This window comes from uncultured Roseobacter sp. (assembly GCF_947492555.1).
GTDB lineage: Bacteria > Pseudomonadota > Alphaproteobacteria > Rhodobacterales > Rhodobacteraceae > Roseobacter.
The window spans coordinates 959603-1017273 of record NZ_CANLNE010000001.1 but is presented as its reverse complement, the minus strand read 5'-3'; the positions used below and the strand labels follow the sequence as shown (position 1 = coordinate 1017273).

Genomic DNA, 57671 nt, shown 5'->3' with positions numbered 1-57671 from the left:
AGATAATCGGCTTCTTCACCTGAAATGAATTCGGCCAGGTACTTTGAGCCCGAAGGCAGATCAGGCTGAAAGAACGAAAGTTGCGAAAGCTGTGTGCTCATTTATCGCTGACTCCTCATCAGCCGTGTTCTGATGAGAATAGGCCGGATAGTCTTTGGGGTTGAAAGTATAGATGTCTGGCGTTTCAAAGCCAGTTTTCCTGACTGCGTCATCCGTCTTGAACGCGCCCTCATAGAACGGGCTGTCCACTGTTGAGATGACGACGAGGCCACTGGATTTCAGGTGGGCGCGGCTGTTTTTGAGAAAGCGCGTGACGAGTACATGATTTGGGTTTTGGCCGCAAAGCGCTTCGCGCGAGACGACATTTGGGAACTGAAAGATGATGGTGCGAAACCGACGCTGCCCGATTGCCTTCGACAAACAAGTTGCATCAACCCCGGTTTTGACCTGCGCCCCAAGTTTCAGCAACTTCGCTGCATCGTCATATGCTGTGTCGCCCAGGTCAGCCTCATCTCGTAGACCGTTGCGAGAAGCGATGAAGGCGACACACCCTCAAGGCGCGCCAAGGCCAACGCAAAGCTGAAACTACCTTCGCCGACAAACAACGCTCTGCCAAGGTGAACGCGGGCAGCGAAGTCGAACTTTGGCCGCGCCTTATTGAGCTTCTTCTGCTCAACGGCTGGAGCATTGCGACCTACGGCGTTCTGAACTGCATCAAGCAACGAAGCTCCTCGGAATTCATACGTCACGACCAACACCCCCTGCAAGTTTGAGACAAATCGAATGTACTGAAGTTGGGTTAACAGGTGATTCATCTGGTGTTCGCTCGTTGTGCTGGGTGCCACATGGGGCCCACAACGCTTGCAGTGGCGGGAAGAGATGAAGGCGACACCCCCTTCGAGGCGCCAAAACTACGCTGACCGCTCCCGCAAAGGGCGCGGTCAGAGCGCTTGGTCGGTCATCAAAGGCCCTTGTCCTGGCCAGCGTCGCTTTTTAGACTCGCTTCGGCTTCTATCTCAACACGGTACCCACCTATCAGGCTGGCGACGACAATCAGGGTGTTTGCAGGCTTGATCGCGCCAAAAACGCGCCCATGCGCCAGGGAGACCGCTTCAACGTCGGCTTCGTCCACAATATAGATGCGCGTCCGCACCACGTCTTCGGCGGTAGCGCCCAAAGCCGCGAGAGCCGCCAGGATTTTGTCGAGCACGTAGGTTGTTTGCGCCTCTGCGTCTGCGCTTGCGACGATGCGGTCTGCACCTGCGGTGGCGGTCGTCCCGGACACAAGGATGCGGTTCCCGATCTGCTGCGCACGCGCATAGCCAGCGATGTCTTCCCACTTTGATCCGCTCAACACCTGTTTGCCATCTGTGCGGTGCGGGCTCTGCGTGGCGGTGTGGGGCAGCGGTATCGTCTCAAGGTGGTGGGTCAAATCGCCTGACGCGGTCAGAAACGGCGGGCGGCGGTATTCATCGCCACAATCGCCCGGTACGCCCGTTGTGTTGTCAAAGGCCTCTGCCAGCCGGGCCTGATCGTCTGCATCCAGTGCGAATGAGAACAGGCGCAGGTTGTCATCTGTGTGAACCCGTTCGCCCAGGCGCGCGCCGACAATTGCGCCTGCAACGGCGGGATGGTCCAGCACCCAGCGCGTCGCGACGTTTGAGATCGAGACATCATGCTTCTTTGCGATTGCATCGGCGGCAGAGAGGATGCTTTGAAAACCGGCCCACCCACCGGTCACATCGATGAAACGTTTGTATTTCATCTTGGACCAGTCGGTAATCTCGGACGGCTCAGCTTGGCCCAGCCAGCGTTCGGACAGGAACCCGCCGCACAGCGTCCCATAGGCCAGAAGCCGGACGTTGGTGCGAGCGCAGAGGTCGGACAGTTGATGGGCGGCCCGGCGGTCCACAAGCGAGAATGAGACCTGATTGGTCATGAGCGGCACGCCGTCGGACAGGGCAACTTGGAGATGCGCGGCATCGAAGTTGGTGACGCCGATCTCTGCGATCAGCCCCTCCTCGCGCAAGCGGGCGAGTTCATGCAAGGCCTCTAGCCATGCGGGGTGCTGAAAGCTCCACCAGTGAAACTGCAGCAGATCCACGCGATCAACACCCAGCCGGCGCAGGCGTTCTTCGACGCCTGCACGCACCACATCCGCTGTCATCGGACCGGGAGGGGGGCACCATTTGGTGAAGGCCAGCGCGCGGGGGGCCACACCGCGTGCCAACAGGTTTCCAGCGATGATTTCGGCACTGCCGTAGTGATCTGCCATGTCGAAGGTGTCAAAGCCGTGACGGGCATAGGCCGCCAGCCAGTCCCCACCCGTTTGGGGGTCGATTGTCTCGCCGTCCTTTTCGATGTCTGCCACCTGCCAGAGGCCGGTCACGACACGTGAGATGTTCAAATTCTCCGACAGTTGAAAGCGGTCTGGGTGGCGGTGATCTGTCATGAAGGCTCCCGTCTCTCGGCGGCCTCGGACGAATGGCACTTGAGCACTGCGCCATATCCGATAACCTTGGCCAGATAAGACCAAGCGTTGGCGGCAGTCCAGCGGAAAGGACGGGGATGGAAGAGGACAAGGAGGGTGCGGGGTTCTGGCTCTATGACCTGAAGGTGGAGACCGTCCTTGACGGTCGTACACCGGTCTGTCGTCATATTGAAGGCGAGAGTTTTCGGGTCGAGGGAGAGACCTTGGTCTTCGATCCCGGCACCCGGATATCGATGTACGCCCTGACTGCGTTGATGCCGCTCTTGCCCGCCAAACAGCGCATGACCGATCCCAACGACTGGATCAGCACGGATGCCGAGGTGGCCTGCCCCGATCCGCATTGCGGCGGTCGTTTTCGGATCACACGCCTTGAAAAGCGCTGGTTTACACATGCCGGAACGACCGGGCAGCCCGATGCCCGGGGAACACCTTATTGGCAGGAGGACAACGCGTGACTGCGGAAACAGCAGACCTGCGCTCGGGCTATGCCATCTCGCGGGTGATCAAAGGCGGTTGGCAACTGGCGGGCGATCATGGTCCGGTGGACCGGGCCGAGGCTGTTCACGATATGGAAGCCTTTCTGGACGCCGGCATCACGACCTTTGATTGCGCCGACATTTATGTGGGCGTCGAAGAGATGATCGGCGATTTCATCGGTGATCTGCGACGTCGGCGCGGCGCCGGTGTTGCGAATTCGGTCAAGGTGCATACGAAACTGGTGCCGGACTTGGGCCTGCTGGAGAACATCGAGCCTGATCAGGTCGAGGCGATCATAGATCGTTCGCTGAAACGCCTGCAGGTGGAGCAGCTTGATTTGGTGCAATTCTACTGGTGGGATTTGACCATGGGCGATCCGCTGGTCGGGCTGGAGGTGCTGAAACGCTGTCAGGAGAAGGGCAAACTGGCGCATCTGGGCGTGACAAATTGGGACATCGCCGAGACGCAGCCGTTCCTCGACGCGGGCTTCGACATTGTCTCGACGCAGGTGCAGTATTCGATCTTGGACCGGCGGCCCGAGAGTGGCCTCACAGCTTGGGCCGGTGCGCATAACATACAGCTTCTGTGCTACGGCACCTTGGCGGGCGGGTTCCTGACAGAGCGCTGGCTGGGCGCGCCGGATCCCGGCTTTGCCTTCGAGAACCGGAGCCTGATCAAGTACCGGTTGATCATCGACGAATTTGGCCCGTGGGAGGTATTTCAACAGCTACTTACAGTGCTGAAATCGGTTGGGGACAAGCATGGCGTGTCGCTGTCAACCGTCGCAACACGTTGGGTGCTGGACCAGCCGCAAGTGGCCGCTGCCATTGTCGGCGCGCGTTATGCACGGCACCTGCCGCAGACGTTGGAGGTTTTCGGCTTTGCGCTGGATGCCGATGATCAAACAGCAATTGACGCGGTGCTGCGGGACGCCCCCGGGCCGCAAGGTCCGGTGTTCGGTCTGGAACGTGACAGGGGCGGGCGGCACGGGCGGATCATGAAATATAACCTCAACACGCGCCCTGACGACAAGGTTCTGGGGAGTGGATGAGCTGATCCTCGCGACCGAGGACCTGAGCCTCAGCTTTGGCCCCGTGAAGGCCGTTGATACAGTTTCCCTCAAGGTGCGGCGTGGCACCATCACCGGGCTGATCGGGCCAAATGGTGCGGGCAAATCGACGCTCTTTAACCTGCTGACCGGGGCATTGAAGCCGGATACCGGGGTGGTGCGACTTGAAGAGCAGGATATCACGGGCATGTCTCCTGATCGGCTCTTTGCGCTTGGGCTGGGCCGGACCTTTCAGATCCCACGACCTTTCGCACGGATGAGCGTGCTGGAAAACGTAATGCTGGCCCCGATGGGTCAGATTGGCGAGCACATCGCCGGACCCTTCCTGTTTCGAGGGCGGATGCGGGCGCAGGAACGTCTTATTCGGGACAAGGCGCTGGACGTGCTGAATTTCGTGACACTGGGCCCTTTGGCCGACCATCCTGCGGGCCAGATATCCGGCGGGCAGATGAAGCTGTTGGAACTGGCCCGCGTTCTGATGGGCGACCCGAAACTGATACTGCTCGATGAACCGGCGGCGGGGGTGAACCCGGTGCTGACCGAGACCTTGATCGGCAAGATCGAAGAGCTGAACCGGCAGGGCACGACCTTCGTCATCATCGAGCACGACATGGATTTTGTCATGCGCCACTGCGACCCGGTCATCGCGCTGGCAGAAGGTCGCGTGATCTTTGAAGGCTCCAGTGACGCGGCCCTGGCCAATCCGGTTCTGCTGGATGCCTATCTGGGGGCAACGGCAGATGGCTGAGGCGATCTTGCAGGCCACGGCGATCACGGCGGGTTATGTGCCCGATCTGCCCATTTTGCGCGATGTGTCCCTGACCGTGCGACCTGCACAGATTACCCTGATCATAGGACCAAACGGGGCGGGCAAATCGACGCTCATCAAGGCGATTGCGGGGCTGCTGCCCGTTAGCAGTGGCCAGATCCGTTTTCAAGGCAGCGACATCACCGGCATCCGCACAGACCAACTCTCGGCCCAAGGCATCGCCTATGTACCCCAGACGGATAACATCTTTCGCAGCCTGACGATCCGGCAGAACCTTGACCTCGCGTTGCGGCGGGCCGGTGGTCAGGCCCCGACCCGGTTGGCGCAGCTTTTTGAACAATTCCCTGCACTTGCCGCCAAGCACGGCGATAAGGCGGGAACCTTGTCGGGCGGCCAGCGCCAGTTTCTGGCAATTGCCATGGCGCTGGCCACTGCCCCGAAACTGATCCTGATGGACGAGCCCTCCGCGGGCCTGTCCCCAAAGGCCACACAAGAGGTGCTGGAGCATGCCCGCACGCTGACAACCCAAGGTGTGTCGATTCTGCTGGTCGAGCAGAACGTCAACCAGGCGCTGCGTCTTGCGGATCATTGCTTCATCCTGGCAGAGGGGCGCAACCAGCTGGATGGACCGGCAGAAGACCTGCGCGACAACAAGATCGTTGGCGATATCTATCTTGGCAATCGACGGATGGGGGTCGCATGATCCAGCATCTGCTCGACGGCATCCTGACCGGGTCCTACCTGTCGCTCGGCGCAATTGGCTTGACGCTGGTGATGCATATCCTGCGGTTTGCGAATTTCTCACATGCCGAGCTTTTGTCGCTGGGAGCTTACGCCGCGCTGGTCTGCGATGCGCTGGTCTCGGGCCTGGCGCCTTTCCTTGCGGTGAAGCTGGCGCCGCTCTCGCTGACGGGGTCGCTGATCCTGGCGATCCTTGTTTCAATGGTTCTGACCGGGCTGTCGGCCCTGCTGATTGACCGGCTGGTGTTCAAACGCGTGCGTGAAAAAGGGCAGGAGCTCTCGATGGTCTTTGCCAGTTTCGGCATGGCGCTGATCATGCGCAACGTCATCGGGTTGATCTTTGGGCTTAGCCCCGAGCTTTATTCCCGCGACATCGCCTTTGCCACGATCCTCAGCCGCGATCCGCTGATCCTGGTCAAGCCCGATCAGGTCTTTGTGCTGGGTGCAGCGCTGCTGCTGATGTTTGCGCTGCACCTGGTCCTGTCGCGCACGACGTTCGGCTACGCCCTGCGGGCCGTGGCGGAAAACCCTTCGCTTGCACAGGTCAACGGGGTGAACCTGCAGCGGACCATCATGGCGGTCTGGCTGATTGGCGGCGGGCTGGCCGCTGTCGCGGGGGTGTTTTACGGCATCAGCCACCAGCTGATCCCGGTCATGGGGCGCGATCTGGTGCTGCCGATCTTTGCCGCGACGATCGTGGGGGGCATCGGCAGCGTCTATGGTGCGGTACTCGGTGGGTTCATCGTCGGCATCGCGGGCAATCTGGCGCTGCTCATACTACCCTCGGGCTACACGCCCTCGGTGCCGTTCCTGATGATCCTTGCGGTCTTGATGATCCGACCGCATGGGCTGTTCGGCGAGGCCCGCGCGTGATCGGTGTCATCTCATACCTCGTGTTCTTCGCCACCACCGCCTCGATCCTGGCGATTGCGGTTCTGGGGCTGAACCTGCAATGGGGCAATACGGGGCTCTTCAATGGCGGGGTCGTCGCCTTCTTTGGCGCAGGGGCCTACGCGACGCTGATCCTGGGCGGAACCGCACAGGCGGGCCATCTGGGTGGCTATGGTATCTTCTATCCGCTGGCGCTTTTGGGCGGCATGGTGGTGGCGGGTCTGATGGCGTGGATCGTGGGGCTGCTGACGCTGCGGCTGCGACACGACTATCTCGCGATTGCGACCTTTGGCGTTGCCGTCGCCTTTGAGAACCTGATGCGCAATGCTGAATGGCTGGCGGGGGGCGCGAAGGGCGTGCGCGGGTTCGAGCGGCCGCTGCGCACAGCCCTTGGGGATGGGTTCATCTACAATCTGGCCTTCTTTGCCGTTGTTCTGCTGATCTTGATCCTCACCTATCTGTTCCTGCAGCGTATCGTCGTCTCGCCCTTCGGACGCCTGTTGCGTGCGATCCGCGAGGATGAAGAGGCCGCACAGTCGCTTGGCAAGAACCCTGCACGTATTCGTCTCATCGCCTTCATCACCGGGTCCGTCATCCTGGGACTTGCAGGGGGCCTCTACGGCACCTTCTACGCTTTTGTCAGTCCACAAGACGTTCTGCCGACGCTCACATTCCAGATTTGGGCGATGCTGATCGTTGGCGGCGCGGGCAACAACCGCGGTGCGATCTTTGGCGCGTTTCTGATCTGGGGCGCGTGGACGGCATCGGGCTGGGCGTTGTCACGCTTTGCGCCCGTCGAGGTACAGCTTTACACTGGCTCCGTTCAATTCATACTGATCGGATCGGTGATCGTCGGCATGCTGATGTGGCGGCCCCAAGGGTTTCTGCCAGAGCATCTTGTCGTATCACACAAGGGAAAAACCAAAAGAAAACAACAGGGAGAGTATTGAATATGTCCATTATCAGAGTTTCAAGAGCCTCGATTGGCCTCGCACTCGGCCTCAGCGCCATGTCCGGTGCTGCCTATGCGCAGGACTGCACCACCAAGATTGGCGCAGTATTGCCCACCTCGGTCGACTGGGGTCGCCCGATTGCTGAGACCGCACAGTTTGCCGTCGATCAGGTCAATGCAGCAGGCGGTGCCGCAGGTTGCCAGATCGAAATGGTCCTGCGCGATACCCAGGTTGATCCGAAAGTCGGTGTCGATGCCGCGAAAGCTCTCGTGGATCTGGAAGGTGTGAAGGTGCTCTTGGGCGCTGTCTCGTCCGGTGTGTCCATGCCGATCCTGACCTCCGTCACCGTTCCAAGCGGTGTGATGCAGATGTCGTGCTGTTCGTCGTCGACCGCCTTCACCGGCCTGTCGGAAGAGGGCAAAACGAACGGGCTGTGGTACCGCACCTTTGCCACCACGGGCGTGCAGTCTGCGGTCGGGGCGAAAGTTGCCGCGGACAAGGGCTATAAATCCATCGCCATTCTCTACAAGAACGACGACTGGGGTCAGGACATGGCCCGCCTGATCGCGGCGGACTTTGCCGCCGTGGGGGTGGAGGTCACGGCCTCTGTTGCGATCAACGATGCGCAGCCCAACTATCGCGCCGAAGTTACCGATGCGCTGTCAGGCCAGCCCGAAGCGCTCTATCTTGCGCTCTATCCCGCAGAGGGGACGGCGGCGGTGCGTGAATGGCTGTCGCTTGGCGGAACGCAGAACATGATCCTCGCCAACTCCCTGAAATCGGATGAGTTCCGGGACAATGTCGGCCTGCAGTATCTTGGCTCGGCGCTTGGCACGGACACCGCTTCGCCGCGCTCGGAAAGTGCCGATGCATTCCGCGCCGCGTACCAGGACCGCTTTGAGGCAGAACCCAACGGCCCCGGTCTTGCCAACAGCTATGATGCGGCCATGCTGGCGCTTCTGGCGATGGAGGCTGCGGGCAAGGACGCATCCGGCGCGGATGTGGCAGCCGCCATGTCCCGCGTGACCGACCCGGCCGGGACGCCGGTGAGCGCTGACACGGCTGGGTTTGTAGCGGCAAAGGAAGTGCTTGCTGGTGGTGGCACGGTGATGTTCCAAGGGGCCACCGGTGATGTGCGATTTGATGAGAACGGCGACGTCTCCGCTCCGGCGGTTATCTGGTCCTTCTCCGAAAGCGGCACGGAGGAGATCGAGTACATTCCGCTGAGCGACGTTGACGCTTTCATTGCGTCACTCAAATAGCTTGCGTCACGACAGGCTGTATATGCCTTGATATAGTCCGATGGCCGCCCGGTATGGGCGGCCTCTTTGTTTGGGGCCCGTCCTTGTAGAGTTTGTCGGCAGCAAGTGCGTCAATGGCAGGCGTATCGGCAACCTGCGGAAACAGTGCGTGGGCCAGTTTCAGGCGAACGGGAATGCTCCTTTCGCCATTGTCAGCAACACGCAGGCAGTCCACGAGTGCGTCAGTTCCTATCATGCCCGCCAATTCTTACGTACCTAGGTCAAGAACCTTGCAGTGAGCGGAAAACAGGAGGCTTTTCGGGATTCAAGGCACGTGGCTCTTTCTAAACAGACGGAAGCGGTTCTTGAGCAGCAACTGCCGCCAGACGAGATAGTCCGTAAAATATCCCGTATGCCCACCGAACCCTACCGGCTGATTATCCACACCGGTTTCAGGGTCGTTGGTGTTCTGGTCGGGCAGGGTTGGATCGTGCAGAAAATCGATTGTCGTGCCGACAAAGTCGTCTTTGCGGTAGATGTTGTGCCACTTGAAGTCTGGCAGGATGTCCGCGCGCGTGATCCAGAAGCTGGCCGAAAAGTATTGGAGATAAATATGCGTAACCGGTGCACCCATGGTGATGAGGTGTTTTTCGCCGGTAATTTTTTTGATCTTCTCCATCAGCCCGGTTTTCGCGGCCTGGTCCTTGCGGAGATTGCGGGTTGCGACAACGGTGCCCTGCGAATGTGCAAAGATGGTCAGGTGTTGGGGGTTTTCAGTCTCCAGCATGTAGCCGACCACCCGTGAGAAACGCGCCTCAATCCGTGCGCGCTGAGGATAGTTGTTCTCCAGAGTGTCGGTAAAATTGCACCGATCGCGTATCGAGTAGGCGATGATATCCCGGGCAATGCCAAGAGCCGAGCCGACAAATTCACTGAAGTAGTAGATCAGAGCCGCCACACCGAGAACACCCATGAGAATGGTGCCATAGTATGTGTCCAGAACCTGGGTCCAAGGAATGGCGACATCACAAAGATACGAACCTAGACTGCATTGTGCGGGATCACCTGCGCCACCAAATAGCAGGATTAGCACACCCAACATCAAAAGCAGGCTCGAAGCAATGAAAGCAATGTCGAGGAGCAGGTTCAGGATCAACCGTTCTACGAATAGCTTTCTCAGAAGTGAACCGGTGGTGTTCCTAAGTATCCGCCGGAAAAAGACCACGAGGCCGATCGTTCCTAGGATCACCACCAATGCGATCGCGGCGAAACCTAGGGTGCCAAGCGCCTGATCGAGATGATCATTAAAGATTCTTTCCAGAAGAAACGGTCTTGGCGGTCCCGCGGCCTCCATGTCCCGGGCCTGGAATGTCATGACCGTTTTTGTGGATTGCTCGACCAGTTTTTGCAAACCCACCCAGAAGGCGGAACTGAAGATCATCCACAAGACAAGCATTGCCGCGCTGACGCCGGGGTAGATCAGCTGTCGCAGATTGGCGCCGGTGGCACGATCCTTTACTACCGCGTTGCCTGCGCTGTGGTCACGCTGGCGGATCTTCATCAACAGCCAGTTGATGAAGCGTTGGACAAATCCGATGAGAACACCGACGATCATCAGAAAGGAAAGCGCAATAGTCGTGATCCAGACTGCTCCCAATCCCTGAACCGTGACAGAGATAAAGCAGGAGACGTAGAACAGATCACCGGTGCCCGCAGGTGTCCCACCGCAAATGCTGGTCCCGAGCACAGAGTTCGACAACAACGCGGCGATGATTGTCAGCACCCCGAGAAAGGCGAGACCCCGCCAGAAGAGCCGCAGAAGATATGTGCTGCAATAGGCCGTCGATTGCATCACTATCCCCGCCAGGAAAGTGAAAGCCCCCATTAGAACCAGCAGGTTTTGCGGTGTCATCTTGCCTGTCGTGCTCAATGGCTGGACGATATCAACAAGGAGGAAACCGGCGCCGATCAGCAAAAGCGCGTTCAGCGGCGCAATCAACACGTAGAACAACCACGTGAAGGCATGAACGGTTAACTTGCCGAACCTGCCGGCCTTGGCCGGGTTGTTGTGGACGTTGTCGAGTGCAAGATACCCGAGGCCAAGGATCAACCTGAGCAAATCGACAAAGGTCCAGATAGGCCCCTTTGGCGCGGGCGAGAGATCCGCCCAATAGACTTCGGCAAATACGGTTTCGTCGATGTCCTGAGTGCTGTCCGCAGGTCTCGAGTCCACACGCCGGATGTGACAGGGAAAGAGCTTCAGGTTGCGGTTTTCTTCGCTGTGGTCCGTTTCGGCCAGCGAAATTTCGGACGAGGAGATTTTACCGTGCTTCGGATCGGTAGCGGCATGTCGCGTGATCGCGGCTGTCGACAATGCATCAACAGTTTCTCCCGCAACCTGTTCTCCAATGCCGTGCACGACGATAACGAGATGCTTGTTCAAAATGACGCCTTCAAAGAACCTAAAATATGATCCCAAAGTATCAGAAAACCTGAGCGCTCGGTAGAATTTTTCTGGTGGTGCGCGGTGCAACGATCATGGCGCATGCGATGTGCAACAGGTCTTCAGTGTCCGACTGACGGCAGACTAGAGTCATTGGGTCCCTAGCAGTATTGCACCTGCATTTTTGTCTTGCCGCAGATGCTGGATATTCTGCGACCCTTTGTGTCAGGGCGGACAAAGCGTCGGGAAACAGACGACTGAGTGTTGCCCCTGAGCCGTCCGTACAGCCCGTAATCCAGCGATCCCTGGTGCGTTTGGGCAGGGGCTCCTTTGCGCATTGGAAAAACCTTGCAGGCAGAGCGGTTCAGTACAGCACTATGAATGCATGCCAGTGTTTCCGTCGGTCAGCGGGCAAAACGCATCGCGGAGTGTGACAACCATCGCATCGATCGCCGCTGATGTGCCTGCAGGATTGCGGCGCAATACAACACGCGCATTGTCGACAATCGTAAACCCATCCTCAGCCGTCAATTCCCTGCACCCAGGTGGAATGGAGCTGCGGGACAACGGTGCTACCGCAATACCGTTTACGACCGCGCTTCGCATACTCGCAGATGTGTCGCACTCGAAAGCAAAGTAGTGATTCACCCCAATTTGTTCCAGCGAATGGAGAGCATAGTCGCGGCACCAGTCTGAACTAAAGTAAATGGATATCGGCAACGGTCGGCGCAAATGCTGCGAATGCGAGATGGACGTGACCCAGACGGTGGGGTCAACAGCAAGAACTTCGGCTTCGTCTTCACTGTAGCCTTCATAGATCACCGCCAGGTCAATCTTGTCAGCACTCAAAGCGGCAAGTTGCGGCGCGCTGAAATCGCAGCGCACTGTCACCTGCGTGTCCGGGTGGCGTTGTGAGAATGAGGCGAGGGCAGACGGTAAAATACTTTGCACATATTCATCGGGAATACCGACGCGCACCGGGCCGGAAAGCGGTTTTTCCCGCAGCGCGGTTGCTGCCTCATCCAGCAGTCCGACAACGCGTCGGGCATAAGGCATGAGCTGTTTACCTCTTTCTGTCAGGCTGACGCCACGTGGCTGGCGAATAAAAATGCTTTGCCCCAGACTGTCTTCCAATTTGCGGATCTGCATGGAAACGGCCGACTGGGTGCGGCCCAGATAGTCTGCAGCACGGGTGACCGAACCGGAATCCGCGACAGCCAGAAAGCTTCGCATGAGATCACTGTCGAGTGGTGGCAGCATCGTAGGATATCCATCAGAAAATAGAATACCACCCATAATTACTATGCGTTTGATTGATGTCAACAAATCGCCGATGCCAGTCTTGAAGAGTAACAAGGCGGGCGAGATATGATCTGGAAATTTTGGAAGCGCTGGCGGGCTTTGCGTAAACGGCGGGACTCCATGGGGTGGATGCTGCTACGTAAGGACGATCGGTGGTTGAACGATATCGGGCTGACACGCGACGACCTCCGGACTCTGCTGCGGGAGCGGGAAGAGTAGGAGAGCGGTCATGCAACCTCATTGTATCCGGGCGTCGCAATTTTCTTCAGAGCAAGCAAAGCACAGCCCCTGCATCCATTTTCAACGCAGCTAAGGTCTGAGTGACCCACTTTGGGTGATGTTGCATTCTGCATAAAAGCCATTGATCCGCGCAGCGCCATCATGCGGAGACCAGGCTCTCAGTCAGACAAAACCGCATGCACGACGGATGACACCAAGACCGTTGCCAAATACGGTATTGTTTTTTACCATCGTGCCATCGGTAACAAGCAACAACGGGAGGGCACCAGCTGAGCATGCGTATCATCCGCCGACTTCAGCATGGCCCCCGCGTCGCCCTGTAAATTCGTTTGCAGGGCTGACCTTGGAACACTTTCACTCTTGGTCTGCCCAAAGCCGCGCCGCGGCCCCCATTTCTTAAACCGAGACTCTTATGAACATGATCAATATCAACGCCTTGAGCGTGACGCTTGGCGTGCCGCTATTCGCAGATCTGACCCTGACCATTTCCAAAGCCGACAGAATGGGCGTGGTCGCTGCAAACGGGCGTGGCAAATCCACACTGCTCAGCTGTATTGCTGGTGAATTTGACCAAACCAGCGGCGAGATCACCTGCGCGCGTGGCGTCCGGGTCGGATATGTGAAGCAAAACCTGCCTGTTGAAACCAAAAACCTGTCCCTTTACCAATTGGTCTTGGGCGCACTTCCGACCGACCAAGCCGACTATGAAAGCTGGCGTGTCGATGTGCTACTAGACGATCTGAAGGTACCCTATGACATTCAGCACCAACCTCTGGCCGCGCTGAGCGGTGGTTGGCAACGCACTGCAATGTTGGCCGCTGTCTGGATCACGGAACCGGATGTTCTGTTGCTGGACGAGCCAACCAATCACCTTGACCTCTCTCGCATCGCGTTGCTGGAAGGGTGGCTGGCGTCGTTACCCAACACCGTATCGGTCGTCATCATCTCTCATGACCGGGAGTTTCTTGACAACACGACCAATCGTACGATGTTTCTGCGTCCGGAACGCTCCCGAGTATTCCAACTCCCTTTTACGGCTGCGCGCGCTGCTTTGGACGAGGCTGACGCGGCTGATGGACGAAGATTCACGAATGACTTGAACAAGGCCCAGCAATTGCGCCGCCAGGCGGCAAAGCTCAAGAACGTCGGGATTAATTCCGGTTCTGATCTTTTGCTGACCAAAACCCGTCAACTCACCGACCGGGCCGAAAAGATGGAAGCTGCTGCCAAGCCCGCCCACCGCGACCAATCTGCGGGCGACATCAGGCTGGCAAACAGTGGCACTCATGCCAAGGCGCTGATCACTCTGGACGATGTTTCTGTTGAGACACCTGATGGGCGACTGCTCTACAAGACCGGTCGGAAATGGATTACCAGAGGCGACCGTGTCGTTGTGCTGGGCACAAACGGCACCGGTAAGACACGATTGGTTAAAATGATCCAAGAGGCGTTTAGTGGTGCGGGTTCTGCGATCAAATGTGCGCCTTCTATTGTGCCTGCCTATTCAGATCAGCACCTGAGTCAACTTGCCGAGCATAAAACGCCAATGGATGCAGTGGCCGGGCAATTCGATATCGGCGACCAGCGGGCGCGCGCAGTTCTGGCAGGGGCAGGCATCACCATGCAAATGCAGGAAACGAGGGTCGACGCCTTGTCCGGCGGGCAAAAAGCGCGATTGGGGATGCTGATCCTGCGCTTGAGGAACCCCAATTTCTACTTGCTTGATGAACCGACGAACCATCTGGACATTGAAGGTCAGGAGGCTTTGGAGGCGGAATTGATCGACCATGGCGCGTCCTGCCTGCTTGTCAGCCATGACCGCAGATTTTTAAAGAACGTTGGCAACCGCTTCTGGTGGATCAAGGGTAGGACGCTAGAAGAAGTTGACGCGCCGGATCAGTTCCTGAACATCCAAATGGATGTCAAATAGGCAATTGTTCAATCGCTTCTCGATAGAGGCATTTCGCTTTGCGTCGAAACGCGCATTGGTGCTGACATTGTGAATGTCGGAAAGGTCACACAGGACTGTCGGTGGCGCGGGTTTAAACCCGCGCGCCGTCACATCTCCGTTTTTTGTGCAAGCCGCGCAGGAGCATTTGAAGTTTCGGCAAGGCCCGGAATTGGTCGTGGTTCCACGTCAGTTGCTTGACTTCACGAGCGCAGTCCAGAGCGCGACAAAAGTGCCGGACCAAGTTGTCCAAAACGTATCCCTTCGGGCTAAACGGGTGACGCACCATTATCTGTTCGGGTTGAGAGGTTGCCGGTAGAGCCGCCCGTCAATTCGCGTTCAAACGTCGACTTGGCAAGGGCGCAGATCAGTTCGCGCTGGGCGATTGCTGTTACCGGTCCACGCCAAGAATGGCAGCTGCCTTTTCAAAATAGTCCGGTGCTCCAAAGTTACCGGACTTCAGCGCGATGACAAGCGTGGCACCTGCCCGTAAGGCAGGCACGCCTGGATCGATCTCGGGCCCAATTTCGAGCGTTTTCAAGTCTAAACCTTCAACAACGGAACCCGATGTTTCACCGCCAGCGGTGAGGATTTTGCGAATACCTGCGTCAACCAATTGGCGGGCGACCTCTGCGAAAAACGATTCAAGCGCCGCAGCGCTGTTATCCCGTCCGAATTGCCTTTGAATGTCAGCCACGACCGCAGGATCAGCGGAACTATAGGCCAGTGGAACGCCATCTGCATCGATCAGCCATTGGGTTACAGTCGCAGGGCTCAACTGGCCTGTCATCACCATCTTCGCATCGATTTCATAGGTTGGGTTCGTCTTGCTGTGCAAAGCGACCTGACCAAGCGTTGCTTTCGAGCAGGACCCGGACAACACGATACATTTCCCGCTCTCGCCGCGCCACTTCGTTTTGGCAGCTGTCATCTGACCACGCTTTTCGAAATTGCGCGGCAGGCCAAGCGCTACGCCAGATCCACCCGTGACCAACGGCAAACCATCTGCGGCAGCGCCTATTTCCATCAAATCTGCATCTCGTAACGCATCAACAACGATCAGCCTGTGACCGGCGCCTTGTTCTGCATTAATCGCATTTTTGATGGCCTTTTCACCGGACAGAACCGCCTCGGCATCGACGTGACCAACAGAGTATTTGGTTTGCGGTGTCAGCCAACGGCGAATGTCGGGGTCTGTCATGGGTGTCAGCGGATGATCCTGCAATCCGCTTTCATTGAGCAACCGATCGTGGACGAAAAGATGCCCTTTGTAGATGGAACGGCCTGTGCCGGGAAACGCGGGGCAGACGATGACCTGTTGCGCGCCCAAGGCATCTGCCAATGCATCGGCGACCGGGCCGATATTCCCCTCGGGCGTGGAATCAAAGGTCGAGCAATATTTGAAGAAGATCTGCTCGCACCCTTGTGCCAGAAGCCAGTTTAACGCTTCCAAGGATTGGCTCACTGCATCCGCAGGCTGGATAGACCGTGACTTTAGGGCAATGACCCCCGCCTCGACGTCGCTTTGCGCAGGTGTGGACGGAATGCCGGTGTATTGCACGCACCGCATCCCCTGTTTGGACAGCGTGTTCGCCAAATCCGACGAGCCGGTGAAATCATCCCCGATACATCCCAGCAACATCAGACGTCTCCCGGAAGCGTCAGACCTGCATTGCGGGCATAGACTTTGGCGACAGCGGCATCGTCTTCGCGCCCCAAGCCGGAGCCTGAGGCGGCTAAAAATTGCTGCAAGGCAGCGGCGGTAAGTGGTGCCCCGAATTTGGCGGACTTCGCCGCATCGAGAACAATGCCAAGGTCTTTTGGCCAGATATCAACCGAAGAATGCGGAGTGTAATCGCCCGCCACGATGTGGGGCGCGCGGTTTTCCAGCATCCATGAGGTACCGGCGCATTGGCTGATCACCTCAACAAAGGTGTCGGGTGCCACGCCCTGGGTCATCCCAAAGGTCATCGCCTCGGCCATTGCCGCGATGTGCACACCGGCAAGCAACTGATTGACCGCCTTCATTGCAGAACCGGCGCCGGCACTGTCACCCAGTTCGAAAACCGTGCTTGCCGTCGCATCGAGCACCGGTCGCGCGGCGGCAAAGGCTTCGGCAGAACCGGAGGCCATGATGCTCAGGGCCCCTTCGCCCGCTTTTTTGGATCCACCGGAAATCGGCGCATCGAGATAATGAACACCCGCCTCACCACATCGCGCCGCCATCTGGCGCGCGAACTCCGGTGCGACGGTCGCGCAGGCCATGACCGCCGCGCCCGGCTTCAGCCGCGCCACGACACCTTCTGGGTCAAATAGAACGCTCTGGGTCTGTTCCGCATTCAGAACCACCACGACCACGACATCCAAGGTGCCAACAATTCGGGATAAATCTTCGGTTTCTCCGCCCTCGGCCTGAAACCGCTCCGTCGTCCTGGCGTTAATATCATAGCCATAGGTCGTATGCCCGGCGCGCAGCAATGATTGCGCCATGCCATACCCCATGGAGCCCAAACCAATAACAGCGATCTTACTTTGCATCTGGAATACCTCTACCGATATCAGGTTTGTGTTTCGCGGCTATGTGCTGCGTCGCGTCGGTTGGAACGAACCCGCCAGACCGAATCCGAAGAGGTGATAAACATCTCCGTTCCGCTGCTCCCACCAAAGCAGATATTGGAGGTTTGTGACGGAAGGCGAATTTTGCCCAGACATTTGCCTGTTAGGTCAAGGCAATGGATGCCGTCCAGAGCGCTGGTCCAGATGAGGCCCTCGTGATCGACGCGAAACCCATCTGGCACCCCCGGCGCAATTTCAGCAAAGACCTGCCCGCCTGACAGCGTTGTGCCGTCCACATCAAAAACGCGAATATGGTGCGGCAGGCTGTGGTCGATCCCCGGAAAGCTGGCGCCGCGAATGGCCCCAGAATCAGCGATGTAGAGCTTTGTTTCATCCGGTGAAAACGCCAGCCCGTTTGGTTTGTCGAAATCAGTGACAACGGCCGTCAGGGCGCCATCAGGCGCTGCGCAGAAGACATAACATCCATCGAGCTCGCTTTCAGCCGGATACCCTTCGACATCGGAGTTGATGCCATAGGGAGGGTCCGTGAACCACACGGATCCGTCCGATTTGACGACGACATCATTGGGTGAATTCAGTCGCTTGCCCTGATAGCGATCTGCGATCATTTCCACCGCTTGTGCGTCTTCTGGATCAAGCCGCCGAATGACACGGCGTCCGCCATGTTCGCAGGACACCATGCGCCCTTCTGCGTCACGCGTATTCCCATTTGCGAACTCGCTGTTTTCCAATGCGACACTTGCGCCTTTCCCGTCTTGCCACTTCATCATGCGCTTGGCGGGAATATCGTTGAAGTAGAGCGTCTCGTTTATCCAGACGGGCCCTTCTGTCCATGTAAAACCGCTGGCAATCAATTCGGGCGGGTGGCTGGTGTCGACCATATCCGCAAATGAACGGTCAAAGGTTTCAAAGTAAGCGCTCATATCAGCCCCCCTTTTTGCGCAGTGTCTGAAGCAGAAGCATCACAATGATGATCATGCCAAAGGTGATGTTGCGCCAGGCATCCGAGATTTGCATCACCGACAGGATTGACGTCAGCAAGGTAATGAACAAAACACCACCTATCGTGCCCACAAGGCTGCCGCGTCCGCCCAGAATTGACGTGCCACCGATGACGACGGCTGCAATCGTTGGCAACAGGAACGGATCGCCCATCGACTGATAGGCCTGGTTTGCATAGCCCGCCAACAAGACACCGCCGAGCGCTGAACAGACCCCTGCAATCGCAAAGGCTGCAAAGATGACCGATGGCGTTGAAACACCTGACAGGAAAGTCGCCTTTTCATTATAGCCAATGGCCGACAGGTAGCGCCCGAAACCTGAGCGGGTGAGAAGGAGAGCCATCATTCCAGCAACGGCCATCCAGACGATAAAGGCCGCCGGGATGCCGGCCAATTGACCAGTTGCAAGCCAAATCATCGTGTTACTTGCTTCGCCCTTGGGGTTGAACCCGCCGGTATTCAGCACCGCGACGCCCAACAGCATCGAATTGACCGCGAGTGTCCAGACCATCGACGGAATGCGTAGGATCGCGACACCAACACCATTCACAATGCCGATCAATGCCCCAAAGAGGAGCGCGGCCGGGATTGCCAGCGCGGTCAAAACCGTGTCGCCCGTTCCCGCAAGGGAGGTCGAGAGAATTGCAGCACCGCCCAAGATCCATGGAACAGACAAATCAATGTGACCCAGCAGGATGACAAGGGTCGCCCCCAGCGCAAGCAATCCAAGAAACGCCGAGATCTGTAGTTGCTGCGTCAGGTAATCAACCCCGAGGATCTGAGGGTAAAAGATACTGCCCCCCAGAATGAGCAGGATGGTCCCGATGTAAGGCACCAGGCTGTCGATATCGGGCAAACGTCGCATCAGGCGGCTCATCGTCCGAACACCTCCAGCTTGTTCTTCACGCGCAGAACGTCTGCTCCGCCGATGGCGATTGCTGCGGCCAGGATCAGGCCTTCGACGAAGGGTTGTGCCAGTGGCGGAAGTCCCGAGAAAAACATCAGCGCCCCGATTGTCTTGAGGATGAACGCCCCGGCGATTGCCCCGGTCAACGTGCCGACACCCCCTCGCAGTGCCACCCCGCCCAGGACAACGGCCGCGATCGAATTCAACGTGAAATTTGGCCCGATCCCGGCATCACCTGTCGTTGTGACCAGACTGAAGTAAAGCCCGGCAAGCCCCGCAAACAAGCCGCCCAAGGCAAAGGAGGCCAGTCGAATTTTTGCAACCGGCATGCCGGACTGAAAGGCCGCCTGTTCGGACGAGCCAACCGCATACAGGCCTAATCCCAGGCCCGTCCGGCGCAGGGGCACCCAAATCAACCCAATCACAGCCGCGGTGATGACCAGCGCCGTCGGCACGCCAAGCACATCCAGGGTCAGCGCATCGGCGAGGTCATAGTCGATCTGTCCTCCGGGGGTGGGCCGCAACAGCAGTGCAAGGCCAACGAACACGGAGGCCGTCGCGAGGGTCACCACGATGGGCTGGATACGGCCGTAGACGACCAGCAGACCGTTCAACACCCCGCAACCGACCCCGGCGGCAAGGACGACGATGATGCCAAACGCCATTTCGGCACCGGTCCCAATGACCAGATAGGAGGCAATGCAGTTGGTCAGCGCCATGATTGCCCCAACCGACAGGTCAATGCCACGCACGATGACGGCAAAGAACTGCGCAATGGCGGCCAAAGCCAGGATGAGACACTGGTTCGCCCAGATTGTCATGACATAAGTGGTCGGGCCTGCGGGGTGTGTTGCAAGGTAAGACACCAGCAACGCCACCAGAACCGAAAAGGCGATTGTTTCGCGCTGGTTCGCGCGCAGAAGATCACGCATGAGCGGTCCCCTCGGCGGCGGCTGGCGTCTCATGCATGTTCAGGGACGCGGCGATGATGTTTTCCGCCGTGATATCGGCACCGGAAAGCTGGCGCACGACACGTCCGTTGTAGAAAATATGCGCGTCGTCGCACAGGTGGATCAGTTCTTCGTAGTCTGTGGACAGCAGCAGGATGGCGACGCCGCTGTCTGCCAACCGTCTGAGCAGGGCGTAGATCTGGGTTTTGGTTTTGACGTCAATTCCACGGGTCGGGTCGGCGAGCAACATGCATCGCGGGCCCAGCGACAGCCACTTGGTGAGCGCCACCTTTTGCTGGTTTCCCCCTGACAGTTCGGAAACCGTCTGATCCAGACTGTCGCATTTGAGTTCCAGCGCGTCGATGAAGGGTTGGTAGATGGCGGGATCACCCGCATCGATGCCCTCAACGCCTAAAGCGGCGAGTTCCATATTGTGCGCGATGCTCTGTTCCAGCACCAGACCTTCGGTTTTCCGGTCTTCCGGGACCAGAGCGATGCCAAGCGTCGGCGATTTGGCGGCTTTTGGATGGTTTACCGTGATTTTCCACCCATCCATCATGCAATCTCCCCGGGTGCTCTTGAGCAACCCGAACAGACCTTGCAAAACCTCGCCCTGACCCTGCCCATCCAATCCGCCAAGACCCGTGATGCAGCCCTTTCGCAACACAATGGAAACGTCATCCAACGTGTCGCTCCAGCCGAAACCATTTAGGCTGATAACTTCTTCAGCGTCGGCAACCGGATCAGGCTTTGCCGGGAACAGGTCGTCAATGCGCTGGCCAACCATCTTGCTGATGATCGCACCGTAGTCATAGGCCCCGTTGTCAAAGGTCTCGACATGGGACCCGTTGCGAAAAATCGAGATGCGATCCGCAAGCGCTTCGATTTCGTGAAACCTGTGCGAAATGAACAAGACGCCGACGCCCGCGTCGCGTCTGGCCCGTATCAGACGGAATACTTTCTCCACGACGGAGGCGTTCAGGGCGGAGGTTGCTTCGTCTAGGATCAGAAGTCTTGGATTGCGCGAAAGCGCCTTTGCGATTTCAACCTGCTGACGCTCGGCCAATGTCAGATCAGCAACGCGCGCCTTCATCCGGATGGCGTTGCCATCAATTTGCGACAGGATTGCCTGCGCGCGCTCAACCACCGCCGTATCCAGCCGTCCCAGGCCGCGCCCCGGCGCGCCCAGCATCAGGTTTTCGCGAACCGTCAAATCCGGAACCAGTGAGAGTTCCTGGAACATGCAAATCAGGCCCCGCGCCATCGCATCGGCCGGTGAGGACAGATCTGTCCTGGTCCCATCAACATCGATATGCCCGGAGGTGGGCTGGATAACCCCGGAGACCAGTTTCATCAGTGTTGATTTGCCGGCGCCGTTCTCGCCGAGAATGGCGTGAATCTCGCCCGCGAAACAGGCGAAGTCCACATCTGACAACGCCTTGGTTGCCCCATAGGTTTTGGAGACGCCAGACAAGCGCACAATAGCTGTCTCTGATCGCGGCATTTGAACCATCCGACTATAGTAAATGGGATCGTAGACCCGGCGACATTGGATGCCGCCGGGAGAAGGTGCCAGACGCTTAGGTGTCGTCAGCGCTTTGGCCGATCAGCTCTTCTGGAGTGAACGGCGCAATGCAGTCCGGAAAACCGGTGCCTGTGTTGAAAGACTTGGGCAGATCAGGGAAGTAGTTCACGCCCGCCTCCAGATCGCTTGCCATGACCTGCGGGATTGGCAGGAATACGGTTTGCGGCAGTTCGTTCCCCTGCAATAGGGCGACGGCTGCTTCGAGCGCGATAGCAGACATGGCCGGGGCCTGTGACGCTGAGATGCCGGGGATGTCCAATTCATCCATCAGGATGCGTACACCGTTTTCGCCGTCAACGCCCATCGGGACAATCGGGTGCCCCGCCGCTTGCATCGCGTTGATTGTGCCAGCGGCCCCGTGCTGTGATACGACCGCGTCAAATTCGCCGTGGGTTGCAAGCGCGTCAGCAACAACCTTTTGGCTTGTGCCAGTATCCCAGTTGCCAACCACTTCGACAATCTCAAGACCCTCCACTTTTTCCAGAACGCTCATCATGCCCAGACGACGGTCACGATCGGTGGCATTGCCCGGCAGACCGTTGACCATCAGGATTTTGCTGGCGTTTCCCCCCAACTCATCCATGACCGTTTGTGCCTTCAGGCGGCCAAGCTCCAGCTGGCTTTCGTTGATCTGGACCACCTTGTCAGTATCCAAAACATTGTCGAACGGGACCAGCACGGTGCCTGCGCGGTCTGCGCGGCGGATCACCGGCTCAAAGGCACTTGGGTTGACCGCGATAAAGGTAATGGCGTCATAACCGGCGGCGATGAAGTTATCTATTGCTGCAATTTGTGCAGCACTATCGTTGCCAACCGAGACGACCGTAAACTCCTCGATATTTGCGGCGTTTTCCGGCCGCGCTGCCCAGGCTTTTGACGCCTGAATGGCGGCGATGCGCCAGTCGTTGCCGGCAAAACCGTTCACAAATGCAATTTTGTAAGGTCCGTCCTTAGCCTCGCCCTGAATCGTGCTTGTCCCAGGTGCCGGGACAAAGCACTCCGGCCGGTAGGTGTCTGCAAAGCCTGATGTCGCAGTGACCGCCGCCAACGCCGTCCCCAAAAGAAACTTTTTCATTTGATATCCTCCCAATTCGTCGAAATACTTATATGTTTACGTAAACATACTGGCCATCATTAATATGTTTACGTAAACATGTGTCAAGCCTTTCTCTCATCCCGGTCAGACGCCGCCGCGCAATAGGCAGGAAACTAAATGAAAATTAGGAATACTCGCCCAACCATGGATGACGTTGCCGAGAAGGCTGGCGTGAGTCAGATGACTGTGTCTCGGGTGATGAATGGCAAAGGCTACATCTCTGAAGAAGTCCGAAGCCGCGTCAGGTCGGCGGCGGCGGAAATTGGCTATGTGCAAAATCGCCTGGCACGCGGGCTCAGGTCCGAGAAAACGCCACTTGTCGCGGTTGTTCTGCCAACGCTTGGGAACTCTGTTTTCAACGATGTGCTTAGCGGTATTACGGATGCTCTGACACAGGCGGGGTACAGACCCGTCTTTGGCGTCACCGAGTATTCTGAGGCGAAGGAAGATGAACTCGTCCGTGACCTGTTGTCCTGGCGTCCTTCCGGCATCGTGCTGACCGGATTGGAGCATTCTGATGTCACGCGGGCTGCGATTGCAGCAGCAGGTGTCCGGGTTGCCGAGATCATGGACATTGATGGCACACCGATTTCACTGGCTTTCGGCATGTCTCAGATTGCTGCGGGTCATGCCACCGCAAAGCACATGTTGGCGCAAGGGCACCGCAGATTTGCCTACGCAGGCAGCCATAGCGGGCGCGATCTGAGGGCTGGCAAGCGGCTCGAAGGTTTCCGACGAACGCTACGCGACGCAGGCGCAACTTTGCTGTCCGAGAATATCAGTTCAAAACCTTCCTCAATGATGGAAGGGCGCCGGATGACCGCAGAAATCTTGTCGCGCCCCGACAGACCAGACGCGATCTACTATTCGAACGATGATTTAGCAACCGGCGGCATCATGCATTGCCTGTCAAACGGCATCCGGATGCCTGAAGATATTGCACTCGCAGGCTTTAACGGTTTGCCATTTCTTGAGGCCTTACCCGTAGGCCTGACGACCGTTGAAACTCCTCGCTACGAGATGGGGAAACAAGCAGGGAAATTCCTGTCCATGCCAGAGACTGATCTTGCGGAAGACGCCGGAAGAGTAGTCGATTTGGGGTTCAATCTCATCGCGGGACAAACGTGCTAGTGACGGATGTCTTTCAAAGGCCCTGCAGACTGAAAGGCTGCGGTCGTCGGTTATCCCCAAAAAACCTGAACTTCATTTGCAAATTTGCGTTCTTACCCGACGAAAGTTGCATCTCTAGCCGGACAAGTGGCGATTCACGCCGGACGACACACAAAGAGATTTTGTGGCTGTGGACGCAGTCCTAAGCTAGGCAGTCTGTGCCAAATTTCCCTGTTAACAGGGAAAGTACAGGGAAAAAATGCCGATTTTGCCGATAATCTAGCTTGTCGACTTTGTTTCGGCAAAGAATACAGCAGTTTGGGTGGGATTCCCCTAAACATGTTAACAGGGAAATTTTGGTCCGGTATCAGCGATAGAATAGGAACGAACAGGGAAGCGCTGCTACCGGGCCAGGTCCTTAAGGCATGTTAGCTGAGCCGCCCAATTTTCCTAACCTGTGATTCACTTTCTTCGCTGCGAGCGCATGCTGCACGAAAATCGCGGCAAGTGCTCGGAGCACAGCGCTGCGCAGCGGCAGAGATAGCCGCCGTTCGTTCATCGCGCGGAGAAGTTTTGTAGACGAATTTACGAGACGCGGGACAAAGTGAACCTTCGCTGCAAGGGCTCCAATGTTAGCTTCATGGCGAAGTACTTCCCTTCAGTGCAAAGCTAAACAACGCAATAGCTTGCTGCAGTCTTCTAAAGCGCGCGCAGCGATGTACTCATTTGGCTGATGCGCTTGAGAAATGGAACCGGGGCCGCAGATGATCGTGTCCAAACCAGCATCAGCATAATAGCCAGCCTCGGTAACGCCATCCCAGCATCCGATTTCGACCGGCCCGAGACGCTCCTTCAACACCCTTAAGCATTCGCTGTTTTCGGTCACCCTGAACGCGGGAACATTGGAAAGCGTCTCTATCTGAATAGACGCGTCCTCCTGGTTTCCAGTCATTCTTGGAAGCAGGTCCGATGTCATAAATGCATTCAGCTCTGTCAGGAAAACGTCGCTTGAATCCTCTGGCAGGTGCCGGAATTCAAACTCCAGTTCGCAGCGTTTCGCGATCATGTTGCGTGCTTGGCCGCCGTGTATGAGACCGACCTGTATTGTAGATTTGGGGGTAGCATAGGTGTTCTTGCTCGACATTGCAGAATAGTATTGCGACTTTCCCAGGAGATACTGCACCAGCTCGGATGCGAAATGGATGGCGTTGGATTTGGTTGCGATTGTCGCGGCGTGCCCTTCTGAGCCTTCCACGGTTGCCCGAAGACCCAAAATGCCCTTATGCGCCACGATCGGACGCATATCGGTCGGCTCACCGACAATGCAAATGCTATTGGCTGGTATAACTTTGCGTAGGTAGCCGGAGATTTCCCGCGCGCCGAAGCAGCCAGTTTCCTCGTCATAAGTGAGAACGAGGTGCAGCGAACGATCCCGAGCTTCCGTAGCCCATGTCGTGGCGAGGGAAAGCGCGACCGCGAGAAACCCTTTCATATCAACGGCACCACGCGCGAACAGCTTTCCATCTTTCTGTGTCAGTTTGAATGGATCGGATGTCCATTGCTGGCCCCCGACGGGAACCACGTCTGTGTGCCCGGCCAGAACCAGCGCAGGCCTTTCTTTTGGTCCTGTGACGGCATGAAGGTTCGCCTTCGATCCCTCAGCATTCGGCAGGATGGTCACATCGAACCCAGCTGACGAAAGCAGCTGTCGACAGTACTCTATGCACTCCAGGTTGGTCTTGTGGCTGGTCGTATCAAATGCACACAGCCGCTCGAGGATTGTCAGAGTGTCTTGCATTACAAGCTACCCGAAAACCGCGGAGAGCAAGATCGAGGAAGGTGTGCCCGTCCCCATTTCAGAACTCTTTGGATCTGGATTGCGCTGCCATGACGGCATCCATCACGATCGCATTCAGATTGTTGTGCAGAGCGAATTGTTCCAGTGCGGCAGCGGTTGTGCCACCTTTTGACGTCACGCTTTCGCGTAACCGGGACGGCGCGCGGTTGTGTTTCAACAGTTCTGCCGCGCCGATGAGCGTGTCGATTGCCAGCTCCAGGGACAATTGTGGTTCAAGACCTGCTTGCTCACCTGCCAGCGCCAGCGCTTCGGTGAAGGCAAAGAAATAGGCCGGGCCGCTGCCTGAAACTGCGGTTGTTGCGTGAATGTCATCCTCGTCTTTAACCCAGCGAACAGGACCAGAGCCTGCAAACAGCGCCTCAAACTGTGTCTTGGTCGCGGCATCTGTTGCAAAGGCAACATTGACGGATTTCTGAACCGCGGCGGCCATATTGGGCATGCACCGCACGACCACGACGTCTTGACCAATCGATTGAACGATCCGGGCGCTGCTTACGCCCGCCATGATCGAAATGACCAGCGTTTTGTGATCAAGGAAGTCGGCAATGGGGCGGCTGACCGCTTCGAACACCTGCGGTTTTGTGGCCAGAACAATCATCGCGAATTTTGTAACTTCAGGGATTTCGGCGTAGTCACGATAGACGGTGCTTATCCCCAGATCAGTTGCATGCGCCTCGTTTATAAAGGGGTCCAGGATCGCGATTTCGGACATGTTGCCGCCACCAGTCTTATACCCATTCAGAATGGCGCGTCCCATATTGCCGCCTCCGAGGAACAGGGTTCGAGGTGCTGTTTTGGTCATAACGGTTCGTTCTCTTTTTTATGCATAACCTGCTCGACAGGTTGCCTGTTCTTCCGCCTCCAGGGAGGTATTTTGCGGACCGAGTTACATCAGAAGTGCAGCTTGGCCGAGTTCAGGGTGGTTACCACTGCGCATCTGTGGCGACGCTTCTTGCGCCTTTCGCAGCGATTTTCTTTTCCATGTATTTGATGCCGCGAAGGATCGGGAAACAGTAGATGAAGTAGAGGCTGGCCACGAGGAACAGGATCCACATGATGTGTGCGGGATGGCGATGAATGGCGTCCTCACCCTGGCGCATCAGCTCCACAACGCCGATGACGGTCAGGATGGATGTGCCCTTGATGACCAGAACATAAACGCCGGCTAAAGGTGGCAAGGTCAGCTTCCAGGCTTGCGGCAGGATCACGTTCAGCAGCCGCTGGCGCATCTTCATGCCCACTGCCGCCGCCGCTTCCCACTGCCCTTTTGGCACGGCCTCCAACGACCCTCTGACGATCTCGGCAGTGTAGGATGAGGTATATATCGTCAAGGCGATCACGGCGGCCATGAAGTTGGAGAAGTCAAAGATCGAGAGCTTCGTTGTCGGCAGCACGTAGTAGACGATGTAGATCTGGACAAGAAATGGGGTCGCCCGCACAAGGTGAACATAAAGCCCGATAATGTTCTTGACGGGCTTCGGTCCAACCGTTCGGCCCAGCCCAAGCACAAGCCCAACAAAACTGCCCAAAGAGATAGCGGCGAGCGAGATCAGGATGGTGTTCAGGAACCCTTCCAGAAGAAAAGGCATGGTTTGTAATGTGAGTTCAAACATTGCGACCTCCTACCGGCTCTTCCAGGCGTTGCCCGCCAGCTTTTTCTGAATTTTGTTCGATGCCACCAGCATCATCAGGTAGATCAGCAAATACCCGAAGGCCGCTGTCATGAAGGCTTCGGTCGGCATCACCCGGTCAGACAGTATGATCAGCCCGGCTCCCAGCAATTCGAATACGGCGATGAAGCTAAGGATGGAGCTGTCTTTAACCAGAACAGCGGCCTGCCCAAGAAGTGAGGGGATCACCTTTGCAAAGGCTTGCGGATAGATGACGTTGATCATCGTTTGCCGTTCGGTCATGCCGACGGCCTTGGCACCTTCGAACTGGCCGCGATCCACGGCCTCAATGCCACCACGGATGATTTCACTCATGTAAGCGCCGGTATGAACGGTCAGCGCGAAAATGCCGCACGCCAGAGCAGGCACCGGGACGTTCAGAACCGGAATCTGAGACAGGCCGTAGTAGACGAGATAAAGCTGCACCAGAAGAGGCGTGCTGCGGACAGCTTCAACGTAGGCTGTGACCGGCAGGGATATCCACTTCTTCTGGGATCGTCTGGCAACGGTCACAAGCGTGCCAAGAATAAGAGACCCCACGAGGCAGACAAAGGAAATCCACAGCGTGGCCCAAAGGCCCCAGGCGAATTCGGGCAGATATTGCGAAACAACCCTGTAGTTGTAGAACTCGATCAGGCTCATTTACCCCTCCCGTTAATGGTTAACCGTGCGGGGCGCGGCCCCGCACGGTCAGGTTCAAGATTTACTTGTGGTCAACTTCCCAGGCATCGGTATGCACCCAGTAGTCCAGCATGCGCTCGATTGTCCGATCTGCTTTTTTGATGCGGAACCAGTTGTTCAGCCAGGATTCCAGATGCGTATCAGTCGGACGCACGGGGAAGCTGAGCGGTGACTGCACGATGGTGCCGTCAAGAACACGAACGCCTTCGAATTCGGTGGTGAACTGCGTGGCGATCTCGCGCGAGGTCACGCCCGCATTGACGCGCCCGACGGACAAAGCCTGAGCCACAGCAGGGCTGCCGCCAGACAGTTCAACAACCGTAGCGTTGGGCATGTTATCGCGCACAAACTTCACGTGGGAGCTTGCCTGGGGAACGCCGATTTTCACACCTTCAGTGTTCAGGTCCTGCCAGGTGGCAGCTTCAGAACCGCCTGCGACGTAGGCTACAACGTCGCTGTAATAGAAGGGCTCAGTGAAGACCAACTGCAACGCACGCTGCGGGGTGGGTGTCATGTCCGCCGCAATGAAATCGACCTTTTCGGCCAGAAGCGACGGGATAAGACCTTTCCACTCATAGTCCTGGAACTCGATCTCTACGCCCATATCCTGGGCAATCAGCTTAACGACTTCGACGGCAAAGCCTGTACGCTCACCATGTTTGTCCACAAAGCTGAACGGAGGGCCTTGCGTTTGCACGGCGACGTTCAGCACTCCGCGGTTCACGATCTCCTGCACGGTGTCAGCATTGGCTGGTGCGAAAGTCGCTGTATGAGCGGCCACGAATGTGGCAGCGCCTGCAACGAGGGTTTTAAAGAAATTCATCTTGGGTTCCTCCCTTGGGTTGATGATTGTCAGAGAACTTTGTCCAGGAATTGCTGAGCGCGATCCGTGGACGGTTTTGCGAAAAATTCAGCCGGTTTGCCGGTTTCGACCAACTCACCGGCATCCATGAAGATCACCCGGTCACAAACCTCGCGGGCGAAGTTCATTTCATGCGTGACAAGGCACATGGTCATGCCGTCGTTGGCGAGCCCTTTGATCAGGTCGAGCACTTCGCCAACCATTTCGGGATCAAGTGCCGATGTGGCCTCGTCAAACAGCATCAGCTTGGGCTGCATGGCCAGGGCGCGGGCAATGGCAATCCGTTGTTGCTGGCCACCCGAGAGCTGAGACGGATAGTTGTTGGCCAGATGGTCCAGCCCCAGTTGCCGCAGCAGGTCCATGGCAATCTGGTCCGCCTCGGACTTCGTCCGCTTTCGCACCAGCGTCTGAGGCAGCGTGATGTTTTCGAGCGATGTCTTGTGCTGGAACAGGTTGAAATGCTGGAACACCATCCCGACATCGGCGCGCAACGCGTTCATGTCGGTATTCTTATCCACCAGATCAATTCCATCGATGTGGATGTGGCCCTCGGAGATCGTCTCAAGACCGTTCATCGTACGCAAGAGCGTGCTCTTGCCTGATCCACTCGGTCCGATGATGGCAACAACCTCGCCACGATCGACAAATGTGTTCACATTCGTCAGCGCGTTGATGGTGCGTCCGTCGGCCGTCTTGAAAATCTTTGACAGACCTTCGACCTTTACCAGCACGTCATTCTGCGCTGTTACATTTGCCATGTCACGCGACCTCCTGAGCATCTGAGTTCAAGTATTTGTTCAGGCCGGCCATGAGCATCTCACCCGCAGCGACGTCGACGTCCAGGTGGGTCACGATCCGAATGCGGCGGTCCCCAAAAGCGCCGGCCAGAACGCCCTCGCTGCGCAGCAACGCGACAATCTCGGCGGCGGTTGGGGCGGTGTCCTTCAGATCAAAAATGATGATGTTGGTCTCAACCGGCAGAACCTCTTTCACGAGATTCAATTTGGAAATCTGATCGCCCAGGTTTTGCGCCAGATCATGATCATCGCTCAGACGATCCACATGATGATCAAGCGCATAGAGGCACATCGACGCGACGATCCCGGATTGGCGCATCGCGCCACCAAGTTGTTGTTTCAGTCGCCAGGCTTGCGCGATGAAGTCTTCTGACCCAGCCAGAACGGCGCCAACCGGCGCGCCAAGACCCTTGGTGAAATCAATCCAGACAGTGTCGTAGTTTTCAGCATAGGTGGCGGCAGAAATGCCCTTTTTTGCCACGGCATTCATCAGGCGCGCGCCGTCCATATGGGTCGCCAGACCTGCGTCTTTCGCGGCACTCGCAACGGCCTGAAGCTGTTCCAGTGGCCAGATAGCACCGCCGCCCATGTTTGCGGTCTGCTCAACGCACATCAAAGTGCATTTTGGCATGTAGCGGGAGTTTGGTCGAATAGCCTGGACCACCTGCTCGGGCGTAAAAATGCCGTTTTGCCCATGCAGGGCTTTAATCATGACGCCGCTGATTGCGGCAGGTCCGCCAGTTTCGAAGTTAATGATGTGACAGGATTGCTCGCAGATGACTTCGTCACCCGGATTGGTGTGCACCTTGATCGCGATCTCGTTACACATAGTGCCCGAAGGCAAAAAGACTGCCGCTTCTTTGCCGAGAAGCTTTGCCACCCGGGTGCAGAGGTCGGTGGTTGTGGGATCTTCGTCTTTTTGCTCATCGCCCACCACGCAGTCCAACACAACGCGACGCATCTCGGACGTTGGTTTCGTCTTTGTATCGGCGTAAAAATCGTACATTCCTGCGCTCTCCTCGGCTGGCTTGTAAAACCAACGCAACGTTTGCGCGTTGCGTGTGCGAGGAGCATGTCAGCCGAGTGGGCATGACAAAAATATAACTTTGGGGGATTGGCATGCGTTTTTGATATACTGAGAGCTTTGCGGTTTTCGTAATTGTTTCCGCAGACCACAGACCCAGCTGACAGTAAGATCAGGACGTCAGCAGGATTTCCAACTCTTTCAGATACGCGTCACGCGTATCAAACAGGCACTTTCTGAACTCATCGACCAGACTACTGGACGGGCGAAATTTTGACCGCAGCAAACTGGATGAAAACTTCAGGTTCACCGAAAACCGTCGAAAGACCACATTGCGATGGCGAAAGCTAAAGGCAGAAAACGGATTGATGATCGCGGCCCCAAGCCCCTGTGCAACCGCTTCGCCGGCCATCAGCGAGTTCTGCACTTCCAGGACATTTGTCGTGGGAATACCGCTGTCATCAAAAACCCGCTGAAGACGTTGTGAGTAGGGATCAATATTGCCGAGGGCAACGAAGTCGATGTCCCTCAGGTCACCCGGAGTAATCTCACGTTTTGAGGACAATGGATGACCCAAAGGGAGAATGCAGATTTCCGGAGCATCGGTGAAGATTTCAAACTCCGTTCCTTCTGGCTCGATCGCATAGGCTGCCAGGCCAAGATCGCATTGCTGCGAAGTTGCTAGTTCTGCAATTGTTGGCGTTTGCCGTGTCGTGACGACAGTTTGTACGCCGGGTCTGCTTTTGCGAAAGGCTTTCACCGTGTCGACCAGGAAGCCCTGGGAAAAGGCCGGTGCACAGGCAATGTGGATTTTCCCCTGCTGCAGGTTTCTGATTTCCTCCGCGGCCCGGCTGATCCGCTTCAACCCCCTGAAAGATCGGTCGACCTCTTCATAGAGCAATTGTGCTTCATGAGTCGGTGCGACCCGATTTCCCGTTCGCACAAACAGCTTCATCTTGGTGGCGTCTTCCAACTGTTTCAACGATCTGCTCACCGCTGGTTGGGAGGTGTTGAGCAGTTCGGCCGCTCCCGTCACCGTGCCGACCGTCATCGTGGCATGGAAGCATTCAAGAAGGCGAGAGTTAAGCTGCAAGTGTAAGATCCAGAGATTTCGACGCCGATGGCTCTTAAGCGCCAAGGAAACGTAGTTTAGCTCTATCGCAATGGATCAATCAATGGAAACGGTGGAACGGCTCCGTTCAAACCAACCTCCTGGATAGAATAGGCCAGCACGACACCTTGCCGCCTCGGTCTGCCCTAATGACCATCGCAGCCCTAAGTGCAGGCCGACGCACTCAGCACGCTGCGTTCAGTTAGGGTCAGGACCCTAATCAACGCTCTGAATCGAGATACTGCGGTATCCCAATTCAACAACACCTCTCGACTTCAATGCATTCAGATGCAAACCGACGGCCTCCTTGGTAATGCCCATGATTGCGGCCAACTCCCCTTGGCTGATGTTCAACGTTGTTGTTCCTTGCCAGGTGCACAGTTGCTTGAGTGTTGCCGCCAGCCTCTTTTCCAGTGGCAGGAATACAGAATTCTCATACGTTCTGTAAAAGTGGGCGACGTAGGTGGCCAGTATTCCTGCGATTGCGCGCCATAGCATCGGGTCAGAGCGGCCGAGTTCCTCGATCTCACGACGGCTGATGATCAGCAGTTTCGTCTCTGCCAACGACACCGCATCATTCGGCCGAACACCGGACCCGAAGCATCCGATAAAACCAAACCACTGACCCGGTTCGAGATCGCGTACGATCAATTCCTTTCCGTCCTCGCTTGATGCACCGAACCGGACCCGTCCGTTTTCAATCAAAAAGAGGTCATCGGCCCGGTCACCAATCTGATGGATCAGTGCACCCTTGGAAAACCGGACAGACCTGAGCCTTTTTTCGATACGGGTCCGTGTTTCGGGAGCACAATATGTGAGCCAATTCCTGGTTGTCAGATTTTCCATCTCAAATGCAATCGGGATTGTCGTTTGACAGTGCGGTCGGACTTAACATGCCTCCATCTAATGTAAAGGAAGTCTGATGATGAGAACACCTAAGATTGCCGCCACCCTTATCTTGTCCATTTTGCCTGTTGCTGCGCTGGCGGTTGAATTGCCGCAGCGATATGTGCTCACGGTCGAACTCGCCGAAAAGATTGCCAAAGAGGCCATCGCAGAATGTGAGAAATCCGACGTTAGCATCTCTGCATCGGTAGTGAATGATCAGGGCAGTCTGGTATACTTTTCCCGCGGAAATGGGACCGGAGCAAACACGGTGCATACCAGCTTTCGTAAAGCCTACACCTCAGCGGCGCTAAAGATCCCCACCTCCGTTCTGAGCAGGGCTCCGGAAGCCGAAGGTTTCAGCCAACTGGGCAAAATGGAGGACGATATCCTGTTGTTGACCGGTGGCTTGCCAGTCTTCTACGAAGGCATGCTTGTCGGCGCACTTGGACTGTCTGGCGCACCGGATCCGGACCTTGAAGAAGAGTGCGGCGAGATTTCCATTGAGCGCGTGATCACCGGCGGGGTTGACTGAACCTGCCACAGGCCTGATCGGAACAACAACAGATCAATTGATGAGAATGTTGCTTCTCATCAGAGCATCATGCCAAACACCTGAGACATCGCTTATCACCCAACGCACCCACATCTTTGATGTCAGGCAGCGTTGGGTGAGCCAGGTTTTTCGCCATGTGCTATAGCGACACGTTTCTGCTTCGATTGCGATGCCGGGACAGCCTGCCCAATTTGCTGGCGCGCGTTGGACGAGTTTCTTTGCCGCAGCATTTCGAGCAACGTTTAAAACGCGCTTTGCAAAAACCAGCAAGAGCGGGAAAAAGACCTCTCCGATTTCCAACCGATGAGTTGAAAATCGGGGATCCAATATTGGCAACCTGGCTCTACTCGACCGTATACGTCTCAGGCGCTACATATTCATAGCCAAGGTTTTCTGCGACGGCGCGGAATGTTACTTTTCCATCAGCTACATTCAACCCGTTCCGCAAATGCGGGTCCGCATCGAGAGCGGATTTCCAACCTTTGTCAGCGATGGCCAGCGCATGTTGCAGCGTGACATTGTTCAGCGCGTAGGTTGACGTACGTGCAACACCGCCAGGCATGTTTGCAACGCAATAGTGCACAACATCGTCAACGACATATGTCGGATCAGCATGCGTTGTCGCCTTGGACGTCTCAAAGCACCCACCCTGATCAATCGCCACATCTGCAATCACGGCTCCGGGCTGCATTTGAGTGAGCATCTTGCGGGTGACCAATTTGGGTGCAGCGGCACCTGGAACGAGAACAGCGCCAATAACGAGATCTGCTTCGGAAACATGGCGCTCAAGTGCTGCCTGTGTTGAATAAATAACCTTTGCTGAGCTTTCGAAGTGATTTTCAAGACGTTCAAGAACTTCGGGGTTGCGGTCGAGAATGGTCACGTCAGCATGTAGCCCAACCGCCATCTGTGCCGCGTTGAAGCCTACGACGCCACCGCCGATCACCACGACCTTGCCCGGTGCGACGCCGGGGACGCCGCCCAACAGCACGCCGCGGCCACCATGTGCCTTTTCCAATGCAGCCGCGCCCGCCTGGATAGACATGCGTCCGGCGACCTGGCTCATCGGCTTCAAAAGCGGCAAGCCCCCGTTCTTGTCGGTTACGGTTTCGTAGGCGATGCAGACAGCACCGGATTCGACCAGATCCTTGGTTTGCTCCGGGTCAGGTGCCAAATGAAGGTAGGTATAAAGGATCTGGCCTTCGCGCAGCAGCTTTCGCTCTCCCGCCTGAGGCTCCTTTACTTTTACGATCATGTCAGCGCGCGCGAATACCTCTTCGGCGGTTGAAGCGATTTCGGCTCCGGCTGTGACATAGAGGTCGTCAACAGCACCGATCCCGGCACCCGCACTCGTTTCGACAAGAACACTGTGGCCGCGCGCCACCAGTTCTGACACGCTTTCCGGGGTCAGTCCGACCCGGTACTCGTGGTTCTTGATTTCCTTTGGAACACCTATGCGCATATTCTTACCTCTTGGGTTTGATGTTGGCGAGGGGCGACGACCTTGCCGGGGTTCATGATGTTTTTTGGGTCTGTCGCTGCTTTGAGGGTAGCCATCAGGTTAGCCTTGACCGGGTCACCATAGATCTCGTTGAGCATTAGCTTGTCCTGCCCGAGCCCGTATTCGGCACTGAAGGAGCCATCCATCTTTGCGATGAGGTCATAAAGTCGTGGTGAGACCTCAGCCTCGAGCATTTCGAAGAAGGCGTTGGTTTCTGCGCCCTCTGGTGCAAGGACATTGAAATGAATGTTCCCGTCACCAACATGTCCATAGATTGACAGCCTGGCACCCTGTCCGTACTGCGCGACAAGCGCTGATCCAAGTTCAATGAATTGGGCCACCTGTGATACGCGCACCGAGACGTCGTGCTTGATGGAACCGCCGTTTAGAACTTCGCCCTCCGGGATATGCTCCCGTAGATTCCAGAGGTCCATGCGCTGCTTTTCGCTGGCTGCAATGGTGCCATCCAGGATCATTCCCTGTTCCATTCCAGCCTCAAGGAAAGCTTCGATTGCGGGATCAAGAGAATGCACAGTGGACGATGTCGCGGCTTCGATCAGCACATAGTGTTTTGACTGCTCTTCAGTTGGGTGCCTGAGGCCGGGCGATTTATTCAGCAGCATTTGCAGCGATGCATGTGAGATGTATTCAAAGGATGTCACTGCTTCGCCCGTTGCACCCTGTGCCATGGCCAGTAGCGGCATTAAATCGGAGGTTTCCCGAACAGCCAGAAATGCAGTCACCTGACTTGTTGGCGCCCGATGCAGGCGCAGGGATGCCGCCGTGACGATCCCCAACGTGCCTTCCGCCCCGATCAGAAGATGATGAAGCGCGTAACCACGGTTGTCTTTGCGCAGGGGGGCGAGGTTGTTCAGGATTTGCCCGTTAGGCAGGACAGCTTCCAGCCCCAGGACAAGGTCGCGGGTGATGCCGTACCGGACGGCCGAAACGCCACCCGCGTTCGTCGAGACATTTCCACCAATCTGGCAAGATTTCTGAGACCCTAGCGAAAGCGGGAAGAAGAGCTTTTCCGCTTCTGCCGCTTCCTGAATGTCGGACAGCAGGCATCCGGCATCGACGGTCATCGAGAGGTCATTGGCGTCCACCTCGCGGATTGAATTCATCCGTTGGAGACTGACAAGAAGTTGATTGCCTTGCGGGCTTGGCGTGGCGCCACCGCAGTAACTTGTGTTGCCTCCGACCGGGACAATGCCGATGTTGTGGTTGCCACACAATTCCACGATCCGGGCCACTTCCGCAGTTGATCTTGGCCTCAGGAGGGCCGGACTCGCGCCGTGGTACTTGTTTCTGAAGTCCGTGGTGTAACTCTGAATAATATCCTGGTCTTGCACCACGATTTCCGCGCTCAGTTCCGCCAGTACGCTTTCGCAGCTTTCCATCGCACACCTCCGTTCCTTTGCAGGCAACGCTACCTCTTTGCCTGCTCAGGAAATTTCGTTTTGTGATGCAAATGAAGAATTGTCTGCGGAAAATTGGCCCAGTGGGAGTAGTAACCCGCGTCATTCAGTCCGCATGAGCTCCCAACTGTGACTGAGCCATGGTGCTGGGACACGAAGGGTCAGCAATTGATGCCGGTGCCTTGCCTCATGTTTCAGGTTGATCGCGCTGAAACTGCGCGGCGCGCAGAATTTTTTGCCTTGAACGTCAGAAAGCACAGGCAAAACAACACAGGCTTACTCGGGTTTTCACAAGCAAATCCCCTTTTTTTGCGGAACAGCAGGAAAACTCGAGAAATCGTGCCACGAAAGCTGGCTTTTTTTGCTTCCTGCGCCTTCGTTGAAAAACTATCAAAGATTATGCCATTCTTGTTCAAATCATGCTCAAAGGACGACGAGGCTTGCGGGGCTCCGAAAGAGACACAGAGCTTTTCGTGGACCATCAGGATTTCACTGAGACGCCGGGTGGCAGCAATATCTCAGCGTGCGACCGGCCCACATTCCTAAGATCGCAGAAACGGAATCACGGGTTCCGGGTTATCCATGAAACAGGCAATGCCGTTATTTAATTCTGCAGAAACGTGTCAAAACCGTGGATTGTGCTGATTGGTTCGCCAAATCAGCACAAAACACCGTGACGATCCTGTCTTCTTAAAAACAGTCAAGACTGATTGTTTATGGGGAGCTCATGTCAGAATACGAAACCCGCCTTTCCATGCTGCAGAAGAAAACTGCGGATGCAGAACTCGATGCGTTCCTGATTTCAACAAAGGACAGCATCTTTTACTTTACGGGATTCCGGTACGAACCATTCGAACGCCCGTTTTTCATTGTCGTACGACCCGGCAGAAAGCCATTGTTCCTGACACCCCGGATCGAAGCGGAGAACATGGGAACCATCGCGGTTCCGCATGATCTCGTCGAATACATCGACTATCCGGCCCCGGCAGGTGGCAGTTATCTTGAAGCGCTGGAGGGTATCTTGCCAAAGGACGCCACGATCGGCGTCGAGATGGAAATAACCGGCGAACTCCTGGTTGCACTGTCAGATTGGTCCCCGAAGGTCCTGCCGTTTGTCGAACAGCTTCGCATGGTGAAAAGCGATGCTGAGGTTGCGGCAATTCGTAAAGCAGCCAAGTATTCGGACCGCGGCCTTGAGTTGGCCATGGGCCTTGCCAGGTTGCGCAAGAAAATCACCGAAACTGACAAAGCCAACAGCCTCTTGCGCGAAGAGATCATCCAGCAGGAAGGCCACCTGGACCCTTATATCTCAAACATTTGGCAGGGCATCTGGGCAGCCCCGTTCAGCGCCCAGCCGCACAGATTTCCAGAGCCCGGGGACACGTTGATTGAAGGACCTAATGTCGGCCTCTCGTTCCTGCGTGTAAACGGGTATTCCGCAGAAACAGAACGGACCTTCTTTGTGTCTCCTCCCAGCAAAGAAGACACTGAGGTGTTCAACACCATGGTTGAAGCAGGGCGCATCGGCTTTGCCGCGCTGCGACCCGGTGCAAGCTGCCATGACGTTGATCATCAGGTTCTGGAATTCCTGCGCGCCGAAGGCTTTGGAAACAATCTTCTGCATCGCACGGGCCATGGCATTGGCATGGGCGGTCATGAAGGTCCGTGGGTTGCCGAGGGGAGCGACCACATCCTGGCCGAAAACATGGTGATCAGCATTGAGCCGGGCATCTACTGGCGCGGACAGGGTGGCTATCGCCATTCCGACACCGTGCTGATCACCGCAGACGGCTACGAAATGCTGACGGACATGCCACATGACATCGCTTCGATGACAGTCGGCGCCTGACACGAACCAACACATCATCCAACAAGGAGACAAAGAAATGAAACACATGCTATTTGCGAGCGTTGCAGCGCTGTCGCTCATGACAGCCGGAACGGTAAGCGCACAAGACGTGACGCTGAACCTGTCAAACGAATACTCTGCCACCTCAATCCACGGCGTCGGTGATGCTCGGTTTGCAGATCTTGTCAAAGAAAAGTCAGGCGGGTCGGTTGAAGTCATCGTGCACTACGGCGGTGCGCTTGGCTACAAGTCTGCCGATCACTTTGACGCCGTAGGCGAGGGCGCGCTGGAGATTGCCGATACCTACGGCGGTGCGCTTGGGGGCATTGACCCACTGTTCCTGATTTCATCGCTTCCGTTCTTTGTGACAACGGTCGAAGAGGCGGCACTTCTTTACAAAGTGTCCGAGCCTGAATTGAAGAAGGTGTTTGAAGAGAACAACCAAATCCTGCTTTACGCATCACCCTGGCCGCCTTCCGGCATTTGGGCGCGTGACGGTGTCGATTCAGCCGCAGCGCTGGATGGTCTGAAAATCCGGACCTATGACAAGAACGGCACCACGGCGCTGAATGAAATGGGTGCAGCAGCTGTGCGCCTGTCCTGGGCGGATGTCGTGCCGTCTATCTCGACCGGTGCGATTGATGCGGTTCTGACCTCTGCCGAAGGTGGTGTGTCTGGCAGTTTCTGGGAGCATTTCGACACGTTCACCGAAATCTACAACTATGCGATCCCGCTGAATTTCGTGCACATTTCCAAAGACGTCTTCGATGATCTGAGCGCGGAACAACAAGCCGCCGTGCTTGAAGCTGCCGCGGAAACACGGGAAGCAAACTGGGCAGCGATCCCTGATCGGCTGGGGACAACCTATGGGCAGTTGGAAGAAAACAAGGTCACGGTTGTAACCTCAGCCAACGATGAGTACCGGAGCGCGCTTCAGACTGCCGGTAAAGCCGCCCTCAACGACTGGCTCGAAAGCACCGGCGAGCGCGGTCAGGCGCTGATCGACGCCTTCAACGCCGCGAAATCTAAGTAAAATTCTCAGCCGTGGCGCGATCCTGCGCCACGGCAAATCCGTCTTAGGGGGCTGGGATGCGACTTCTTTTGCGCGCCATCGACTCACTTTCACTTCTTGCTTTGATCTGCGCAGGGGTGATTCTGATCTACGCTGTCTCGCACATCCTTTTGGAAACAGTCCTCAGATCCCTCTTTGACACCTCTACCCATGTTCTTGATGAGTTCATTGGGTTCTCTGTGCTCTCGATCACATTTCTGAGCCTATCCTGGACCTTGCGCGATGGTGGGATGATCCAGGTCAATCTTCTGACGAACCGACTGCCTCCGAGGGGCCAATTGTGGTTGCAGGGGGTGGTGGCCACGTTTGGGACCGGCCTGGGAGCCTACTTCTGCACCTTCTTATGGCGAAACCTGGTGAAGAACTGGAACCGGGGCGCTGTCAGCGAGAGTGTCGCCGAGGTGCCTTTGTGGATACCAGACCTTATCGTTTTTGTCAGTGCCTGCCTGCTCGTCCTACAGCTGGCTGCCAGCGTCATTCGCCCCTTTTACACCGAAACACAGGAGGTCTGATCATGGATCCGGTCACAGCAGCCCTTGCCGTATTTGCCCTGATGCTTGCCGTCCTTGCGTCGGGCATGTGGGTCTTTCTTGCCCTCGCCACAGCCGCCGCCGTTTCGCTGTTTGCCTTCATGGGGTTTCCTCCGGATCGGATCGGGGCAATTGCCAGCCGCATCATTGTCCGCAGCGCTTCATCCTGGGAACTGGCCGCTGTGCCGATGTTCATATGGATGGGAGAGATCATGTTCCGCACAGACATTTCTGAACGCCTGTACAAAGGGCTCGCGCCCCTAGTGTCCAGAATACCGGGAGGACTTCTCCACACCAATGTCCTTGGCTCAACATTATTTGCGGCGGTGTCAGGGTCGAGTGCTGCGACCACCGCGACGGTCGGCCGGATCACCACAAATGAGTTGAGCCGACGCGGATACTCTCAAAGTCTGGCACTTGGATCCCTTGCCGGTGCGGGCAGCCTGGGCTTGCTCATCCCGCCGTCCATCGTCTTGATCATCTATGGCGTGCTGGCTGAGGTATCGATTGCAAAACTGTTCATCGCCGGCATCATGCCGGGCCTGATGATTGCAGCATTTTATGCGTTTTATCTTGCCGGGCGGTGTTACGTGTCACCTGAACTCGCTCCCAAAGGTGAAATCGACGCGGAAGACGCCAGGGCAGGCGCGATTTTTCGAAACCTTGCGCCAGTTTTGGGTCTGATCGCCATTGTGCTGGGGTCCATTTATACAGGCTGGGCCACACCTTCTGAAGCGGCGGCAATCGGCGTGTTTGCGGCTTTGATGTTTGCCGGATTGAGCGGACAACTGTCGCGTACGATGCTGCGCCAATCGATGATAAACGCGCTCAAGACGTCTTGTATGGTCTGTTCGATCCTGATGTGTGCTGCGTTTCTGTCGTCTGCCATCGGCTATATGCACATCCCACGCAACATCGCGCTGGCGATTGACGCATTGGATCTTTCACCATTTGTGCTGATTGCTCTCCTGGCTATTTTTTACATCATCCTTGGCTTCTTTCTGGATGGCATATCAATCATCGTAATGAGCCTGCCCATCACACTGCCGGTCGTTGTGGCCGCCGGTTTCGACCCGATCTGGTTTGGCATTTTTCTGGTGATCATGATCGAACTGGGACTGATGACACCGCCGGTCGGTTTCAACTTGTTTGTGATCCAGAGCATTTCGGGCGAACCTATTCACCGCGTTGCCGCCTATGCCACGCCGTTCTTTCTTCTCATGTGTCTGGCCGGACTTTTGATGGTGATCTTTCCCGCAATTGCCCTTTGGCTTCCAAGCGTTTTGGGGTGATAAGACGCCATGGATCAAACAACAAAACCGCGCCGCACCCAGGCCGAACGATCTGCGGCGACTAAGGCAAAGATCCTGGATGCCGCTCAATCATTGATCGCCAAACGTGGACTCGCCCATACATCAACCCAGGACATAGCGGGGGAGGCCAATGTATCCCGAGGCGCGATGTTGCACCATTTTCCGTCGCGAAATCTACTGATCCGAGCAGCTTATGCTGACATGTTGCAACGCGAAGTCACTTTGGTTCGCGACTTTGCGCGGACTTTGCCGCCCGGTCGGGACAAGTTAAAAGACCTCACCTACTATATTTGGGAGCGTTACCAGAGCGGTGTTTTTCATGTCTCGATGGACTACATCTCAGAAGCCCGCGTAGATATGGAAGAACTCAACTACGTATCGGTAGAGTCGCAGAAGTTTAACGACGCTCTGAACGATGTCTGGCATATTGAACTGGCCGCATTCGGCTGTGATCCCGAACTCCGCCAGGCAATGATGAACGAATTCATGTGCCTTGTGCGCGGCATGGCCTTCCAAAGCCAATGGCGCAAAGAACCCGAATATTTCCATAAAATGCTGCGTGACTGGCTTGCGAGAGCGCAGGGCATTTTAATTCCCGAATTTACAGCCAGATAACTGCAGCATATTGTGCTGCAATGCATCTGAAATTCGGAATCTGGTGCTGTTCTTGTGCGCAAATCGTTCTTTCTGTCTGACCGTCCGACTTATGATGAGGCGAAAGCCAAGAAGGAACTGACCCTCATGACCTCTAACTCGCTCGTAGAAAAAGATCGCGCTCACTATTTCCATCCTGTCGTGCCGATCCGGGCACATGAAGAGCGCGGCGTCACGGTTATGAAATCCGGAAAAGGGGTTTATCTGACCGACATTGAAGGCAACGAACTCCTTGATGGCTTTGCAGGTCTGTGGTGTGTCAATGCAGGCTATGGGCACGACGCGGTCGTCGATGCAGCGGCAGAGCAGATGCGGCGTCTGCCCTATGCAACGGGCTACTTTCACTTTGGCAGTGAACCCGCAATCGAGCTTGCAGCGAAACTTGCCGAGCTGTCACCCGGTGATCTTGACCATATCTTCTTTACGTTGGGTGGATCCGACGCTGTAGACACCGTCATTCGTATGGTCCGTTACTACTTCAATGGCTTGGGCCAAACGACGAAGAAACAGTTCATTGCACTGGAAAAGGGCTATCACGGCTCGACCTCGAATGGCGCTGGCTTAACAGCGTTGCCGGTGTTTCAGGATAACTTTGACGTCCCGATGCAGTGGCAACATCACATCCCGTCGCCCTATCCGTATCGCAATGACCTGACATCGGATGAAGATATCATTGCGCAGGGTGTGGCAAACCTGAAAGCCAAGGTCGCAGAACTGGGCGCTGACAATGTCGCGGCCTTCATTATGGAGCTGGTCCAGGGTTCCGGTGGCGTGATCGTACTGCCGGAAGGATATGCCAAAGCGATGCAGGAAACCTGCCGCGAATTGGGTATTCTCTTTATCGTTGACGAAGTCATCACGGCCTTTGGGCGCACAGGCCCGATGTTTGCCTGTGAGCATGAAAGTCTGACGCCTGACTTCCTGACAACCGCCAAGGGACTGACATCGGGCTACGCGCCAATGGGTGCCGTCTTTGTCTCTGACCGGATCTATCAGGCCATAGCGGATGCCGCACCCAATGGCGTGCCTTTTGGTCATGGCTTTACCTATTCCGGGCACCCGGTCAGCGCTGCTGTCGCACTCGAGATCATCAAGCTCTACGAGGGTGGCATGATCGAGAACGCAAAGTCTGTAGGTGCCTACTTTGAGCAGCAGCTCAAGACTTTGCTGGATCATCCGGTTGTGGGTGATGTGCGGGCCAAAGGGCTGCTTGGAGCGGTGGAAATTGTTACCGACAAAAAAACCAAGGCCAAACCGGCCAAAGATCTGAACGTCGCAGGAAGGCTGGCAAAGGCCGGATACGAAAACCGTGTCATCTTCAGGGCTTTCGCGGATGATGTAATCGGACTTGCACCACCCGTTTGCATCACCAAGGCAGAAGTCGACATCTTGATCAGCCGCCTGCGCGCAACTTTGGATACAATTCTGGACATAGAAGGATAACCTGATGAAACTGAGCGACTACAAGGCCCTGACATTCGATGTCTATGGCACATTGATCGACTGGGAAACCGGCATGGTGACCGGTCTGAAGCCCCTGACCGACCGGGTGAGCCGCGCGCTGTCGCGTGACGACATCCTTGAGGCGCATGCTTTCTATGAAAGCACGACGCAGCGCTACACACCGTCCAAGAAGTATTACGAATTGTTGCCGGTCGTCTATCGCCGCCTGGCGGAAGAGTGGGGTGTCGAAGTTACATGGGAAAACTGTGAAGCCTATGGCAAATACGCGCGTCACTGGCCCGCTTTTGATGACAGTGTCGAAGCGCTGACATATCTGAAAAAGCACTTCAAACTGGTCGTTCTGACCAACACGGACAACCTGACCTTCTCTGGCGCTAACCGGCGTTTGGGCGTGTTCTTTGACGGGGTCTATACCGCTGAAGACGTCGGCAGCTACAAGCCGTTTGATCGCAACTTTGACTACATGCTGGAGATGCTTAAGCGTCAGGGTATTGAAAAGGGAGATATTCTTCACACGGCGGAAAGCATGTTCCACGATCACGGTCCGGCCAACAAATACGGGCTGGCGAATTGCTGGATCTATCGCCGTCACGATAAAGAGGGTTTTGGTGCAACGATGAATCCTGGTGACATGCCGACCTATGATTTCCAGTTCAACAGCATGATTGACATGGCCAGGGCGCACCAGGCTGAATTGGCCGGGTAGGCACATGGAGACGGCACATGACGGGTTCGCCAAGGCTTGATCGGATCGACATCAACATCCTGTCCACACTTCAGGAGCAGGGCAACATCACCAATGTTGCCCTTGCCGATGCCGTCGGGCTTTCGCCAAGCCCCTGCCTTCAGCGCGTCAAACGGCTGGAAAAGGCCGGGTATGTCGATGGATACCGTGCCGTCCTCAATCTCAAGAAGCTGGCGGAACATGTAGTCGTTTTTACAGAAATCACCCTGTCTGATCATCGCCGGAAAGACTTTACAAAGTTCGAGATCGAGATCCGGAAACACCCGCATGTCATGGAGTGTCATCTGCTGAGTGGTGGATATGATTATCTGGTCAAATTCGTGGCGCGCGGCGTGGCGCAGTATCAGGAGATCATGGAAGAGCTTCTTGAGCGGAACCTCGGGATCGACAAGTACTTTTCGTATATTGCGATAAAGCCGGTGGTTAGTCGGCATGCCGTCCCTGTCCGCGACCTGGTGGAACGGGACTGACCAAACTCAAAATCCCTGAACGTCTTGGCGGTGACCGTGCCAACCGGTCGACCATTCGACCATCTGAAAGGAAAGACTATGAAGCTACGCGATGCATCTTTGTTCCGCGAAACAAACCTGGTTGCGGGCGAATGGATCACCGCCGACACCGGTGCAGTGATGGAAGTCGACAATCCGTCTTCGCTTGCGATCATGGGTAGAGTGCCGTCTTGCGGTGAGGCCGAGACGGGCCGCGCCATCGCCGCGGCCGAGGCCTGCTTTGCGACGTTCCGAAAGACCACAGCTGCACATCGAGCTGCGCTGCTGGAGAAGTGGCACGCGCTCATCCTTGAGGCGCAAGACGATCTTGCGACCCTGATGACCCTGGAGCAGGGCAAGCCGCTGGCTGAGTCAAAGGGTGAGATTTCTTATGCCGCATCTTTCGTGAAGTGGTTCGCCGAGGAAGGCAAACGCGTCTACGGCGAAACCGTCCCGAGCCCGGTTGAAGACCGCCGTATTCTTGTGACAAAACAGCCGGTTGGCGTCTGTGCAATCATCACACCGTGGAATTTTCCCGCCGCGATGATCACCCGCAAGATCGCGCCTGCCCTTGCTGCCGGGTGTCCCGTTGTTATCAAGCCATCCGAGTTTACGCCTTTCACCGCCCTTGCTTTGGGCGTGCTGGCAGAACGGGCCGGCTTTCCGAAAGGCGCCGTTAACATTGTCACCGGCGAGGCAATCCCAGTGGGTAAAGCGCTGACCCAAAGCAGTGCCGTACGAAAATTGTCCTTCACGGGGTCCACCCGCGTGGGCAAGCTGCTGATGGAACAATGCGCCGGCACCATGAAGCGGCTTAGTCTTGAGCTGGGCGGCAACGCCCCTTTCATCATCTTTGATGATGCGGATCTGGATTTGGCGGTTGAAGGGGTCATGGCCTCGAAATACCGCAACGGCGGGCAGACCTGTGTCTGTGCCAACCGGATTTACGTACAATCCGGTGTCTATGACGCCTTTGCCGCAAAACTTGCGGAACGGGTAAGGGCAATGACCGTCGGCGATGGATTTGAAGGCGTCGACATCGGCCCGATGATCAATGACGCCGCCATTGCCAAAATTCAAAGCCACCTCGAGGACGCTACAGCCAAAGGCGGCACAATCCTTGTTGGTGGTGAACTGACGAACGCAGGCCAACGCTTTATCTCTCCGGCCATCGTGACGGATGCGACCGCAGACATGGTTATGGCGCATGAAGAAACCTTTGGCCCCGTTGCGCCGCTGTTCAGGTTTGATACCGAGGACGAAGCGGTCAGCGCGGCAAATGACACCGCATTCGGGCTTGCGGCCTATTTCTATACCAACGACCTGACCCGCAGTTTCCGCGTGAGCGAGGAACTGGAGGTCGGCATGATCGGTCTGAATGTCGGCGGCTTTGCAACCGAAGTGGCACCCTTTGGCGGCATCAAGGAAAGCGGTCTGGGCCGCGAGGGCGCGCATCAGGGCATTGATGAATACCTTGAAGTGAAAACCTTGCATATCGGCGGCATCGCGTAAGGAGCGACATCCATGAAAACTTATCGCATTGCGGCCATCCCCGGGGATGGCATCGGAAAAGAAGTTCTGCCCGTCGGTCAACGGGTGATTGACAAGATCGCCGCAAAACATGGCTTTGCCGTGGAATGGACAGAGTTCGACTGGTCCTGTGAACGGTATCATCAAACGGGGAAAATGATGCCGGATGATGGTATCGAACAGGTCAAAGCATATGACAGCATTTACCTTGGTGCGGTTGGCTATCCTGGCGTGCCAGATCACATTTCCCTTTGGGGTCTGCTCATTCCGCTGCGCCGCGAGCTGGATCAATATGCCAACGTGCGCCCCGTGCGCTTGCTGCGCGGGATCACCTCGCCGCTGGCCGGGCGTGGGCCCGAGGATATCGACTTTGTCGTCGTGCGCGAAAACGTCGAAGGCGAGTATTCCGAGATCGGTGGGCGTGTGTATCAGGGCACAGACCGCGAGGCCGCCATTCAGGAAAGCATCCTGACCCGCTTTGGCACCGATCGCATCATGGATTATGCCTTTGAACTGGCAAAAACGAGGACTCGTAAAAAGGTGGCATCCGCGACCAAGTCCAACGGTATCATCCACACAATGCCATTCTGGGACGAACGCTTTGCTGCAGCAGGTGAACGGCATCCTGGGATCGAAATGTCCCAATTCCACATCGACATCATGACGGCGCATTTTGTGCTGCATCCCGACTGGTTTGACGTGGTCGTCGCCTCCAATCTTTTTGGTGACATCCTGTCTGACCTTGGACCCGCTGTGGCAGGCTCCATCGGCATTGCACCATCCGCCAACATCAACCCCGAAGGAAAGTTTCCGTCGATGTTTGAACCGGTTCACGGGTCGGCTCCTGACATTGCGGGCAAAGGCATCGCCAATCCCATTGCTGCCGTTTGGACTGCGGCGATGATGCTGGACCATCTCGGCGAAACCGACGCCGCGGCAGAGATCGAGCGGGCCATTGAAACCTCATTTGAGAGAGATGATACAAAGACACGCGATCTGGGCGGAACCGGCGATACCGCGGCATCCGAAGCGGCCGTATTGGCCGCCCTCAATTAAGGAAGAAGAAATGAAAAAAGATGAAATCGTTTATGATGACTTTGTCAGGATCGAAATGCGGCTTGGCAAGATTGTCGAGGTCAAGGATTTTCCCCGCGCGCGCAACCCGTCCTACAAGGTTTGCGTTGATTTCGGCGAACTTGGCCAGCGCTGGTCCAGCGTGCAAATCACCAACTACGCGCAGGATGATCTGATTGATCGCAAGGTGATCTGCGTGGTCAATATGCCACCGCGAAACATCGCCGGGTTCAAATCCGAGGTGCTGGTCATGGGTGTGCCCAACGCGGCAGGCGAAACCATTCTCCTGCAACCGACCCATGACGCTGTTCTGGGAAGCGAGGTGTTTTGACGTCGCTGCGCCACACCGGGCTGGGCGCGCTTGCCATCTTATCCTGGGGGACATTGGGCGCGCTTGGGGCTTACTCGGCCAGTCTGCCACCCTACCTGGTACTGACACTCTGCTTTGCGATCGCCGCAGGGCTTGGACTGGTCATTTGCGCTGCAACGGGCAAGGTGCCCGCATCGCCCCTGACGCGCAGTGTATGGGTGTTTGCGGCTCTTCTGGCGGCATATCATCTCGCATATCTGGAGGCGTTTCATCACGCTGCTCCGATCCCTGTGTCTTTGATCAACTACCTTTGGCCAGCCTGTTTGATCATCCTTGGAAACGCGTTCTTTAATCTGTCAAGCGGCTGGCGTGGCTATGCCGGAGCTGCACTGGGTTTCTTGGGTGTTGCTGTTCTGATTGGTGGGAACGGCATCAGTCTGCAGTCTTCCGAGGCCGTCGGCTACGCACTTGCCTTCCTTGGGGCGGTGCTTTGGGCCCTTTTTTCTAATCTACGGCGCGTTGAAATGCTCGATTCCGTCGCATCTCTGACAACCATCTGTGCTGGTGCATCTTTATTTTGTGGTGTCCTTTGGGTTGCTCATGGCGCGATATGGACGGAGTTGGATACTTACCATGTACTGACAATTCTGGGTCTCGGTCTTGGCCCTGCTGGCGGAGCGTTTTTTCTTTGGGATTTAGGAATGCGCTATGGTCAAGCGGCATTTCTAAGCGTCCTTGGATACTCGGCGCCAGTTTTCTCGACATTATTGATGCTGTTGCTTGGCATGGGGACTGCGAGTTGGCAACTCGTTGCTGCAATCGCGTTGATAACACTTGGCGGCACCGTCGTTCATGGAGGATCAAGAACATAAATCTCATCGAACATCAGCGTGGTTTATGTTCTTTTTCACACAACTTTCACCACTTCCTGTTTCTTGAGTAAGGTCGCCCGACATTGAGTACGTCCTTAAAGTGCACCACTTTGCTTCAACGCAGCAGGATGCAACCTGCTCGCTTTTGTGGAGTTTCTATGTCTCGGGGGGGATCAATATTGCTACTGCGGCCAATTATTCGAAGCCTGTAAACGACCGGTTTGGCGACGCCTGCGGCGCGGCAACCAAGGGGATACTGCAAGTGCGAAGCGATGCTGCGTCAGCAATAGCTGCGACTGCACAAGTCCGGTTTTCCCGCATTCCTGACCTCAAGGAAGGCTGCGGCGAAAGTCTGCTATTTCGTTTTTCGCATACGCAGCGGCGCCTAAGCGCCATTATGTTAAATGTTGGCTGTGGGCCGTGGGACACCCAACCAAGCCCCGCAAAAACGGCGCGCACTGCTCTCTAACCGACAAGACTCTCGACCCATGACGAAACCGCTGTGCTCATGGAGCTGATGTGATCCGCGCGCGTGAAGCCAGAAACGCGTTTACGCGGCTTCAGATCGTGGTCGCCATCTTCAAACCAACGCATCTGGATTGCTGCGGAAAACTCATACTCATCGACTTCGTCCTTCGAACCAAACTGGTCACGCGTTCCCTGACAGATCATTGTTGGGGTCTGCAGGTGCTTGAGATGCTCAGTCCGAAGCTTCTCAGGTTTCCCAATGGGGTGGAATGGATAGCCTACGCAGAGCAAGCCAGCGATATGATCCGCTTCAAACAGCTCATCGGCGATCATGCTGGCAACACGCCCACCCATGGACTTCCCACCTATGATCAGCGGGCCATCAGCATGTAGCTCTTCGATTGCTGCGAGGTACTCCGAGTTCAGTTTTTCAGCGCGTGGCGGGGGCTTCCTCGTGCCCTCGGTTCTGCGTTTCGCCATGTAGGAGAACTCAAACCGAATAACTCTCAGGCCCTGTTCCATCAACACCTCCGCAATCGCCGTCATTGCGGGGGAATCCATCGGCGCACCGGCTCCATGCGCTAACAGGATAGTTGCGCTTGCTACTTCGGGACTTAACTCAAGGAACTTGGTCTGCACTGTGTCGTTTTCTTATGAGGTTTCAGAGAGCGTATTAAAGAAGATGGTACACCGGACATCTGCAGTAACAAATCCCGCTTATGTTTCTGCTTATATCACACAGATTGGACGTCCTCTGCTTGGGAACTTCGCTTCCTTGGTTGCTCATACCCGACGCATTGCGATTGTCAGACCGTGTCGGAAATGGATTAAGTGCTGGATTCTATGGCGTGCCCGCTGTCACAGGGTTCAGAGTTTTGAAAAATCAACCGAAAACAGATTGTTAGAAGATCTATGCCTACAAATTGCAGCTATATCAATTGGCAAATGGTATATAATATATTGAAAATGTTACTAACATATATTGCTTAATTTGCTTCTGTTGCCTACATAATAACATTGTACGGCGACAGGGCGGAATATCGGATGAAAAAGCGCGATAAGAGGGCGAAGTTCGTGGAACTCGCGGAGAACAGAGTCAATCGGGCGATCAAGGATCTCCGACTGATCGGCAATTTGTCGAACCGATCGGCCTACGAGTTCGCTGACGAAGACATCCGCAAAATTTTTCGGGCTCTGCAGAAAGAGCTCGACTCTGCGAAGGGACGCTTTTCACGTGGTGACAAAGGTAGCGACGATGGTTTCCGGATTGATTGATGTCTTAAGCCAGAAAGCCGCGAACTCCCGCCACTACTGCAGAAAGGCGAGAAATCTAAAGGATTTGGCTGAAGATCGAAAGTTCATTTCGAAAAGAGACCACACGTCAGGAACGAACGTGAATGTGTGTGACAGAGTTGAGGTGTTTTACGATGAGTGAAACTGAACTGATGTTCCTCGAAAACCAGGCGGGTGAGGTCGAAGGTCTGGGGCACGCCGGTATTGAGACCTTCCGGGATACCCCGTTTGTGAGCTGCAGCAAAGAGGCCGGACAAAACACATTGGACGCGGCGAATGGACGCCCTGTTCGTATGGTTCTGCGTGAGCATCAGGTACCAGCCAGCGATATCCCTGGCATCGAAAAGCTCAGAGAAACGATTTCCGTTTGCCTCAAGACCGCTCGTGCTTCCGGAAACGACAAGGATCGAGACTTTTTCGAAAACGCAAATGACGTGGTGTCTAACCTGTTCATCCCTGTTCTTGAGATTGCCGACTACAACACAACCGGTTTGGAGGGACCACCGAACGACGCCTCGTCCAAGTTTCACGCGTTGGTCAAGAGTTCTGGCAAGAGCAACAAGGCGACCGAAACATCCGGCGGATCTTTCGGGATTGGCAAAAATGCGACCTTCGCAGTGTCCGATCTCAGAACGGTATTCTATTCCACTGTGTATGACACGCAGGATGGTGAAAAGTTCGCGCTTCAGGGAAAAGTTCAGCTCGTTTCACATAAAGATGCCGATAACACCGAGCGTACGGAGAAAGGATACTGGGGTCATACGGAGCATTTTAGTGCGGTCGAGGATCCCGAGTTGGTTCCAGCCTGGATGCAGCGCGACACCAAAGGAACGTCCGTGTTTTCTGTAGGGTTCCGTGGCGAGGAGGACTGGATCGACAGAATGACCGTCCCGCTGCTTTCGAATTTCTTTGCTGCAATTGACGACGGTGACATTGAGTTTGAAGTTGGAGATGAACCTCGCGTCCTGAGTGTCGGGACGTTGGCTGGATTGCTTGACGACGAAGCAATCGAAGAGGCTGGAGAAATGGCCTCTCACGGGGATGGGCAAAACAAATGCTGGCATGGGCGCCTTTTATCGCTCGCAGCACGAGTTGGTCTTTGTCTTCAAATCCGGGAAGGGATCTCACATCAACAACTTTGGCCTCGGTGAACGGGGGCGTCACCGCTCTAACCTCGCTTCCAGCTGTTGGAAACTGCAGTCGCCTGGCTGAACCTCTCCGAAACCGATAGCTTGCTGATCGAAATCTTTGAAGATTTTGATGTTGAGAGCGACAGCGGCGGCATCGAGCAGACCCAGGTCAAGCACAGCGCCAGCGATCGCACCCTGACGCTCGCGAGCAAAGACTCTCGTGACGCACTTGAAAGCTTCTGGGCTACGAGCCGAGAAGGTGAGGTAGCCGACGTATCTTTGGTCGTTCATACCAATATGAAAATTGGGACCGAAAGCGCCGCAAATTTGCCGGGCGGGGTCACCGGGATCGCATATTGGCACGCGGTCAATGCCGGCGCAGACGCTGCTCCTCTCAAAGACCTTTTGCTGACCACACAGCAGAGCGGCAAACTCAGATCTTGGCTCGAGAGTAACCCAGATGAAGACGCATTGCGTTCAAGACTCATCGCGCGCGTCCGTTGGCGAACAAGTCAGCCTAGTGGCGCGGCGCAAAACGCATTGCTTGCAGAGCTCATCACTGGACGCCTTACTGCCCTTGAATTGCCTGTGGGGCTGGCATCGCGGGTCTCGGCCCAAATTATCGAGCGTGTCTTTGCAGTCGCCAGTGAAACCGACCCCGCGCTTCGGCGCTTACGAGGCGGATGGCCGGACGCTGAAGATCAACGTGGACGAGGCGAAAACCATCAGGGCTCTGTATGAACTGTATCTGGAACATGGTCTCATTCGGGTCGTGAAAGAGCGCGCGGAAGATCTCGGTCTCAGGTCACGCCGGCGGGTGCGTAGGGCAGGGCGCGTCTCCGGTGGCACAGCGTTCGATCGCGGCCACATCCATCATCTCTTGAGCAACCCGATCTATGCAGGGCGCATCCGGCACAAAGGGCAGGTTTACGAGGGACAGCATTCGGCAATTGTCGACCCGGTGATCTGGGACAAGGTCCAGCAGACGCTGAAAGACGGAGCTGCAAAGGCCCGGGGCACAAAGCGCAAGGCCATACGATCGCCGCTGGCGGGAAAGCTCTTTGATGAAACCGGCGACCGCTTGACGCCCAGCCATAGCCGGAAGAATGGCAAGCGTCTGCGCTACTACATCTCTCACAGACTGGTGAAGGACCGGAGCCGGAAGCACCCGGATGCGTGGCGGTTGCCCGCGGAACAGATGGAGGCGCTGATCGCCGATCTGGTGAAAAAGCATCTGCAGCGCCACGATGTTGCAACGCGGCTTGTCCGTGATCTGCCCGCGTCAGACGTCACCGCCAAATCAGCTAACCTGCACGCCATCCGGCAGACCACGCAATGTCTGCATCTGATCGAACGCGCTGACCTGAGCCCGGGAGAAGTGTCCGTTCGGTTGTGTCAGACCAAACTTACCTCGGTTCTTAAATGTGATGCAGACCGGATTAATACAGAAGAACTGATCCTCATGTCGCCCTTCCGGATGCGCAGGCGCGGTGTCGAGCTGAAACTGCATCTTGGGGACGCGCCATCGGATGTCGATCCGACGTTGGTTCAGAACATCGTCAAAGCGCAGAGGTGGATGGCGATGATTATTGCCGGCAAGACATTCACTGAGATCGCACAGGCTGAGGGCACATCAAAGCGCCGGGTGCAGGATATTGTTGATCTTGCGATGCTCGCGCCAGACATCCTGGACGCGATAGCAGTTGGTGAGCAGTCGGAGGGGGTGACGTCTGACCGTCTCATTAAGTCGGGTGTCCCAGCCGTCTGGTCAGAACAGCGCGAGCAACTTGCGAAGCCGTAAGCCAAGACCTTACTAAACCCCCCCAAACTCGTACCGTGGGAATCGCCACCTGAGACTACGGCCTGAAATTGGCCTGATCTGCGCTCACGTGCGGGTCTCTGTCGGAAACCGCCTGTGCCAAGCAGCGGAAAACTCGTCACAATACCAGGGCAATCTCTCACTAGCTGAAATGTCAGGAGTGTTTGGCTGTGCAGGTAGTTTCGAGCTAACCAGTCTGCGGTGAAATTTCCTGATAACAGGCAAAAAACAGGGAAAAACTGCCGATTTTGCGATTGTTTGAGCTTGCTGTATTGATTGCGAACTAAAGAACAGTGGCTTGGGCGCGATTTCCCTAAGTTCATTAACAGGGAAATCCCGTTCCGATAACAGTGAGTTTGATGTAACGAACAGGGAAGCAGTACTCAACCTGATGTATGCTGTATGATGATTTTGATGCCGGAAATTCCTGGAGCCGACGTTCGAGTGGAGTGCAGCGAACGGCGGCTCAGACCCCATTCTGTGAGTCCGGATTTTTTGCTGCGTGCGCACGCAGCGTGAAAATCGCTGCATGTGCGAAACAATCTATGCCGCAACGCAGCCAAAGTAGCGGCCATTGGTGCAAACCGTACGTTCAGTAGACGCTCAAGAACTAACCTTGTCATTTGCTGATACAATCGCGTGGTCAGCACGGTGCTGATGATTGGCGCGGAGGGAGGATCGGGGGGCATATCATGCCAAGAGTCCAACTTCCCGCAACCACCCCAAGACGCAGAGCCTGGAACAAGGGGCGGATCATCGGTCAGAAACGACCCTTGCTGCCAAAACAGGTCTGGGCGATCCGGGCACGGCTGGAACTTGCCAACAATCTACGAGACCTGGCTTTGTTTAATGTCGCTATCGACAGCAAATTGCGCGGCTGCGATCTCGTCAAACTCGCAGTGTCAGATCTGGTCAAAGATGACCACGTGCGCGAGCGGGTTTCCGTCATCCAATCCAAGACAAAACGACCCGTTCAATTTGAACTCACGGAAAACACACGCAAAACTGTCCATAGTTGGATCAAAGCACCGGGGATGTTTGCCTGCCAATTCATGTTTCCAAGCCGGTTCCACGACCGCCCGCACATATCGACGCGACAATACGGTCGAATTGTCCGCGATTGGGTGACGGCAATCGGGTTAGAGCCGAGTGGGTACGGCACGCATTCATTGCGCCGCACGAAGGCCGCGGAAATCTATCGAAAAACCGGCAATCTCCGCGCTGTCCAACTGCTGCTGGGTCACACCAAAATCGATAGTACCGTTCGATATTTGGGCGTCGAGCTCGACGATGCTCTAAGCATCGCTGAGCGTATAGACATCTGACCCAATTTGGCTAACGGCTCGCCGTTAGCCATTTCGAAGGTTTTTTTGTCTTTCGTGCGGCGGTGGGCGGTTTTGAGCCCACTCTATGAGTTTATAGGGCAAGAACCTCAATCTTCTCCAAATTGGCGGTTCGTTCACTTTGGTCGAGACACAGCGTCCCCGAAGCCTTACAGTCTACATCTGAAGCGATGTGATCGTGCCTCTTCCTTGTATTTTCATGCATAGCTCAATCCCGTAGGGGGCCGAACCATCACAAATCTCATTCAGATCGTTTATGTGTCACAGCCGTTTGGGTACGACGAGCCGACACTGGCGGGCATTTTGCTCGATGCTAGACATTGTAATAAGCGGGATGACGTGACCGGCGCGTTGATTTGTCGACATGACATCTACCTGCAATTGCTGGAAGGTCCGGAAGATGCAGTGCGCGCAGCCTATAAGCGGATCAGTCAAGATGATCGTCATGCTGGGGTCAAAGAGCTACTGAACCACAAGATAGAAAGCCGGATGTTTGCAAGTTGGGCGATGCTTCATGATCCTGCGAAGACTTGGATTTGGACGGAAGAAGAGATCGCAAACGCGGCACTTGACCGTGCAGAGCCAGCAGAAATAATAAAAGTATTCACGGACTTGTCGGATCGATCCGAGAAACCGTCAGTGCATTGAACAAGCCCCTTCACGTGGCGACGCATTCGCGATCCACGAAATGTAAATGGTGCGCTGAATGATGACCGTGCACTCGGTGCTAGATGCGTTTACCGCGTGGGAATGTGATCGCATTGTTGCGGCAATCGCCGATGTGCCAACCAATGAAGCGAAGCTTGTCGGCGGCAATCGCAACCATATCCAGCGCAATGCAAATCTTGTTTGGATGGACGATGTCGGAGAACTGAGTTGGGTGATGACCCGGTTGATCGAGGTTGTTAGTCATTCTAACAACCAAAAATTTAATTTCGATCTACGCGAATTTGCGGAAAGCCCGCAAATCGCGACTTACGATGCAGCCAACGGGGCCCATTTTGCTTGGCATTCTGACATTGGCCTTGGCCGCGTGGCTTTCAAAAGAAAGCTCACGCTTGTTTTGCAATTGAGCAATCCGGAAACCTACGACGGGGGTGACTTGGAAATCAGGCCAAGTGCGCAAATTGAATTGGCCAATCGGGCCCAAGGTGCCGTTAGCGTTTTTCCGAGCTTTGCACTGCATCAAGTAACGCCGATAGAGTGGGGCATTCGGCGTTCGCTTACAGTCTGGGCGCATGGCCCCGCGTTTCGCTAAGTTGGGCATCAAGAGGCTCGAGAGATAACGCTATCGGCGCTATTGGGAAAACCGTCAGGTTAGCTAGCCTTGTAAAAGAGGCGCGAGGCGAATATGTAGCGCATACGAAGTTGTGGTTTTCTTTCGCAAAGGCGCATCGCCTGCCTAAACGAACTGCAATCATCTATCATCAAAATTCGATTGTCACATTCCGGAGCAGGGACCTGACGCTTGGAGCGGTCAGCGATGTTGTTGCGCACGACCGCATCGCGCTCGTGTCAGCTTCATTTGCTTTGGTGGCAGAAAGGCCTGCGATGTGTGATCTCGCTTGGATCATGCGCGCGCGGCCGAACGACGTAGCTAAGGCTCTGACAAAATGTTTTGTCAGCGCAACAAACAGTGAAGCGACACTCTCTCCGTCAAAGGATTAAATAAATGACTTTTCCAGAATGGACGAAACCCGGCATCTACGGTGCTTTGGGTGGCGCGATTGCGGTTTCTATCTTGGGCTTCTCATGGGGGGGCTGGACAACAAGCGGCAGTGCCCAAACCATGGCACAGGACTTGGCTGCTGAAGAGGTGACTTTGGCGATGGTGCCGGTCTGCCTCAATATGTCAGCGGCTGATCCGGAACGCACAGAGAAGCTCGCAACTCTTCAGGATCTCTCTAGTTTTGGCCGCCGCAATGCAATGATGGAAACGGGCTGGGCCACGCGCCCCGGTACAGATACGCCAGACCGTGACCTCGCAGCCGCTTGCCTCGCGGGGCTTGAGTTAGATGGATCATAAATCAAAGACATCACAGCAATCTCCATCGACGGTCTATGGGGTCCGGTTGTTGGCGGATGCCCGAATGCTTGGGGTCGTTTTCATGGGACCCGTCTTTGCTCTGTTGCTCCTTGCAATGCCTGCCATTGCGCAAACCATCCCAGAAAACGCCAGCGCAAAAAGCTATGGCGAAGGTTGGGAATGCAACATCGGGTTTCGGCCAAGTGAGGAAAGCTGTGCAGCCATTGTAGTCCCTGAAAATGCCTATGCGACAAACCGCACCTATGGATCCGGATGGGAATGTCATCACGGCTTTCGCGAGGTCGATGAAACAGCCTGCGTTACAGTCATTGTCCCCGACGGTGGTTTTCTGGCCCCTTCTGGCGAAGGTTGGCACTGCCTGCGCGGATATTTCAAAGTTGACGATATCTGCCAAGAGATCGTCGTGCCTGAAAACGGCTTTCTAGTGGACGCGACCTATGGATCCACGTGGGAATGTGGACGCGGGTTTGAGAAGGCGGAAGACAGTTGCGCGGCAATCACGGTTCCGATCAACGGATATCTGAACGGTTCACGCTACGGTCAGCCTTGGTCATGTGAACGTGGGTTTTTCGAACAGGACGGTCTGTGCGAGGCCGTGATCATCCCTGAGTTCGCATATTTCGACGATGCGTCTTACGGTGAGGGGTGGAAATGCCAGCGGGGATATGCCGCTTCCGGTGCAGGCTGCCAAGTAATCGAAATTCCCGCAAACGCCCATCTCGACAGGTCTGGCAACCGTTGGGAATGCAATCGGAACTTTCAAAAATCCAAGGGTCTGTGCGTTCTAAATAACTAAGTGCGTGACGCCAAGAGGTCCGCCTCAACACCTCGTCGAACGACAGTCTCAACATCAAAAGGAAGACAAGATGAAAACCGAAATCCAGACGGTAGATACCGGTCGCCGCCCCGTCGGGGGCGCTCAGGCGCCGCCTATGATACGTGACACACAGGCACAATCATCTTCGCTCACCCAGATCCCTACAGCGGTTATCTATTGCGAGGGCAACTTTGCCAAAATTGATGGCAAGACGGCCAACGGGCTCGTGCGTCATTCAGAGGCCTACAAGATCATCTCGGTCATCGACAGCGCTCGCGGTGGCGAGAACAGCGGGCAGGTTCTTAATGACGTGGTCAACAACGTACCAATTCTCAAAGACCTAGATGCCGCCGTCGCCCATGCAACCGCCAAACCTGATACCTTTATCTATGGGATGGCCCCCTCAACAGGGCGACTTTCGCTCGCTGATCGTGGGGTCGTACTGGATGCGATTGGGCGCGGCATGAACATCGTCAGCGGCTTGCATGAATATCTCAGTGACGATCCCGAAATTGCGCAAGCCGCATCGGACGGACAGGTCACCATTCGCGACATCCGCAAACCCAAAGCCAGCAAAGACATGCGCTTGTTCGACGGCAGCGTCGCGAATGTCCATGCGCTACGCATCGCAGTACTGGGGACCGATTGCGCGATCGGAAAACGGACCACTGCGACGGTCTTGGCACGCGCCCTCAACGC

The 57671-nt window shown here is 55.9% G+C and carries 60 protein-coding genes (2 of these 60 running past the window's edge); 33 read left to right on the top strand and 27 right to left on the bottom strand.

From position 1 onward, the window contains the following. The 4 genes from Q1A07_RS04945 to Q1A07_RS04930 all read right to left on the bottom strand — a co-directional run. Positions 1-101: the 5' portion of an alpha-ketoglutarate-dependent dioxygenase AlkB gene (locus Q1A07_RS04945; RefSeq protein ID WP_299778355.1), read on the bottom strand. Its footprint begins 496 nt before the window's first position; only the first 101 of its 597 coding nucleotides appear in the window; its start codon is at positions 99-101; its stop codon lies beyond the left edge, outside the window. Then, positions 61-468: a Rossmann-like fold-containing protein gene (locus tag Q1A07_RS04940; protein WP_299778354.1), complete on the bottom strand. Its 408-nt coding sequence runs from the start codon at positions 466-468 to the stop codon at positions 61-63. Before Q1A07_RS04940 ends, Q1A07_RS04945 begins: the two co-directional genes overlap by 41 nt. Next, on the bottom strand, positions 462-815 hold the full coding sequence (locus Q1A07_RS04935) for a Rossmann-like fold-containing protein (RefSeq protein ID WP_299778352.1): 354 nt from the start codon (positions 813-815) through the stop codon (positions 462-464). Before Q1A07_RS04935 ends, Q1A07_RS04940 begins: the two co-directional genes overlap by 7 nt. Positions 816-961: 146 nt before the next feature. Then, on the bottom strand, positions 962-2452 hold the full coding sequence (locus Q1A07_RS04930) for an aldo/keto reductase (protein ID WP_299778350.1): 1491 nt from the start codon (positions 2450-2452) through the stop codon (positions 962-964). 116 nt (positions 2453-2568) lie between these two features. Between Q1A07_RS04930 and Q1A07_RS04925 the strand changes: the two genes are divergently transcribed. The 7 genes from Q1A07_RS04925 to Q1A07_RS04895 are packed head-to-tail and all read left to right on the top strand — an operon-like array spanning position 2569 to position 8653. Further along, positions 2569-2946 (top strand): TIGR04076 family protein, encoded by a 378-nt coding sequence (locus tag Q1A07_RS04925; protein ID WP_299778348.1) that lies wholly within the window; start codon positions 2569-2571, stop codon positions 2944-2946. After that, entirely contained in the window at positions 2943-4019 is a 1077-nt protein-coding gene (locus tag Q1A07_RS04920) for an aldo/keto reductase (protein ID WP_299778346.1), read from the top strand. The genes Q1A07_RS04925 and Q1A07_RS04920 overlap by 4 nt, the downstream gene beginning before the upstream one ends. Next, positions 4012-4785 carry an ABC transporter ATP-binding protein gene (locus Q1A07_RS04915; protein WP_299778344.1) on the top strand — a complete coding sequence of 258 codons (774 nt, stop codon included), beginning with the start codon at positions 4012-4014 and terminating at the stop codon, positions 4783-4785. The genes Q1A07_RS04920 and Q1A07_RS04915 overlap by 8 nt, the downstream gene beginning before the upstream one ends. Next, a complete protein-coding gene (locus tag Q1A07_RS04910; RefSeq protein WP_299778342.1) occupies positions 4778-5509 on the top strand; it encodes an ABC transporter ATP-binding protein in 732 nt (243 codons plus the stop codon). The genes Q1A07_RS04915 and Q1A07_RS04910 overlap by 8 nt, the downstream gene beginning before the upstream one ends. After that, on the top strand, positions 5506-6420 hold the full coding sequence (locus Q1A07_RS04905) for a branched-chain amino acid ABC transporter permease (RefSeq protein ID WP_299778340.1): 915 nt from the start codon (positions 5506-5508) through the stop codon (positions 6418-6420). Before Q1A07_RS04910 ends, Q1A07_RS04905 begins: the two co-directional genes overlap by 4 nt. Beyond that, positions 6417-7388, top strand: coding sequence for a branched-chain amino acid ABC transporter permease (locus Q1A07_RS04900; protein ID WP_299778338.1), 972 nt, complete (start codon positions 6417-6419; stop codon positions 7386-7388). Before Q1A07_RS04905 ends, Q1A07_RS04900 begins: the two co-directional genes overlap by 4 nt. 2 nt (positions 7389-7390) lie before the next feature. Then, on the top strand, positions 7391-8653 hold the full coding sequence (locus Q1A07_RS04895) for an ABC transporter substrate-binding protein (protein WP_299778336.1): 1263 nt from the start codon (positions 7391-7393) through the stop codon (positions 8651-8653). Positions 8654-8957: 304 nt separating this feature from the next. Here the strand turns inward: Q1A07_RS04895 and Q1A07_RS04890 are convergent, their stop codons facing one another. Both Q1A07_RS04890 and Q1A07_RS04885 read right to left on the bottom strand, forming a co-directional pair. Beyond that, positions 8958-11165, bottom strand: a complete 2208-nt coding sequence (locus Q1A07_RS04890) for a hypothetical protein (protein WP_299778334.1) — start codon at positions 11163-11165, stop codon at positions 8958-8960. A gap of 285 nt (positions 11166-11450) precedes the next feature. After that, on the bottom strand, positions 11451-12431 hold the full coding sequence (locus Q1A07_RS04885; protein WP_299778332.1) for a LysR family transcriptional regulator: 981 nt from the start codon (positions 12429-12431) through the stop codon (positions 11451-11453). A 12-nt stretch (positions 12432-12443) separates the two neighbouring features. Between Q1A07_RS04885 and Q1A07_RS04880 the strand changes: the two genes are divergently transcribed. Both Q1A07_RS04880 and Q1A07_RS04875 read left to right on the top strand, forming a co-directional pair. Then, entirely contained in the window at positions 12444-12596 is a 153-nt protein-coding gene (locus tag Q1A07_RS04880) for a hypothetical protein (protein ID WP_299778330.1), read from the top strand. 439 nt (positions 12597-13035) lie between these two features. After that, positions 13036-14547: an ABC-F family ATP-binding cassette domain-containing protein gene (locus Q1A07_RS04875; protein ID WP_299778328.1), complete on the top strand. Its 1512-nt coding sequence runs from the start codon at positions 13036-13038 to the stop codon at positions 14545-14547. 409 nt (positions 14548-14956) lie between these two features. On the opposite strand, the gene otnK is transcribed toward Q1A07_RS04875, so the two are convergent. The 7 genes from otnK to Q1A07_RS04840 all read right to left on the bottom strand — a co-directional run bounded on the left by otnK (position 14957) and on the right by Q1A07_RS04840 (position 22660). Next, complete coding sequence (gene otnK / locus Q1A07_RS04870; RefSeq protein ID WP_299778326.1) at positions 14957-16207, bottom strand: 3-oxo-tetronate kinase; 1251 nt, start codon at positions 16205-16207, stop codon at positions 14957-14959. After that, entirely contained in the window at positions 16207-17103 is an 897-nt protein-coding gene (gene ltnD, locus Q1A07_RS04865; protein ID WP_299778324.1) for an L-threonate dehydrogenase, read from the bottom strand. Before ltnD ends, otnK begins: the two co-directional genes overlap by 1 nt. Before the next feature lie 20 nt (positions 17104-17123). Further along, on the bottom strand, positions 17124-18065 hold the full coding sequence (locus Q1A07_RS04860; RefSeq protein ID WP_299778322.1) for an SMP-30/gluconolactonase/LRE family protein: 942 nt from the start codon (positions 18063-18065) through the stop codon (positions 17124-17126). 1 nt (position 18066) lies between these two features. Continuing rightward, complete coding sequence (locus tag Q1A07_RS04855; RefSeq protein WP_299778320.1) at positions 18067-19020, bottom strand: ABC transporter permease; 954 nt, start codon at positions 19018-19020, stop codon at positions 18067-18069. Beyond that, positions 19017-19982, bottom strand: coding sequence for an ABC transporter permease (locus Q1A07_RS04850; RefSeq protein ID WP_299778318.1), 966 nt, complete (start codon positions 19980-19982; stop codon positions 19017-19019). The genes Q1A07_RS04855 and Q1A07_RS04850 overlap by 4 nt, the downstream gene beginning before the upstream one ends. After that, on the bottom strand, positions 19975-21504 hold the full coding sequence (locus Q1A07_RS04845) for a sugar ABC transporter ATP-binding protein (RefSeq protein WP_299778316.1): 1530 nt from the start codon (positions 21502-21504) through the stop codon (positions 19975-19977). Before Q1A07_RS04845 ends, Q1A07_RS04850 begins: the two co-directional genes overlap by 8 nt. Before the next feature lie 76 nt (positions 21505-21580). Continuing rightward, the gene (locus tag Q1A07_RS04840; RefSeq protein WP_299778314.1) at positions 21581-22660 is read right to left on the bottom strand and encodes a sugar ABC transporter substrate-binding protein; all 1080 of its coding nucleotides are present in this window, start codon (positions 22658-22660) and stop codon (positions 21581-21583) included. Between the two features lie 138 nt (positions 22661-22798). Here Q1A07_RS04840 and Q1A07_RS04835 point away from each other — a divergent pair, with 138 nt between their 5' ends. Next, complete coding sequence (locus tag Q1A07_RS04835) at positions 22799-23812, top strand: LacI family DNA-binding transcriptional regulator (protein ID WP_299778312.1); 1014 nt, start codon at positions 22799-22801, stop codon at positions 23810-23812. Positions 23813-24449: 637 nt separating this feature from the next. Here Q1A07_RS04835 and argE read toward each other — a convergent pair. The 9 genes from argE to Q1A07_RS04790 all read right to left on the bottom strand — a co-directional run bounded on the left by argE (position 24450) and on the right by Q1A07_RS04790 (position 32640). Continuing rightward, positions 24450-25589, bottom strand: coding sequence for an acetylornithine deacetylase (argE, locus tag Q1A07_RS04830; protein ID WP_299778310.1), 1140 nt, complete (start codon positions 25587-25589; stop codon positions 24450-24452). 58 nt (positions 25590-25647) lie between these two features. Further along, complete coding sequence (proC, locus tag Q1A07_RS04825) at positions 25648-26451, bottom strand: pyrroline-5-carboxylate reductase (RefSeq protein WP_299778308.1); 804 nt, start codon at positions 26449-26451, stop codon at positions 25648-25650. Positions 26452-26572: 121 nt separating this feature from the next. After that, entirely contained in the window at positions 26573-27262 is a 690-nt protein-coding gene (locus tag Q1A07_RS04820) for an amino acid ABC transporter permease (protein WP_299778306.1), read from the bottom strand. Positions 27263-27271: 9 nt separating this feature from the next. Then, positions 27272-27961, bottom strand: a complete 690-nt coding sequence (locus Q1A07_RS04815) for an amino acid ABC transporter permease (protein WP_299778304.1) — start codon at positions 27959-27961, stop codon at positions 27272-27274. A gap of 61 nt (positions 27962-28022) precedes the next feature. After that, a complete protein-coding gene (locus tag Q1A07_RS04810) occupies positions 28023-28823 on the bottom strand; it encodes an ABC transporter substrate-binding protein (protein ID WP_299778302.1) in 801 nt (266 codons plus the stop codon). Between the two features lie 29 nt (positions 28824-28852). Next, complete coding sequence (locus Q1A07_RS04805; protein ID WP_299778300.1) at positions 28853-29620, bottom strand: amino acid ABC transporter ATP-binding protein; 768 nt, start codon at positions 29618-29620, stop codon at positions 28853-28855. A gap of 1 nt (position 29621) precedes the next feature. Then, positions 29622-30665 (bottom strand): threonine aldolase family protein, encoded by a 1044-nt coding sequence (locus tag Q1A07_RS04800; protein ID WP_299778298.1) that lies wholly within the window; start codon positions 30663-30665, stop codon positions 29622-29624. A gap of 190 nt (positions 30666-30855) precedes the next feature. Beyond that, positions 30856-31776, bottom strand: coding sequence for a LysR substrate-binding domain-containing protein (locus Q1A07_RS04795; protein WP_299778296.1), 921 nt, complete (start codon positions 31774-31776; stop codon positions 30856-30858). A gap of 234 nt (positions 31777-32010) precedes the next feature. Beyond that, positions 32011-32640, bottom strand: a complete 630-nt coding sequence (locus Q1A07_RS04790) for a Crp/Fnr family transcriptional regulator (protein ID WP_299778294.1) — start codon at positions 32638-32640, stop codon at positions 32011-32013. 76 nt (positions 32641-32716) lie between these two features. Between Q1A07_RS04790 and Q1A07_RS04785 the strand changes: the two genes are divergently transcribed. Continuing rightward, complete coding sequence (locus Q1A07_RS04785) at positions 32717-33214, top strand: heme-binding protein (RefSeq protein WP_299778292.1); 498 nt, start codon at positions 32717-32719, stop codon at positions 33212-33214. A gap of 33 nt (positions 33215-33247) precedes the next feature. Here Q1A07_RS04785 and Q1A07_RS04780 read toward each other — a convergent pair whose 3' ends face one another. The 4 genes from Q1A07_RS04780 to Q1A07_RS04765 all read right to left on the bottom strand — a co-directional run bounded on the left by Q1A07_RS04780 (position 33248) and on the right by Q1A07_RS04765 (position 36636). Further along, positions 33248-33535, bottom strand: a complete 288-nt coding sequence (locus tag Q1A07_RS04780) for a hypothetical protein (protein WP_299778290.1) — start codon at positions 33533-33535, stop codon at positions 33248-33250. A 43-nt stretch (positions 33536-33578) separates the two neighbouring features. Then, positions 33579-34697 carry an alanine dehydrogenase gene (gene ald, locus Q1A07_RS04775; protein ID WP_299778288.1) on the bottom strand — a complete coding sequence of 373 codons (1119 nt, stop codon included), beginning with the start codon at positions 34695-34697 and terminating at the stop codon, positions 33579-33581. Next, positions 34688-36163 (bottom strand): FAD-binding oxidoreductase, encoded by a 1476-nt coding sequence (locus Q1A07_RS04770; protein WP_299778286.1) that lies wholly within the window; start codon positions 36161-36163, stop codon positions 34688-34690. The genes ald and Q1A07_RS04770 overlap by 10 nt, the downstream gene beginning before the upstream one ends. A 185-nt stretch (positions 36164-36348) precedes the next feature. Beyond that, entirely contained in the window at positions 36349-36636 is a 288-nt protein-coding gene (locus Q1A07_RS04765) for a hypothetical protein (protein ID WP_299778284.1), read from the bottom strand. Positions 36637-36881: 245 nt separating this feature from the next. Here Q1A07_RS04765 and Q1A07_RS04760 point away from each other — a divergent pair, with 245 nt between their 5' ends. The 12 genes from Q1A07_RS04760 to Q1A07_RS04710 all read left to right on the top strand — a co-directional run bounded on the left by Q1A07_RS04760 (position 36882) and on the right by Q1A07_RS04710 (position 48055). Further along, the gene (locus tag Q1A07_RS04760; RefSeq protein ID WP_299778282.1) at positions 36882-38003 is read left to right on the top strand and encodes a Xaa-Pro peptidase family protein; all 1122 of its coding nucleotides are present in this window, start codon (positions 36882-36884) and stop codon (positions 38001-38003) included. 37 nt (positions 38004-38040) lie between these two features. Continuing rightward, entirely contained in the window at positions 38041-39036 is a 996-nt protein-coding gene (locus Q1A07_RS04755; protein WP_299778280.1) for a TRAP transporter substrate-binding protein, read from the top strand. 56 nt (positions 39037-39092) lie between these two features. After that, entirely contained in the window at positions 39093-39587 is a 495-nt protein-coding gene (locus Q1A07_RS21895) for a TRAP transporter small permease (RefSeq protein ID WP_366944019.1), read from the top strand. A 2-nt stretch (positions 39588-39589) separates the two neighbouring features. Further along, positions 39590-40897, top strand: a complete 1308-nt coding sequence (locus Q1A07_RS04750; protein WP_366944018.1) for a TRAP transporter large permease subunit — start codon at positions 39590-39592, stop codon at positions 40895-40897. A 9-nt stretch (positions 40898-40906) separates the two neighbouring features. Further along, positions 40907-41533 carry a TetR/AcrR family transcriptional regulator gene (locus Q1A07_RS04745; RefSeq protein WP_299778276.1) on the top strand — a complete coding sequence of 209 codons (627 nt, stop codon included), beginning with the start codon at positions 40907-40909 and terminating at the stop codon, positions 41531-41533. A gap of 54 nt (positions 41534-41587) precedes the next feature. Then, positions 41588-43015 (top strand): aminotransferase class III-fold pyridoxal phosphate-dependent enzyme, encoded by a 1428-nt coding sequence (locus tag Q1A07_RS04740; protein WP_299778274.1) that lies wholly within the window; start codon positions 41588-41590, stop codon positions 43013-43015. Between the two features lie 4 nt (positions 43016-43019). Continuing rightward, positions 43020-43742, top strand: coding sequence for a haloacid dehalogenase type II (locus tag Q1A07_RS04735; protein ID WP_299778272.1), 723 nt, complete (start codon positions 43020-43022; stop codon positions 43740-43742). 17 nt (positions 43743-43759) lie between these two features. Beyond that, positions 43760-44251, top strand: a complete 492-nt coding sequence (locus Q1A07_RS04730; RefSeq protein WP_299778270.1) for an Lrp/AsnC family transcriptional regulator — start codon at positions 43760-43762, stop codon at positions 44249-44251. 78 nt (positions 44252-44329) lie between these two features. Further along, positions 44330-45781, top strand: a complete 1452-nt coding sequence (locus tag Q1A07_RS04725) for an NAD-dependent succinate-semialdehyde dehydrogenase (protein ID WP_299778268.1) — start codon at positions 44330-44332, stop codon at positions 45779-45781. 12 nt (positions 45782-45793) lie between these two features. Continuing rightward, entirely contained in the window at positions 45794-46855 is a 1062-nt protein-coding gene (locus Q1A07_RS04720) for a tartrate dehydrogenase (protein WP_299778266.1), read from the top strand. A 10-nt stretch (positions 46856-46865) separates the two neighbouring features. Then, positions 46866-47204 (top strand): tRNA-binding protein, encoded by a 339-nt coding sequence (locus Q1A07_RS04715; protein ID WP_299778264.1) that lies wholly within the window; start codon positions 46866-46868, stop codon positions 47202-47204. After that, positions 47201-48055 carry an EamA family transporter gene (locus Q1A07_RS04710; RefSeq protein WP_299778262.1) on the top strand — a complete coding sequence of 285 codons (855 nt, stop codon included), beginning with the start codon at positions 47201-47203 and terminating at the stop codon, positions 48053-48055. Before Q1A07_RS04715 ends, Q1A07_RS04710 begins: the two co-directional genes overlap by 4 nt. A gap of 465 nt (positions 48056-48520) precedes the next feature. On the opposite strand, the gene Q1A07_RS04705 is transcribed toward Q1A07_RS04710, so the two are convergent. Continuing rightward, positions 48521-49162 (bottom strand): alpha/beta family hydrolase, encoded by a 642-nt coding sequence (locus Q1A07_RS04705; RefSeq protein ID WP_299778260.1) that lies wholly within the window; start codon positions 49160-49162, stop codon positions 48521-48523. Positions 49163-49567: 405 nt separating this feature from the next. Here Q1A07_RS04705 and Q1A07_RS04700 point away from each other — a divergent pair, with 405 nt between their 5' ends. The 10 genes from Q1A07_RS04700 to Q1A07_RS04655 all read left to right on the top strand — a co-directional run. After that, positions 49568-49798: a hypothetical protein gene (locus Q1A07_RS04700; RefSeq protein ID WP_299778258.1), complete on the top strand. Its 231-nt coding sequence runs from the start codon at positions 49568-49570 to the stop codon at positions 49796-49798. A gap of 152 nt (positions 49799-49950) precedes the next feature. After that, a complete protein-coding gene (locus Q1A07_RS04695) occupies positions 49951-50967 on the top strand; it encodes a hypothetical protein (RefSeq protein ID WP_299778256.1) in 1017 nt (338 codons plus the stop codon). Positions 50968-51003: 36 nt separating this feature from the next. Continuing rightward, positions 51004-51687 (top strand): hypothetical protein, encoded by a 684-nt coding sequence (locus tag Q1A07_RS04690; RefSeq protein WP_299778254.1) that lies wholly within the window; start codon positions 51004-51006, stop codon positions 51685-51687. After that, a complete protein-coding gene (locus tag Q1A07_RS04685; RefSeq protein WP_299778252.1) occupies positions 51593-52747 on the top strand; it encodes a recombinase family protein in 1155 nt (384 codons plus the stop codon). Before Q1A07_RS04690 ends, Q1A07_RS04685 begins: the two co-directional genes overlap by 95 nt. 710 nt (positions 52748-53457) lie before the next feature. Continuing rightward, a complete protein-coding gene (locus Q1A07_RS04680) occupies positions 53458-54090 on the top strand; it encodes a tyrosine-type recombinase/integrase (protein ID WP_299778250.1) in 633 nt (210 codons plus the stop codon). 249 nt (positions 54091-54339) lie between these two features. Beyond that, positions 54340-54756, top strand: a complete 417-nt coding sequence (locus tag Q1A07_RS04675; protein WP_366944036.1) for a BLUF domain-containing protein — start codon at positions 54340-54342, stop codon at positions 54754-54756. A gap of 58 nt (positions 54757-54814) precedes the next feature. Next, positions 54815-55366 carry a 2OG-Fe(II) oxygenase gene (locus Q1A07_RS04670; protein WP_299778248.1) on the top strand — a complete coding sequence of 184 codons (552 nt, stop codon included), beginning with the start codon at positions 54815-54817 and terminating at the stop codon, positions 55364-55366. Between the two features lie 414 nt (positions 55367-55780). Next, positions 55781-56134 carry a hypothetical protein gene (locus tag Q1A07_RS04665; RefSeq protein WP_299778247.1) on the top strand — a complete coding sequence of 118 codons (354 nt, stop codon included), beginning with the start codon at positions 55781-55783 and terminating at the stop codon, positions 56132-56134. Further along, on the top strand, positions 56124-56951 hold the full coding sequence (locus tag Q1A07_RS04660; RefSeq protein ID WP_299778245.1) for a hypothetical protein: 828 nt from the start codon (positions 56124-56126) through the stop codon (positions 56949-56951). The genes Q1A07_RS04665 and Q1A07_RS04660 overlap by 11 nt, the downstream gene beginning before the upstream one ends. A gap of 70 nt (positions 56952-57021) precedes the next feature. Next, positions 57022-57671, top strand: the 5' portion of a protein-coding gene (locus Q1A07_RS04655; protein ID WP_299778243.1) for a DUF1611 domain-containing protein. The gene runs 541 nt beyond the window's last position; 650 of the gene's 1191 nt are visible here — the first part of the coding sequence; its start codon is at positions 57022-57024; the stop codon falls past the right edge of the window.

Coding starts and splice junctions, on each gene's coding strand:
- ltnD (WP_299778324.1), bottom strand. CDS start 17,103: ATGCAAAGTAAGATCGCTGTTATTGGTTTGGGCTCCATGGGGTATGGC.
- Q1A07_RS04695 (WP_299778256.1), top strand. CDS start 49,951: ATGAGTGAAACTGAACTGATGTTCCTCGAAAACCAGGCGGGTGAGGTC.
- Q1A07_RS04925 (WP_299778348.1), top strand. CDS start 2,569: ATGGAAGAGGACAAGGAGGGTGCGGGGTTCTGGCTCTATGACCTGAAG.
- Q1A07_RS04855 (WP_299778320.1), bottom strand. CDS start 19,020: ATGAGCCGCCTGATGCGACGTTTGCCCGATATCGACAGCCTGGTGCCT.
- Q1A07_RS04720 (WP_299778266.1), top strand. CDS start 45,794: ATGAAAACTTATCGCATTGCGGCCATCCCCGGGGATGGCATCGGAAAA.
- Q1A07_RS04765 (WP_299778284.1), bottom strand. CDS start 36,636: ATGGTCCACGAAAAGCTCTGTGTCTCTTTCGGAGCCCCGCAAGCCTCG.
- Q1A07_RS04860 (WP_299778322.1), bottom strand. CDS start 18,065: ATGAGCGCTTACTTTGAAACCTTTGACCGTTCATTTGCGGATATGGTC.
- Q1A07_RS04730 (WP_299778270.1), top strand. CDS start 43,760: ATGACGGGTTCGCCAAGGCTTGATCGGATCGACATCAACATCCTGTCC.
- Q1A07_RS04840 (WP_299778314.1), bottom strand. CDS start 22,660: ATGAAAAAGTTTCTTTTGGGGACGGCGTTGGCGGCGGTCACTGCGACA.
- Q1A07_RS04880 (WP_299778330.1), top strand. CDS start 12,444: ATGATCTGGAAATTTTGGAAGCGCTGGCGGGCTTTGCGTAAACGGCGG.
- Q1A07_RS04800 (WP_299778298.1), bottom strand. CDS start 30,665: ATGTACGATTTTTACGCCGATACAAAGACGAAACCAACGTCCGAGATG.
- Q1A07_RS04895 (WP_299778336.1), top strand. CDS start 7,391: ATGTCCATTATCAGAGTTTCAAGAGCCTCGATTGGCCTCGCACTCGGC.
- Q1A07_RS04735 (WP_299778272.1), top strand. CDS start 43,020: ATGAAACTGAGCGACTACAAGGCCCTGACATTCGATGTCTATGGCACA.
- Q1A07_RS04845 (WP_299778316.1), bottom strand. CDS start 21,504: ATGCCGCGATCAGAGACAGCTATTGTGCGCTTGTCTGGCGTCTCCAAA.
- Q1A07_RS04850 (WP_299778318.1), bottom strand. CDS start 19,982: ATGCGTGATCTTCTGCGCGCGAACCAGCGCGAAACAATCGCCTTTTCG.
- Q1A07_RS04905 (WP_299778340.1), top strand. CDS start 5,506: ATGATCCAGCATCTGCTCGACGGCATCCTGACCGGGTCCTACCTGTCG.
- Q1A07_RS04935 (WP_299778352.1), bottom strand. CDS start 815: ATGAATCACCTGTTAACCCAACTTCAGTACATTCGATTTGTCTCAAAC.
- Q1A07_RS04700 (WP_299778258.1), top strand. CDS start 49,568: ATGAAAAAGCGCGATAAGAGGGCGAAGTTCGTGGAACTCGCGGAGAAC.
- Q1A07_RS04930 (WP_299778350.1), bottom strand. CDS start 2,452: ATGACAGATCACCGCCACCCAGACCGCTTTCAACTGTCGGAGAATTTG.
- Q1A07_RS04715 (WP_299778264.1), top strand. CDS start 46,866: ATGAAAAAAGATGAAATCGTTTATGATGACTTTGTCAGGATCGAAATG.
- Q1A07_RS21895 (WP_366944019.1), top strand. CDS start 39,093: ATGCGACTTCTTTTGCGCGCCATCGACTCACTTTCACTTCTTGCTTTG.
- ald (WP_299778288.1), bottom strand. CDS start 34,697: ATGCGCATAGGTGTTCCAAAGGAAATCAAGAACCACGAGTACCGGGTC.
- argE (WP_299778310.1), bottom strand. CDS start 25,589: ATGCAAGACACTCTGACAATCCTCGAGCGGCTGTGTGCATTTGATACG.
- Q1A07_RS04665 (WP_299778247.1), top strand. CDS start 55,781: ATGACTTTTCCAGAATGGACGAAACCCGGCATCTACGGTGCTTTGGGT.
- Q1A07_RS04820 (WP_299778306.1), bottom strand. CDS start 27,262: ATGTTTGAACTCACATTACAAACCATGCCTTTTCTTCTGGAAGGGTTC.
- Q1A07_RS04815 (WP_299778304.1), bottom strand. CDS start 27,961: ATGAGCCTGATCGAGTTCTACAACTACAGGGTTGTTTCGCAATATCTG.
- Q1A07_RS04660 (WP_299778245.1), top strand. CDS start 56,124: ATGGATCATAAATCAAAGACATCACAGCAATCTCCATCGACGGTCTAT.
- Q1A07_RS04875 (WP_299778328.1), top strand. CDS start 13,036: ATGATCAATATCAACGCCTTGAGCGTGACGCTTGGCGTGCCGCTATTC.
- Q1A07_RS04790 (WP_299778294.1), bottom strand. CDS start 32,640: ATGGAAAATCTGACAACCAGGAATTGGCTCACATATTGTGCTCCCGAA.
- Q1A07_RS04835 (WP_299778312.1), top strand. CDS start 22,799: ATGAAAATTAGGAATACTCGCCCAACCATGGATGACGTTGCCGAGAAG.
- Q1A07_RS04805 (WP_299778300.1), bottom strand. CDS start 29,620: ATGGCAAATGTAACAGCGCAGAATGACGTGCTGGTAAAGGTCGAAGGT.
- Q1A07_RS04755 (WP_299778280.1), top strand. CDS start 38,041: ATGAAACACATGCTATTTGCGAGCGTTGCAGCGCTGTCGCTCATGACA.
- proC (WP_299778308.1), bottom strand. CDS start 26,451: ATGACCAAAACAGCACCTCGAACCCTGTTCCTCGGAGGCGGCAATATG.
- Q1A07_RS04910 (WP_299778342.1), top strand. CDS start 4,778: ATGGCTGAGGCGATCTTGCAGGCCACGGCGATCACGGCGGGTTATGTG.
- Q1A07_RS04760 (WP_299778282.1), top strand. CDS start 36,882: ATGTCAGAATACGAAACCCGCCTTTCCATGCTGCAGAAGAAAACTGCG.
- Q1A07_RS04745 (WP_299778276.1), top strand. CDS start 40,907: ATGGATCAAACAACAAAACCGCGCCGCACCCAGGCCGAACGATCTGCG.
- Q1A07_RS04750 (WP_366944018.1), top strand. CDS start 39,590: ATGGATCCGGTCACAGCAGCCCTTGCCGTATTTGCCCTGATGCTTGCC.
- Q1A07_RS04725 (WP_299778268.1), top strand. CDS start 44,330: ATGAAGCTACGCGATGCATCTTTGTTCCGCGAAACAAACCTGGTTGCG.
- Q1A07_RS04670 (WP_299778248.1), top strand. CDS start 54,815: ATGATGACCGTGCACTCGGTGCTAGATGCGTTTACCGCGTGGGAATGT.
- Q1A07_RS04785 (WP_299778292.1), top strand. CDS start 32,717: ATGATGAGAACACCTAAGATTGCCGCCACCCTTATCTTGTCCATTTTG.
- otnK (WP_299778326.1), bottom strand. CDS start 16,207: ATGTTGCTGGGATGTATCGGGGATGATTTCACCGGCTCGTCGGATTTG.
- Q1A07_RS04810 (WP_299778302.1), bottom strand. CDS start 28,823: ATGAATTTCTTTAAAACCCTCGTTGCAGGCGCTGCCACATTCGTGGCC.
- Q1A07_RS04680 (WP_299778250.1), top strand. CDS start 53,458: ATGCCAAGAGTCCAACTTCCCGCAACCACCCCAAGACGCAGAGCCTGG.